General features: G+C 33.3%; 55 protein-coding genes and 1 tRNA gene (1 of these 56 running past the window's edge). 15 read left to right on the plus strand and 41 right to left on the minus strand.

Going from position 1 to position 57,671, the window contains the following annotated elements:
- The 3 genes from BLR17_RS10845 to BLR17_RS10855 all read right to left on the minus strand — a co-directional run.
- The coding region (locus BLR17_RS10845; protein WP_217635900.1) for a hypothetical protein at window positions 1–2,024 on the minus strand (2,024 nt) is incomplete at its 3' end.
- Window positions 2,025–2,708: 684 nt separating this feature from the next.
- Window positions 2,709–3,932 carry a 3-oxoacyl-[acyl-carrier-protein] synthase III C-terminal domain-containing protein gene (locus tag BLR17_RS10850; protein WP_066329194.1) on the minus strand — a complete coding sequence of 408 codons (1,224 nt, stop codon included), beginning with the start codon at window positions 3,930–3,932 and terminating at the stop codon, window positions 2,709–2,711.
- 961 nt (window positions 3,933–4,893) lie between these two features.
- Window positions 4,894–7,527 carry a valine--tRNA ligase gene (locus BLR17_RS10855; protein ID WP_066329196.1) on the minus strand — a complete coding sequence of 878 codons (2,634 nt, stop codon included), beginning with the start codon at window positions 7,525–7,527 and terminating at the stop codon, window positions 4,894–4,896.
- A gap of 237 nt (window positions 7,528–7,764) precedes the next feature.
- Here BLR17_RS10855 and BLR17_RS10860 point away from each other — a divergent pair, with 237 nt between their 5' ends.
- On the plus strand, window positions 7,765–8,154 hold the full coding sequence (locus tag BLR17_RS10860) for a DUF1573 domain-containing protein (protein ID WP_066329199.1): 390 nt from the start codon (window positions 7,765–7,767) through the stop codon (window positions 8,152–8,154).
- 40 nt (window positions 8,155–8,194) lie between these two features.
- On the opposite strand, the gene BLR17_RS10865 is transcribed toward BLR17_RS10860, so the two are convergent.
- Window positions 8,195–9,526 carry an aspartyl protease family protein gene (locus BLR17_RS10865; RefSeq protein ID WP_066329201.1) on the minus strand — a complete coding sequence of 444 codons (1,332 nt, stop codon included), beginning with the start codon at window positions 9,524–9,526 and terminating at the stop codon, window positions 8,195–8,197.
- A 124-nt stretch (window positions 9,527–9,650) separates the two neighbouring features.
- Between BLR17_RS10865 and BLR17_RS10870 the strand changes: the two genes are divergently transcribed.
- The 6 genes from BLR17_RS10870 to lgt all read left to right on the plus strand — a co-directional run bounded on the left by BLR17_RS10870 (window position 9,651) and on the right by lgt (window position 14,986).
- Window positions 9,651–10,847, plus strand: a complete 1,197-nt coding sequence (locus BLR17_RS10870) for a pyridoxal phosphate-dependent aminotransferase (RefSeq protein WP_066329202.1) — start codon at window positions 9,651–9,653, stop codon at window positions 10,845–10,847.
- A gap of 199 nt (window positions 10,848–11,046) precedes the next feature.
- A complete protein-coding gene (gene folE / locus BLR17_RS10875) occupies window positions 11,047–11,718 on the plus strand; it encodes a GTP cyclohydrolase I FolE (RefSeq protein ID WP_066329203.1) in 672 nt (223 codons plus the stop codon).
- Between the two features lie 46 nt (window positions 11,719–11,764).
- Window positions 11,765–12,130 (plus strand): four helix bundle protein, encoded by a 366-nt coding sequence (locus BLR17_RS10880; protein WP_066329205.1) that lies wholly within the window; start codon window positions 11,765–11,767, stop codon window positions 12,128–12,130.
- 75 nt (window positions 12,131–12,205) lie between these two features.
- Window positions 12,206–13,684, plus strand: coding sequence for a cysteine--tRNA ligase (cysS, locus tag BLR17_RS10885; RefSeq protein WP_066329207.1), 1,479 nt, complete (start codon window positions 12,206–12,208; stop codon window positions 13,682–13,684).
- Window positions 13,685–13,747: 63 nt separating this feature from the next.
- On the plus strand, window positions 13,748–13,996 hold the full coding sequence (yidD, locus tag BLR17_RS10890; RefSeq protein ID WP_066329209.1) for a membrane protein insertion efficiency factor YidD: 249 nt from the start codon (window positions 13,748–13,750) through the stop codon (window positions 13,994–13,996).
- A gap of 63 nt (window positions 13,997–14,059) precedes the next feature.
- On the plus strand, window positions 14,060–14,986 hold the full coding sequence (gene lgt / locus BLR17_RS10895; RefSeq protein ID WP_066329211.1) for a prolipoprotein diacylglyceryl transferase: 927 nt from the start codon (window positions 14,060–14,062) through the stop codon (window positions 14,984–14,986).
- A gap of 135 nt (window positions 14,987–15,121) precedes the next feature.
- On the opposite strand, the gene BLR17_RS10900 is transcribed toward lgt, so the two are convergent.
- The 6 genes from BLR17_RS10900 to idi all read right to left on the minus strand — a co-directional run bounded on the left by BLR17_RS10900 (window position 15,122) and on the right by idi (window position 18,058).
- Window positions 15,122–15,195, minus strand: a tRNA-Thr gene (locus BLR17_RS10900).
- A 79-nt stretch (window positions 15,196–15,274) separates the two neighbouring features.
- On the minus strand, window positions 15,275–15,541 hold the full coding sequence (locus BLR17_RS10905) for a hypothetical protein (RefSeq protein ID WP_066329212.1): 267 nt from the start codon (window positions 15,539–15,541) through the stop codon (window positions 15,275–15,277).
- A gap of 55 nt (window positions 15,542–15,596) precedes the next feature.
- Window positions 15,597–16,562, minus strand: coding sequence for a type I phosphomannose isomerase catalytic subunit (locus tag BLR17_RS10910; RefSeq protein WP_066329213.1), 966 nt, complete (start codon window positions 16,560–16,562; stop codon window positions 15,597–15,599).
- 95 nt (window positions 16,563–16,657) lie between these two features.
- Window positions 16,658–17,107, minus strand: coding sequence for a peroxiredoxin (locus tag BLR17_RS10915; RefSeq protein ID WP_066329214.1), 450 nt, complete (start codon window positions 17,105–17,107; stop codon window positions 16,658–16,660).
- Window positions 17,107–17,517 (minus strand): 6-pyruvoyl trahydropterin synthase family protein, encoded by a 411-nt coding sequence (locus BLR17_RS10920; protein ID WP_066329215.1) that lies wholly within the window; start codon window positions 17,515–17,517, stop codon window positions 17,107–17,109. The genes BLR17_RS10915 and BLR17_RS10920 overlap by 1 nt, the downstream gene beginning before the upstream one ends.
- Window positions 17,518–17,530: 13 nt before the next feature.
- Window positions 17,531–18,058: an isopentenyl-diphosphate Delta-isomerase gene (gene idi, locus BLR17_RS10925; RefSeq protein ID WP_066329217.1), complete on the minus strand. Its 528-nt coding sequence runs from the start codon at window positions 18,056–18,058 to the stop codon at window positions 17,531–17,533.
- A gap of 307 nt (window positions 18,059–18,365) precedes the next feature.
- Here idi and msrB point away from each other — a divergent pair, with 307 nt between their 5' ends.
- Window positions 18,366–18,944, plus strand: coding sequence for a peptide-methionine (R)-S-oxide reductase MsrB (gene msrB, locus BLR17_RS10930; RefSeq protein WP_066329218.1), 579 nt, complete (start codon window positions 18,366–18,368; stop codon window positions 18,942–18,944).
- A gap of 4 nt (window positions 18,945–18,948) precedes the next feature.
- On the plus strand, window positions 18,949–19,563 hold the full coding sequence (msrA, locus tag BLR17_RS10935; protein ID WP_066329535.1) for a peptide-methionine (S)-S-oxide reductase MsrA: 615 nt from the start codon (window positions 18,949–18,951) through the stop codon (window positions 19,561–19,563).
- Between the two features lie 17 nt (window positions 19,564–19,580).
- On the opposite strand, the gene BLR17_RS10940 is transcribed toward msrA, so the two are convergent.
- Window positions 19,581–21,161 (minus strand): NAD(P)/FAD-dependent oxidoreductase, encoded by a 1,581-nt coding sequence (locus BLR17_RS10940; RefSeq protein WP_066329219.1) that lies wholly within the window; start codon window positions 21,159–21,161, stop codon window positions 19,581–19,583.
- A 113-nt stretch (window positions 21,162–21,274) separates the two neighbouring features.
- Here BLR17_RS10940 and BLR17_RS10945 point away from each other — a divergent pair, with 113 nt between their 5' ends.
- Window positions 21,275–21,514 (plus strand): hypothetical protein, encoded by a 240-nt coding sequence (locus BLR17_RS10945; RefSeq protein ID WP_066329220.1) that lies wholly within the window; start codon window positions 21,275–21,277, stop codon window positions 21,512–21,514.
- A 106-nt stretch (window positions 21,515–21,620) separates the two neighbouring features.
- Here the strand turns inward: BLR17_RS10945 and BLR17_RS10950 are convergent, their stop codons facing one another.
- The gene (locus BLR17_RS10950; RefSeq protein WP_066329222.1) at window positions 21,621–23,816 is read right to left on the minus strand and encodes a RecQ family ATP-dependent DNA helicase; all 2,196 of its coding nucleotides are present in this window, start codon (window positions 23,814–23,816) and stop codon (window positions 21,621–21,623) included.
- A gap of 85 nt (window positions 23,817–23,901) precedes the next feature.
- Here BLR17_RS10950 and BLR17_RS10955 point away from each other — a divergent pair, with 85 nt between their 5' ends.
- From BLR17_RS10955 to BLR17_RS10970, 4 genes are all read left to right on the plus strand, one after another.
- Window positions 23,902–24,867, plus strand: a complete 966-nt coding sequence (locus BLR17_RS10955; RefSeq protein WP_066329224.1) for a KpsF/GutQ family sugar-phosphate isomerase — start codon at window positions 23,902–23,904, stop codon at window positions 24,865–24,867.
- The gene (tatC, locus tag BLR17_RS10960) at window positions 24,867–25,679 is read left to right on the plus strand and encodes a twin-arginine translocase subunit TatC (RefSeq protein WP_066329225.1); all 813 of its coding nucleotides are present in this window, start codon (window positions 24,867–24,869) and stop codon (window positions 25,677–25,679) included. Before BLR17_RS10955 ends, tatC begins: the two co-directional genes overlap by 1 nt.
- A gap of 90 nt (window positions 25,680–25,769) precedes the next feature.
- Window positions 25,770–26,510: an LPS export ABC transporter ATP-binding protein gene (gene lptB / locus BLR17_RS10965; RefSeq protein ID WP_066329226.1), complete on the plus strand. Its 741-nt coding sequence runs from the start codon at window positions 25,770–25,772 to the stop codon at window positions 26,508–26,510.
- A gap of 40 nt (window positions 26,511–26,550) precedes the next feature.
- A complete protein-coding gene (locus tag BLR17_RS10970; protein WP_066329227.1) occupies window positions 26,551–26,784 on the plus strand; it encodes a DUF5808 domain-containing protein in 234 nt (77 codons plus the stop codon).
- Here the strand turns inward: BLR17_RS10970 and BLR17_RS10975 are convergent, their stop codons facing one another.
- Both BLR17_RS10975 and BLR17_RS10980 read right to left on the minus strand, forming a co-directional pair.
- On the minus strand, window positions 26,785–27,645 hold the full coding sequence (locus tag BLR17_RS10975) for a glycoside hydrolase family 25 protein (protein ID WP_066329228.1): 861 nt from the start codon (window positions 27,643–27,645) through the stop codon (window positions 26,785–26,787).
- Complete coding sequence (locus tag BLR17_RS10980; protein ID WP_066329232.1) at window positions 27,626–28,351, minus strand: CDP-alcohol phosphatidyltransferase family protein; 726 nt, start codon at window positions 28,349–28,351, stop codon at window positions 27,626–27,628. Before BLR17_RS10980 ends, BLR17_RS10975 begins: the two co-directional genes overlap by 20 nt.
- A gap of 139 nt (window positions 28,352–28,490) precedes the next feature.
- Between BLR17_RS10980 and BLR17_RS10985 the strand changes: the two genes are divergently transcribed.
- Window positions 28,491–29,660, plus strand: coding sequence for a lipoprotein N-acyltransferase Lnb domain-containing protein (locus BLR17_RS10985; RefSeq protein ID WP_245683134.1), 1,170 nt, complete (start codon window positions 28,491–28,493; stop codon window positions 29,658–29,660).
- A gap of 3 nt (window positions 29,661–29,663) precedes the next feature.
- On the opposite strand, the gene BLR17_RS10990 is transcribed toward BLR17_RS10985, so the two are convergent.
- The 27 genes from BLR17_RS10990 to BLR17_RS11120 all read right to left on the minus strand — a co-directional run.
- Window positions 29,664–31,058 (minus strand): exopolysaccharide biosynthesis polyprenyl glycosylphosphotransferase, encoded by a 1,395-nt coding sequence (locus BLR17_RS10990; protein WP_245683135.1) that lies wholly within the window; start codon window positions 31,056–31,058, stop codon window positions 29,664–29,666.
- Window positions 31,059–31,196: 138 nt separating this feature from the next.
- Window positions 31,197–32,567: an O-antigen ligase family protein gene (locus tag BLR17_RS10995; RefSeq protein ID WP_066329234.1), complete on the minus strand. Its 1,371-nt coding sequence runs from the start codon at window positions 32,565–32,567 to the stop codon at window positions 31,197–31,199.
- The gene (locus tag BLR17_RS11000) at window positions 32,560–33,645 is read right to left on the minus strand and encodes a glycosyltransferase (RefSeq protein ID WP_066329235.1); all 1,086 of its coding nucleotides are present in this window, start codon (window positions 33,643–33,645) and stop codon (window positions 32,560–32,562) included. Before BLR17_RS11000 ends, BLR17_RS10995 begins: the two co-directional genes overlap by 8 nt.
- Window positions 33,642–34,763, minus strand: a complete 1,122-nt coding sequence (locus BLR17_RS11005; RefSeq protein WP_066329237.1) for a glycosyltransferase family 4 protein — start codon at window positions 34,761–34,763, stop codon at window positions 33,642–33,644. The genes BLR17_RS11000 and BLR17_RS11005 overlap by 4 nt, the downstream gene beginning before the upstream one ends.
- Window positions 34,760–35,689, minus strand: coding sequence for a methyltransferase domain-containing protein (locus BLR17_RS11010; protein WP_066329238.1), 930 nt, complete (start codon window positions 35,687–35,689; stop codon window positions 34,760–34,762). The genes BLR17_RS11005 and BLR17_RS11010 overlap by 4 nt, the downstream gene beginning before the upstream one ends.
- An 8-nt stretch (window positions 35,690–35,697) precedes the next feature.
- A complete protein-coding gene (locus BLR17_RS11015) occupies window positions 35,698–36,675 on the minus strand; it encodes a glycosyltransferase family 2 protein (RefSeq protein WP_066329240.1) in 978 nt (325 codons plus the stop codon).
- Window positions 36,672–37,700 carry a hypothetical protein gene (locus BLR17_RS11020; protein ID WP_066329242.1) on the minus strand — a complete coding sequence of 343 codons (1,029 nt, stop codon included), beginning with the start codon at window positions 37,698–37,700 and terminating at the stop codon, window positions 36,672–36,674. The genes BLR17_RS11015 and BLR17_RS11020 overlap by 4 nt, the downstream gene beginning before the upstream one ends.
- A gap of 1 nt (window position 37,701) precedes the next feature.
- Entirely contained in the window at window positions 37,702–38,502 is an 801-nt protein-coding gene (locus tag BLR17_RS11025) for a glycosyltransferase family 2 protein (protein ID WP_139068398.1), read from the minus strand.
- 2 nt (window positions 38,503–38,504) lie between these two features.
- Window positions 38,505–40,034, minus strand: coding sequence for a glycosyltransferase family 2 protein (locus BLR17_RS11030; RefSeq protein ID WP_066329246.1), 1,530 nt, complete (start codon window positions 40,032–40,034; stop codon window positions 38,505–38,507).
- 1 nt (window position 40,035) lies between these two features.
- A complete protein-coding gene (locus tag BLR17_RS11035) occupies window positions 40,036–41,196 on the minus strand; it encodes a glycosyltransferase family 4 protein (protein ID WP_066329249.1) in 1,161 nt (386 codons plus the stop codon).
- Window positions 41,197–42,078: a hypothetical protein gene (locus BLR17_RS11040; protein WP_066329251.1), complete on the minus strand. Its 882-nt coding sequence runs from the start codon at window positions 42,076–42,078 to the stop codon at window positions 41,197–41,199.
- 173 nt (window positions 42,079–42,251) lie between these two features.
- On the minus strand, window positions 42,252–42,584 hold the full coding sequence (locus tag BLR17_RS11045; RefSeq protein ID WP_066329252.1) for a GIY-YIG nuclease family protein: 333 nt from the start codon (window positions 42,582–42,584) through the stop codon (window positions 42,252–42,254).
- A gap of 167 nt (window positions 42,585–42,751) precedes the next feature.
- Window positions 42,752–44,185 carry an MBOAT family O-acyltransferase gene (locus BLR17_RS11050; RefSeq protein WP_066329253.1) on the minus strand — a complete coding sequence of 478 codons (1,434 nt, stop codon included), beginning with the start codon at window positions 44,183–44,185 and terminating at the stop codon, window positions 42,752–42,754.
- A gap of 115 nt (window positions 44,186–44,300) precedes the next feature.
- Entirely contained in the window at window positions 44,301–45,704 is a 1,404-nt protein-coding gene (locus BLR17_RS11055) for a CDP-glycerol glycerophosphotransferase family protein (RefSeq protein WP_307725427.1), read from the minus strand.
- A gap of 91 nt (window positions 45,705–45,795) precedes the next feature.
- Window positions 45,796–46,140 carry a GIY-YIG nuclease family protein gene (locus tag BLR17_RS11060; protein WP_066329255.1) on the minus strand — a complete coding sequence of 115 codons (345 nt, stop codon included), beginning with the start codon at window positions 46,138–46,140 and terminating at the stop codon, window positions 45,796–45,798.
- 185 nt (window positions 46,141–46,325) lie between these two features.
- Window positions 46,326–47,201, minus strand: a complete 876-nt coding sequence (locus BLR17_RS11065; protein ID WP_066329541.1) for an N-acetylneuraminate synthase family protein — start codon at window positions 47,199–47,201, stop codon at window positions 46,326–46,328.
- Between the two features lie 154 nt (window positions 47,202–47,355).
- A complete protein-coding gene (locus tag BLR17_RS11070) occupies window positions 47,356–47,763 on the minus strand; it encodes an endonuclease domain-containing protein (protein WP_066329257.1) in 408 nt (135 codons plus the stop codon).
- Between the two features lie 101 nt (window positions 47,764–47,864).
- Window positions 47,865–49,022 (minus strand): acylneuraminate cytidylyltransferase, encoded by a 1,158-nt coding sequence (locus BLR17_RS11075; protein ID WP_066329258.1) that lies wholly within the window; start codon window positions 49,020–49,022, stop codon window positions 47,865–47,867.
- A gap of 58 nt (window positions 49,023–49,080) precedes the next feature.
- Window positions 49,081–49,998, minus strand: coding sequence for a hypothetical protein (locus tag BLR17_RS11080; RefSeq protein WP_066329260.1), 918 nt, complete (start codon window positions 49,996–49,998; stop codon window positions 49,081–49,083).
- Window positions 49,999–50,000: 2 nt separating this feature from the next.
- Window positions 50,001–51,437, minus strand: coding sequence for an MBOAT family O-acyltransferase (locus BLR17_RS11085; RefSeq protein ID WP_066329262.1), 1,437 nt, complete (start codon window positions 51,435–51,437; stop codon window positions 50,001–50,003).
- Between the two features lies 1 nt (window position 51,438).
- Window positions 51,439–52,314: a glycosyltransferase family 2 protein gene (locus BLR17_RS11090; protein WP_066329264.1), complete on the minus strand. Its 876-nt coding sequence runs from the start codon at window positions 52,312–52,314 to the stop codon at window positions 51,439–51,441.
- Window positions 52,314–53,450, minus strand: a complete 1,137-nt coding sequence (locus tag BLR17_RS11095) for a glycosyltransferase family 4 protein (RefSeq protein WP_245683136.1) — start codon at window positions 53,448–53,450, stop codon at window positions 52,314–52,316. The genes BLR17_RS11090 and BLR17_RS11095 overlap by 1 nt, the downstream gene beginning before the upstream one ends.
- A 33-nt stretch (window positions 53,451–53,483) precedes the next feature.
- Window positions 53,484–54,323, minus strand: coding sequence for a glycosyltransferase family 2 protein (locus BLR17_RS11100; RefSeq protein ID WP_066329271.1), 840 nt, complete (start codon window positions 54,321–54,323; stop codon window positions 53,484–53,486).
- Window positions 54,324–54,342: 19 nt separating this feature from the next.
- Window positions 54,343–55,122 (minus strand): glycosyltransferase family 2 protein, encoded by a 780-nt coding sequence (locus BLR17_RS11105; RefSeq protein WP_066329273.1) that lies wholly within the window; start codon window positions 55,120–55,122, stop codon window positions 54,343–54,345.
- The gene (locus BLR17_RS11110; protein WP_066329275.1) at window positions 55,119–55,982 is read right to left on the minus strand and encodes a glycosyltransferase family 2 protein; all 864 of its coding nucleotides are present in this window, start codon (window positions 55,980–55,982) and stop codon (window positions 55,119–55,121) included. The genes BLR17_RS11105 and BLR17_RS11110 overlap by 4 nt, the downstream gene beginning before the upstream one ends.
- A 1-nt stretch (window position 55,983) precedes the next feature.
- Complete coding sequence (locus BLR17_RS11115; RefSeq protein ID WP_066329277.1) at window positions 55,984–56,949, minus strand: glycosyltransferase family 2 protein; 966 nt, start codon at window positions 56,947–56,949, stop codon at window positions 55,984–55,986.
- Window positions 56,950–57,671: the 3' portion of a glycosyltransferase family 2 protein gene (locus BLR17_RS11120; protein ID WP_066329278.1), read on the minus strand. The gene runs 196 nt beyond the window's last position; only the last 722 of its 918 coding nucleotides appear in the window; the start codon falls outside the window, past its right edge; it ends in the stop codon at window positions 56,950–56,952.

Raw genomic sequence — 57,671 nt, forward strand, 5'->3', positions numbered from 1 at the left:
GTAGTTCCTGTTTCACAAGCAGTAAGATTTTGAACTGTTATATCTGGATTATCTGTAACTGTAACTGTAAACGATGCAGTGCTGTAACAATTAGTTGTTCCGGCTTCTGCTCGAATATAGAAAGTTCTAGGAGAAGATGCAACGGTAACAGACGTTGGACTTGTTACTGCATTCACCTCATTTTGAGCATCAGCTAAAGAATTATAGAAGCTAATTACTCCTCCGTCAGGATTAGTCAAAATTGCAGTAGTCAAATCCACTGAAGCGGCACCAGTAGTTCCCGTTTCACAAGCAGTAAGATTTTGAACTGTAACATCAGGATTATCTGTAACTGTAACATCAAACTGAAATGTATCGAAACAATTTGTTTGACCTCTCTCTGCTCGGACATAGAAGGTTCTTGGAGAAGACGCAACAGTAACAGATGTTGGACTTGTTACTGCATTTACTTCATTTTGGGCATCAGCCAAAGTGTTATAAAACGTAATAACTGCAGAATCTGGATTAGTCAAAATTCCATTATTCAAATTTATTGAAGCTGCTCCTGTAGATCCCGTTTCACAACTTGTAATAGGCTGTGTTGTAATTGCCGGAGGTGAACCTATAAATCCAAACAAATAAGGTCCGGCAAAGTCTTTCAACTCACTACCGAAAGCTCCTTCATTAGGTCCACCACCACTACTACGGGTTTTTACCATTAAACTACCCAATATAGAGGAACAGTTATCTGATTCTCCTCTTCTATCTAATCCAAATGCAGTCAGATTAATACCAATCTCAACAAACTGGTATCGGGTATACATATCCACTGCCGTTGGAGTAGTACCTTCCCAAGTATCCCATGGCGGTGCCTGAGTACGGGAATTTTCATAGGTAGAAAAATCATCATTAACCCTACCCCACATATACTGACCAACTGTTTTCGGATTAATAGCTGCATAACCAAAAGTTCCTGAACCTGTTCCTAGTTCAAAAGCCACCGTTTTATCGACATTAAAAGGTCTGCCTGGTTTTGTATTATCATAAGCATCGAAAGTAGCCTGACTCATCCATACTCTGATTCTGATAGAAGGAACATTTCCTCCGTTGATATAATCTACGGATACAATAATGGTTCCCGGAATATCAACAGCTCCTGTAGTAGCATCAAAAGTCCAGGCAGTACGCCCACCGTCATTACCTGTATTCACTATGGCATTCCCAACAAGAGAAGCTGCCGTTCTGAAATACTCAAAATCCAGGTGCTTGTTCCCATTGGTAACCACTAAGGAAGCTGCTGTATAAACGTATAAAGAATCAAATGGTCTGTCATCCTTAGGAAATCCGGGATTCGTTGTTGGATCATGTGGATTTGTCCCTCTCAAATGAGCATATACATCAATGATATCATCTTTTTGAGGAACACTACCTGCAGTTCCAATACTCCAGGTATTGGGATGATCTGAATTTTTATCTCCACTTCCTGCAAAATAAGATGTTTCTGCATTACCTCCCTTCACATAAGTATCCCTTCCGTAAACCGCGTCAATCCATAAATAGTCTGCACCGTTGCTGCTAACCACCGGAAAGGGAATGTTATCAGCCAACCTATTAGGAATAAATTCAGACTGTCTGCGTTGGAAAGCAGTATTTGTCATAGGATTCGGAATAAGATCTGAATACGGATTAGACTTTGGAATTACTTCATCAATGACCCCTTTACCTGTTGCCCCCTTAAACCAGTCGTCAATATTAGTTCCCGGAACAGGAACAATAGGAGCCGGATTGGGTTGAAACTGAAACAAGCCTGAATATACATCTCCGTCAATTCCAAAATTCGCCTTAACTTTAGATGAACCTACATCCTGCCCATATGAATTAGCAGAAAAAAATAAAGACATCACTAAGAGTATGTTGTAATACAGAAACTTTTGAACCACAACATGCTCCCGAAATATCTTTAATAAAATTGTTAGGCAACATTCTATCAAAGTGCAAAAGAAAACTGCTGCACTTTGCATCGTATAAAAAATATTTTTTTTCATGATAATAGTATTTTTATGTCATAATTATATTAAATAGGTACATTAAAGATTTGAGGAGAAACTATCATAAAAAATCGCTTCAATTGTCCATTGAAGTAACCTCTTTTATATAAAATGAATTAGAATAAAAACTATCCGAAGCTCAAAAGTCACAGTGACAATCAAACTATCGAAATACTATTAAAAGTAGGGAATCACAAAATTTTCAAGATTCAGGGAGAAAACTTGTCAAAACGTCAACTCAAAAACATTTTTGTCTGAAATAAAAAACATAAATTTCCTTTATACCACACAAAATACCGTTTAAAAAAACTATTAAAGTCAGGTTTTGAATAGTTATCAAACTTGGGGAAGATAACTGGAAAAGCGAATAATCTTCATAAAATTTCATGAAGTTTACCATCTGAAAAAAGCAAACGTATTATGGGGAGAATACTGATTCTTTTAAAAAGTTAAATCAAAAAGCGTAAATTTTAATTCAAAAAAACTTTAAAAAATTAACACAAAATAAAACGGTAGAAAAACTGAAAACATTAAAAATTAATCTTCAGCAACACAACAAACTTCAAAACACTATTGAAGTACACCAATCCCATAGACAGAGTCGATTATACAACAGCAATCTACTGTATTTTAACAACTTTAATCAAATTTATAAAGGCTATATATTAAATTTCGAAAAAATTAAAGTTTCTCTAATAACAACGAAGTAGCTGTAAGTCCGGGACCAAATGCCATTGCAATAACTTTAGTACCTGATTTAATAGTAGCATCGTTTATAATATTATCTAATATATAGGGTATAGTGGCAGAAGACATATTGCCATGATTACGTAAAACATCATAAGACCAATGCGCCTGATGATCAGAAATCCCTATTTCACTTACTACATAATCAATAATTTTTGGCCCTCCCGGATGAATAGCAAAATACATTTGAGATTTTTCCTTATCTAAATCGACTCCACATTTTTCGCAAAGTGCCATCAAAAAAGATTTAATATTTTTACGAATAAAAACAGGAACTCTTTTAGAAAGTGTCATCAAAAAATTGTATTCTCCTAAATCCCAGGACATATCTTCCAATGAATCTGGTATAATCACTTCATGAGAAGCAATAATTCGCAATCCTTTTTTATCTTTAATGGAATCATCATTCATAAATGAATTTTCTTCATATAAAGAATAGCCTATAAAACCATCCGCAAAAAGGGAACAAATCATGGTGTTTGCCGGAGTAAACTCCGTTAAATTCAAATGAGCCGATAATAATTCGGTATGAACCACATCAGTCCTCCCATTTTCCAAACTGGCAGCAATAAGACTTCTTGCTGTACGAATTGCCGGAAATGCGCCATAACATCCCATATGATACGAATGTGTAACCTGAACACTGCTCCAATTTCTTTCAATTACTGCTTCCTGAGCAACACTTGGAGAAGAATAGCCTGAACAGGTAACATGAATTAAATTTTCGGGTTTAGTTTCATTTTTAGAATAAAATTGATTAAAGACATAACGCATATTTTTTTTGAACCATTCCATTCTAACTTCAATTTTAGGACCGGAAGATTTTCCCTCTTTTACTTCAAATCCTTCAGGAAAATGATAATCCAAAGGTGAAGTAACCTGCATTATATTTTCAATAAAATTTCGTACTCCTTCAAAAATGATTGTTTGTCTTTTATTAATACTTTCTGATGAAATTGAATACTTATCAACTTGATCTGATATATAATCAAAACTGACTAATTCATCTTCCATTTTATTAGAACTTGCAACGCTTTCTAATTTTGTAATATTTTGAAAATGATAATATAAAAATTTGGTGTATTGATTGAGTTTTTCCTGCTCAAATAATTCGCCAACTAAAATTGGATGAAAATTGGAAAGAATAATGCTTTTCATAACCTTAAAATTTAATTTATTATTAAAGTTTTAAGTGAAAACTTCTTTTAAAATAGTATTATTTATCTTTTCCCTCTTTTTCCAATTACTTTAAATCACGTCACTTTTAGATTCAATATCCTATTAAATCTAAATTATTTCCAAACTATAACAGCTAAAAGATAAAATAAAATGCAGCAATATTAATTAGGAAAATATTTTATAAATCCCAAAACGATTTATTTTCACAAAAGCAGTTCATTAGATATTCAAAACGCTTTGAATTTCATATTTCCCATTGGAGTAGCGTAGTTTTATTTCATAAATTACATTAGTTAGGAAGACAAAAAAATCGGATAAAATTATTTAAGAGAAAAAATTATTACAGATTAAAACCATCGCAAATTACTACGTGTAGTATGGCTCGTCGAAGCAGCTAAGACAGCTCTCTTCTTACCAGAACTTTTTGGATAAAAGCCCTATTAAATTATAAATTTAAAAAAACGGTTAAAAAAACAAGTACTTTCAGATGGGGGACAGAAAACTTGCACAAAAAACCTTCATAAAAATGAAGTAACATCCTAAATATAATTGCGATATTATATTTTTAATTAAATATGTTTATAATAAAAAAAAAACACTACGTAATTAAGTTTTTTTTAACACACAATTCAATAGGCAAAACTAGAAGTAAATATGGGGACTTCAAACAGTAAAGCCAACAGTTATAAAGTATTTAGTCGATCACAAGAAACACTACCTTAACTATCAGGCTATCAAAGTTAATTGTATTTAAATTAACACAAAGAAAACTAAATGTTAAAAAAAACTTAAAACAGTTAATCTGTTGTTTTTATCGACGAAATGCATTTCCTGTTAAACAAAAGAGAGAGACATTTTTTAAACCATCAAATCCTTACAAAAAAATAAGCCAAAATGAATTATTTTCATTTTGGCTTACATTTAATTATTTCTTAGAAAATTATTTCAAAGCAACTAAACTTTGCTCAATTGTTGCAATTTTAGCCAAAGCATCTGCTTCTTTTTTACGCTCCATACTGATTACTTTTTCAGGAGCTCCGGCAACAAACTTTTCATTAGATAATTTTGCCTGAACTGATTTCAAAAAGCCTTGTGTATATTTCAACTCCTCTTCTAATTTTTTAATTTCTGCATCTACATCAATATTTCCGGTAATAGGAATAAAATACTCATTCGATTTCACACGGAAAGACAAAGCTCCATCCACTTTTTCCGAAACATATTCAAAATCAGCAATATTCCCTAATTTAGATACAATCGAATCAAAATAAGTAGACAAATTCTCATTATTGATTGCCTTTAATTCAATAGCATCTTTAAATGGAATATTTTTATCCTTACGAATGGTTCTGATTCCCGAAATCACTTCAATCGTATTTTCAAAATCAGCAATTAATTGAGCATCAAAAGGTTTCGTTTCCGGCCAGTTTGAAACAATTAAAGCTTCTTCAGGCGTTCTTTCTGCAATATGTTGCCAAATTTCCTCTGTCAAAAATGGCATAAAAGGATGTAATAATTTTAAATTATTCTCTAACATCTCAATTGCCTTGTCAAAAGTAGTTTTATCAATTGGTTGTTGGTAAGCCGGTTTAATCATTTCCAGAAACCAGGAACAAAAATCATCCCAAACCAATTTATAGATAGCCATTAAAGCATCTGAAATTCTGTATTTTTCAAAATTATCTTCAATATCCAATAAGGTTTGTTGCAACTTCGCTTCGTACCATTCGATAGCTGCTTTTGAAGATTCAGGTTGAGCAATCGTTTCAGAAACTTCCCAGCCTTTAATCAGTTTGAAAGCATTCCAAATTTTATTCGAAAATCCTTTTCCCTGATTACACAATTCTTCATCAAACATGATATCATTTCCTGCCGAAGCACTTAACAACAATCCTACACGAACACCATCGGCTCCAAATTTCTCTATCAATTCTAATGGTTCCGGAGAATTCCCTAATGATTTAGACATCTTACGACGTTGTTTGTCACGAACCAATCCCGTTAAATATACATTTGTAAATGGTTTATCACCAGCATATTCATAACCCGCAATGATCATTCTCGCTACCCAGAAAAACAAAATATCCGGACCTGTCACCAAGTCATTAGTAGGATAATAATATTTAAAATCTTCACTTTCCGGATTCATAATCCCTCCAAAAACAGACATTGGCCACAACCACGAAGAAAACCAGGTATCCAAAGCATCAACATCTTGTTTTAAGTTATCAGTTGTTAGTTGTTGGTTGTTAGTTTTAGCTTGCGCTAATTTCAAAGCTTCTTCGATAGTTTCTGCAACTACAAAATCTTCTTTTCCGTCACCATAATAATAGGCCGGAATTTGTTGTCCCCACCATAATTGACGGGAAATATTCCAATCACGAATATTATTCAACCAATGCGCATAAGTATTATTAAAACGTGATGGATGCAATTTAATATCACCATCTTCTAAAACGGCTTTGATAGCCGGTTTTACCAATTCTTCCATTTTCAGAAACCATTGGTCTGATAATCTTGGTTCAATTACGGCTTTTGTTCTTTCAGAAGTTCCAACTTTATTTAAGTGAATTTCTGTTTTTGCTAAAGCTCCAATTTCCTCAAGTTCTTTTTCAATTTCTTTACGAACTACAAATCGGTCTTTTCCCTGATAGTGTAATCCGAAGCTATTTAAAGTCGCATCTTCATTGAAAATATCAACAATTTCCAGATTGTGTTTTTCACCCAACGTTTTATCGTTCATATCGTGAGCAGGAGTCACTTTCAAACATCCGGTTCCGAATTCTACATCTACATATTCGTCTTCAATAATTGGAATCACACGTCCACAAATAGGAACGATGGCTTTCCTCCCTTTTAAATGAGTGAAACGCTCATCATTTGGATTAATACAAATAGCAGTATCTCCAAAAATAGTTTCCGGACGTGTTGTGGCAACTGTCAAAAAGTCCTCTGAACCTTCTATTTTATATTTTAAGAAAAATAATTTCCCGTTTTGCTCTTCATAAATAACTTCTTCGTCAGACAAAGTAGTTTTAGCTTCCGGATCCCAGTTTACCATTCGGTAACCACGATAAATCAATCCTTTATTGTATAAATCAACAAATGAACGTATTACAGAAGCTGACATGTCAGGATCCATAGTAAACTTAGTACGCTCCCAGTCGCAGGAAGCCCCCAGTTTTTTAAGCTGTTCTAAAATTGTACCTCCGTATTTATCGGTCCATTCCCAGGCGTGTTTTAAAAACTCCTCACGAGTCAAATCGTTTTTATTGATTCCTTCGGCTTTCAATTTAGCAACAACCTTAGCCTCAGTGGCAATAGAAGCGTGATCCGTTCCCGGAACCCAGCAGGCATTAAATCCTTTCAAACGCGCTCTTCTGATTAAAACATCCTGAATAGTATTGTTTAACATATGCCCCATGTGCAAAACTCCGGTAACATTTGGTGGAGGAATTACAATGGTATAAGGGGTTCTATGGTCTGGTTCCGAATGAAAATAATTGTTTTTCATCCAGTAATCATACCATTTTTGCTCTATTGTTTTAGCGTCAAATTGTGCGGGAATTGCCATTTACTAGGTTTGTTTAATCGTTAATTTGTTTAATCGTTATTTGTTATTTGTTAATCGTTTTTGCACCTTTCAGTTAAACGATTAAACAGTTAAACAAATAGACCCAAAAAATTGGTTCGATTTTTGTAATTTAAAATTGGGAACAAAAGTAAATAATAAAGTACACTATAAAAAGGGAAATAAAAATTTGTGTACTAATTAAAACAAAGTATATTTACTTTATATAAAGCCAAAACAATGAAAAAACTAACCGCCATTATAGCCATCTTATTTTTTGGCAGTATTGGATTTGCTCAAAAGGGAGCTAAAATAGAATTCAAAGCCAAAAATAACACTATCGATTTTGGAATAATAAACAAACAAAATGACAACGGTATTCGCTCTTTTGAATACACTAATACAGGCGATGCCCCTTTGATTATTTATTCCATACAATCTACTTCGAGCTGTACCATTTTATCCAAACAAAATGAAACGGTACAACCTGGGAAATCAGGCAAAATTGACATTAAATACAATATGGTTCCCGGACCTATCCGAAAAACAATTACAGTAGAATCCAATGCTATAAATTATGATGAAGGCCGAATTCCGCTTAAAATAAAAGGAGAAGTTGTTTCTCTATAACTATTCAAAATGCTTCTTAAAAACTTAAGAAGCATTTTTTTTACAATACATCTATCAGTTTAAATTTGAAATTAATCAGCTTTCCCTCTCTTTGCACTTTTACTTCTATCCATATTTCATTTTCAGACCATAAAAGTGCATTAATTTCTTGTAACGAAAGATTATAAGCTTCCTTTCCATCAATTGAAACAATCACATCTCCTACCTTTAAACCGCTTTTTTCGGCATTTGAATTTGCTCTTATGTAGCCTATTTCATAAATAGGTTTCAATTCTACTTTGTATTTTAACTTTGAACTGGTATTATCCGATTTCACATCTTCCGAATGCAAAACAAATGAATTATCAGGTACAACTACTAATTGCTTTACTAATTGAACTCCAGTATGCCAAACCTCTATCCCACTTTTATTGTAATAAAACGAATTCTTAAAATATTTGTTCTTCTTTAAAAACAGCCAACCGTTATTGTAATCAAAAACAGTTGTAAAACGTCTCAGTATCTCCCCTCCTATTGACCCCAAACGGTTAGACTGCATACTGATATTCTTTATAGAAGTCGAATCCGGAAAAGCAACTATGGGCGATTTAAACTGAAAATCAGCTATTAAAAACTGATTAATCCTGGCTCTTTTCCCCTCAACAGCTCCGCTTAAACCTTGCCCAAGATAATCCTCAAAATGTTTTTGAGGAACTTCAATTTTATCTGAAAATTGATCAAAAAGCCAAACAGCATCACTATTACCACTATCTACAAGAAGCTTAACATCAACTTCCTCATCATTTATTTTCACAGTCGCATTTACATAAGGTTTACTTCTCTCGATTGAAAGAGGAATTTTTCTAAATTCTTTTTGAATCTTCACATGAAACTTAGAATCCAATTTATGGAAAGAGGCCATTTTTTTACCATAATCAATCTCAACTAAATGATTAGTAAAAGCAGCCGATCCAATAATTCCATTTACTGTTATCCCAACATAATTTGACAAATTAAAAGAGGGATCCAAAATCAAATACAACATATGATTTTTGGATTGCATTTTGTCTATTGTTAACAAATTACCTGAAGACTTAAACCCCTCAACGCCCTGATTATCACCAAGACCCTGGATAGTTATTTTTTGAACATTATTAAGATTAAGTTTTTTAGGATCTTCAAAACCAAATAAAATTGTTTCTTCAACTCCTGAATCCAATAAAAAAAGAAGCTCAACACCATTTACCTGAACAGGAATAAAAGCTAAATTATTAATCAACCTGATGGGAATTTTTACCCTGTCACTTTTAGCATTAACAAATTCAAATCCCTGTTGCGAAAGTGCAGGAATCGCAAAATTAAGAAGAAAAAAAAACAGGATTATTTTTTTCATGAATCACAATTTCCATAAAGTTAGCAAAAATCCTGCTTTTTAGAACGTTTTAACTTCAAATTGTAAAACTATCAATAGCTTAGTTTTAAAAAAAATTGCAAATTTGCATCAAATTTTTATTAAGATGCCTGATATTTCAATTAGAGGAAGAAGAATGCCTGAGTCGCCAATTCGCAAATTGGCTCCATTTGCTGATATAGCTAATAAAAAAGGCCTAAAAGTATATCACTTAAACATAGGTCAACCTGATATAAAAAGTCCCGAAATAGCCATTCAAGCCATCAAAAATATCAACATGGACATTATTGAATATGGTCCATCGGCCGGTTATGAAAGTTACCGCAGAAAATTAGCTCAATTTTACACCAATCAAAATGTAAGAGTTGATTTTGCTGATATCATGATTACTACGGGTGGTTCTGAAGCTTTGTTGTTTGCCTTAGGCAGCATCATGGATCCGGGAGATGAAGTCATCATCCCTGAGCCTTTCTATGCCAATTATCATGCTTTCTCAGAAGAATCAAGTGCTACAGTTATTCCTGTAAATTCAGATTTCGAAGAAGGTTTTACACTACCTTCAATTGAAGCTTTTGAAAAATTGATTACACCAAAAACAAAGGCAATAATCATTTGTAACCCAAGTAATCCAACAGGAAACTTATATTCTGAATCAGAAATTCAACAACTGGGAGAATTAGTAAAAAAACACGATTTGTTTTTAATTGCTGATGAAGTATACAGGGAATTTATCTATGATGAAAAAGACCGTCATTATTCAGTAATGAACCTAATCGGTTTAGAACAAAATGTAATCATGATCGATTCGGTTTCTAAGCGTTACAGTATGTGTGGTGCCCGAATTGGCTGTATGGTAACCAAAAACAAAGAGGTTATCGCTACGGCTATGAAATTTGCACAGGCACGTTTATGCCCTCCAACAATAGAGCAAATTGCCTGCGAAGCTGCTATCGATACTCCAAAAAGTTATTTTGACGAAGTAATCAAAGAATACAAAGACAGAAGAGACACTTTAATAACTGAATTACTTAAAATTGAAGGAGTAAAAGTTACCCCTCCTAAAGCCGCTTTTTATTGCATTGCTGAACTTCCTGTGGACAACACCGAAACTTTTGCACAATGGCTTTTAGAAAGTTATAACTTAAATGGCGAAACAGTAATGGTTGCTCCTGCCGCCGGATTTTACTCGACTCCGGGAATGGGATTAAAACAAGTACGTATTGCTTATGTCCTTAATAAAGAAGACTTAACAAAAGCGGTTCATATATTAAAAGACGCCATAGCAACCTACAATGCCCGATAAAAATCAAAACTTCTTTTAAAAATAAAACCACAAAGACAATAACAAATTTTCAAAGTTATTGTCTTTGTCTTTTTTAATAATACCACAAATAGCATCCACAGAAGCCTGTTTTTTTATCAAAAGCTATAGAAATTCTTTAATTTTTATTAATTATCTTTACAGCCTTAAAAACGAACACCCACTATAATAGTAGTATTTAATGATACAAAATGAAGAAATGCACGACGAAATTGGAGACAATCATATTGGTTCGAGTGCAAAAAATCCTTTGCGAAGCGATGCTTTTGCAATAACGGATGATGAAAAAATTGAAAAAATAAAAAAAGACGTCCATAACATCCTTGAAACCCTGGGAATGGACTTAACTGACGATAGCTTAAAAGGCACTCCTAATCGTGTTGCAAAAATGTTCGTCAAAGAAATTTTTGGAGGATTAAATCCATCCCGAAAACCAAAAGCTTCAACTTTTGAAAACAACTATAAATATGGCGAAATGTTGGTAGAAAAAAACATCATTGTTTATTCTACCTGCGAACACCATCTACTACCTATTATCGGCAGAGCTCACGTAGCTTACATCTCAAATGGTACCGTAATTGGTTTATCCAAAATGAACCGAATTGTAGAATACTATGCAAAAAGACCTCAGGTTCAGGAGCGTCTTACCATGCAAATTGTTCAGGAACTACAACAAGCCTTAGGTACAGAAGATGTTGCCTGTGTTATCGATGCCAAACACCTTTGCGTAAATTCAAGAGGAGTAAGCGATATTGAAAGCAGCACTGTAACTTCTGAATTTGGAGGAAAATTCAAAGAAGAACAATGCAGAAGAGAATTTTTAGACTATATTAAACTAGACACAAAATTCTAATTTAATGTTTAATTGCAGTATGTTTAATCGTTAAATCGAATTAAATATGTACATTTTTTCGTTTGAAAAACTTGATGTTTGGCAAAATTCAAGAGCATTAATTTTGACGATTTATAAATTAGCTGCTAATTTCCCATCAAGTGAGATATATGGCATTACTTCTCAAATAAAAAGAAGCGCATCATCTATCGGAACAAATATTGCTGAAGGAACTTCGAGGAACACCAATAAGGACAAAGCATATTTCCTTACGATTTCATATTCCTCTGCAACAGAAACATTAAATCATTTGATAATTTCAAAAGACCTTGATTATATCACAGAAGAAGAATACCTCCATTGCAGAGAGAATTTAGAAAAAATTTGTAACCAAATCAATAGTCTAAAGAAATACTATTTATCACAAGAATAATATAGAATCATTTATTTCATTCTTAATTGAACAGATAAACGAATCAACAATTAAACGATTAAACAAACATCCTTTATGTCTTCTTACAATACTCAAACACTAAAAATATACAATTCACTTTCCGGAGAAAAAGAAACATTTGTGCCTATAAACGAAGGCAGCATTGGAATGTATGTTTGCGGACCAACAGTTTACAGTAACGTACATCTTGGAAACCTAAGAACATTCATGTCTTTTGATGTAATTTTTAGATATTTCATTCATTTAGGTTACAAAGTAAGATATGTCAGAAACATTACTGATGTTGGTCACATTGTAGACGATGTGGATGAGGGAGAAGACAAAATCGCTAAAAAAGCGCGTTTAGAACAACTGGAACCAATGGAAGTAGTACAGCGTTACACTGTAGATTTCCACGAAATCCTTAAAGCATTCAATTTTTTACCACCAAGTATTGAACCTACAGCGACAGGCCATATTATTGAGCAAATTGAAATTATCAAAAAAATAATTGACTCCGGCATTGGCTATGAAGCCAATGGATCAGTATATTTTGATGTGGTAAAATTTAATGAAAGCAATCATTACGGAAAATTAAGCGGTCGCAACATCGAAGACATGTTAGCCAATACCCGTGATTTAGATGGTCAGTCAGACAAAAGAAATCCTCAGGATTTTGCACTTTGGAAAAAAGCCGAACCGGAACACATTATGCGTTGGCCTTCACCATGGAGTGACGGTTTTCCGGGCTGGCACTTAGAGTGTACTGCTATGAGTACTAAATACCTTGGCAATCATTTTGATATTCATGGAGGCGGAATGGATTTAAAATTCCCTCACCATGAATGTGAGATTGCTCAAAACGAAGCCTGCACGGGTCAAACTCCAGTAAATTATTGGATGCACGCCAACATGCTTACGCTTAACGGTAAAAAAATGGCAAAATCTACTGGAAATAACATTTTACCCAGAGAAATTTTAACCGGTGAAAACACTATTTTAAGCAAAGCTTTCCCTGCTTCAGTTGCACGTTTTTTCATGTTACAGGCGCATTACAGAAGCATTCTTGACTTTTCTGATGAAGCCATTGTAGCAGCCGAAAAAGGATACAAAAGATTCATGGAAGCTATCGATGCTTTAAAACAAATCAAAACGAGTGCAAGCAGCACTTTAGACATCGCAGCATGGAGACAACTTTGCTATGATGCCATGAACGATGATTTCAACACTCCTATTTTGATTGCACATTTATTTGAAGGTGTTCGTTATATCAATTTGCTTAAAGAAAACAAAGAAACGATTAGTGCTTCTGATTTAGAAACTTTAACTACAACTATAAACGCTTTCGTTTTTGATGTTTTAGGCTTAGAAAATCAAAAAGTAACTAACAGTGGTAACGACAAACTGGAAGGAACAATAAACATGTTGATTGACATGCGAAACAAAGCTCGTGCCGACAAAGATTTCGCCATGTCCGACCATATCAGAGACCAACTGCTTGCTTTAGGAATCCAACTTAAAGACAGCAAAGAAGGAACAAGTTTCAGTATTTAGTTTTGATATTTTTTGAAAATATTTTTTTTATGAATCTCAAAACTATTCGATAAATCAATAAAAATGTTTTCAAAAATCATTCTATTTCCGTTTATTTTATTGGTGCGATTTTACCAATTGGTCATCTCACCATTAACTCCGGCTACCTGCCGATTCACACCAAGCTGTTCGGCATATATGATTGAAGCCCTGAAAACCCATGGTTTATTATACGGAGGTTATTTAGGAACAAAAAGAATATTAAGTTGCCATCCCTGGGGAAAAAGCGGTTACGATCCGGTACCAAAGAAAAAAGAGCGCTGTAAACATTAACCTTTAATTAGTACTCATTTTACTTTAAATATTTAATTTTACAACTAAATAAACAATAATTAGATGACACAGGCTTTAAACATTGTATGGAATCCATCCGAAGGTATTGATTTAGGTTTTTTTGTAATTAGATATTACAGCTTAATGTTTGTAATTGCATTTGGATTAGGCTGGTACATTATGAAAAACATTTTCGAACGCGAAAATGAATCTTTAGAAAAATTAGACTCTCTATTTGTATGGAGCGTTCTTGCCACCTTAATTGGAGCCAGACTGGGACATGTCTTCTTTTATGACTGGGAATATTTCAGAAACCATTTATCTGAAATTGTTTTACCATTCAGATTCACTCCTAAATTCGAATTCACAGGTTATCAGGGATTAGCCAGCCACGGTGCTGCCATATCGATTATTGTTGCCATGTACTATTACAGCAAAAATGTATTAAAAAAACCTTTACTATGGATTCTGGATCGTATTGTCATAGCTGTTGCAAGTGGAGCAATCTTTGTTAGATTAGGCAATTTCTTCAATTCCGAAATTGTAGGTAAGGTTACAGACTCTCCATTTGGTATAAGATTCCTTCATGATTACTATAGCAAAGCAGATGCTGTCAATGCAACTCAAATCCCGAATCCAAAAGATGCTTATACCGCAATTGCAACAAATCCAAAATATGCTGATTTACTTGCACAAGTACCTGTAAAACATCCAACACAACTGTACGAAGCATTCTGCTACATCTTTGTTTTTGCAATATTATTTTTCTTGTATTGGAAAACTGAAGCAAGAAAAAAAGCCGGATACCTCTTTGGACTTTTCCTGGTTTTACTCTTCTCTGTCCGAATGGTTGTAGAATCAGTAAAAGAAAGCCAGGGTGGATTTGAAAGCGCCTTAGGACTTCTTTCTACCGGACAATGGTTAAGCATTCCATTTATCCTAATTGGCTTCTATTTTATATTCACTGCCGAAAAACCGATAAAAATATAAATCCCTTTAGCATATAAAAAAATGCCGTCTAACTATTTAGACGGCATTTTTTTTACCTAATAATCTACTAAACTCAATAAATACAAAATACCTTAAAACAAAAAACCATCTAACAAATGTTAGATGGTTTACTTGAGCCGATAGAGGGACTCGAACCCACGACCTGCTGATTACAAATCAGCTGCTCTAGCCAGCTGAGCTACATCGGCGTCATTATTACGAGTGCAAAGATACAGTTGAATTTCAATTTTCCAAAGGAAATCTGCACTTTTTTTCGCTTTTTACAGACTACAATTCGTTGATTTTAGCAATCAATTGATTAGCAACTTGTTCCAATTCTACATTGATTTGTTTGAAGTGTGCTTTTTTATTTTCAACATTCTTAGCATTTACTTTTGTTATCAAATTATCAAAAGCAACAATGGCTTCATCAATAATATTGTTAGTCGCTTCTGTAGGTTTTCCTGAAGTTGAAAGTTCAAATAAGTAAACTGCTTCAATAATATCTCCTAAAACGTAGTTGATGTCTTTCTTTAAATTCTTAACGTTTGCCATTTTATTTAATTTTAATTTGCGTTTGCAAAAATACACATAAACTTTCTATTAGTAACTATGAAATGTAGATTTCTAAAATAGAAGCTTTTCCACTCAAAACAAATGTTTTAATGGCAGCCGGAATCAAAACCGTATCTCCTTTTTTATAGCTGTATTTCACACCATTATAATCCAATTCAAAACTTCCTTCTACACACATATAAACCGTAAAACTTTCTGCTGATTTTTCTACAGAAATCGCTCCATCCAAAGGAACAAAATTAGTTGTAAAATAAGGACAATCAACCACCGGATTAGACTGATTGACTATTTTATCATATTGTTTATAAGTATCTACTTTATCATAATTAATTGCATCCAATGCCAGATCAATATGCAATTCCCTTCCATTACCCTGAGCATCAACTCTGTCAAAATCATAAATACGATAAGTGATATCCGATGTTTGCTGGATTTCCGCCACTACTAAGCCCGCTCCAATTGCATGAACCGTTCCTGTTTCAAGAAAAAACACATCCCCCGATTTTACTTTCACATCATCAAGAATAGAAAGCAAACTTTTGTTCTTCAGATTTTCAACATATTCATCTGCATTTGATTTTTCTTTAAAACCTACAATGATACGGGCATCATCATCTGCCTGCATGATGTACCACATCTCTGTTTTCCCAAAGGAATTATGACGCTCCTTAGCCAAAGCATCATTAGGATGCACCTGAATGGACAAATCTTCACGCGCATCTAAATACTTAAATAACAAAGGAAATTGTTTACCAAATCTTTCGTAGACTGCAGTTCCTAATATTTCATTAGGAGCTTCATCAATAAGTTTCATCAAAGAAATTCCTTTTAATTCCCCATTAGCAACCACACTCACATCTCCTTCCACCGTAGACAATTCCCAACTTTCCCCAACTGTAGAAGATTCAATGGGTTTAGATAAAACTGTTTTTAATTTTTCACCTCCCCAAATTCTGTCTTTCAAAATTGGCTCAAATTGCAATGGATAAATATTCTTCATTTTTTCTTTAGTTTAATTTGTCTTGTTTTTAGTTTGAAACAAATGTAAACAGCTAAGCCGTTTAAAAACAAGTATTTTTTATTCAATTCTATAGATTATTTTATCATTTTTGCCAACATTTTAGAAACATGTCTCATTCCTATCATACTATCGAATATCATTTGGATGACTCCTTTGTCATCAACTAAATAAGTGACTCTGCCCGGAAGTAAACCAAACAATCCAGAAGGAACACCAAAAAGCTTTCGAATAGCATTATCCGAATCAGACAAAAGCCTAAAAGGCAAATTAAATTTTTGAATAAATTCCTGATGTGAAGCCACACCATCAGCACTTATTCCGATTACATCAACACCAAATTTTAGAAATTCAGCGTAATTATCACGAAATCCGCATGCCTGTGCAGTACATTGTGGTGTATTATCTTTAGGATAAAAATAAATTATGACTGCTTTTTTTCCAATAACAGTCCGACTATCAAACAAAACTCCTGTTGCTTCTTTAGCAGTAAAATCGGGGATTGTATCTCCTACTTTAAGTCGCATTACAATCCTTTATAACTAACAAAATTTCGAGGAGTTTCATAAAGAACAACCTCCAACTCAAATTCAGATGCTACACGTTTTCTGATTTTATTCCAAATAACTACTACAATATTCTCAGCAGTAGGATTTAGATTTTCAAATTCAGCCACATCTAGATTCAAATTTTTATGGTCAAAAGCATCTTCTACTTCTTCTTTGATGATATCTGCTAAAATCTTAGCATCCATCACATAGCCTGTTTCCGGATCAATAGCTCCGGTAACACTTACTATTAATTCATAATTATGACCATGAAAATTAGGATTATTACATTTTCCAAAAACAGCATTGTTTTGTTCAAAAGTCCAATCTTTACGATACAAACGATGAGCCGCATTAAAATGTGCTTTTCTACTTATTGTTACTCTCATGATACAATTACTTTTAAAGTTTATGCGCTTCTAAATAATGATAAAATTCGTCAAAAATAATCCTGAACCACACTGTATAATCTTCCGGATTAATCAAAATATCCTCTTTTACTGCATCAATCCCCATCCATTTCCATGATTCCACTTCATCCGGATTGATTATTGGACTTTCATCGTAATACCCAATCATTACATGATCCAGCTCATGCTCAGTCAAACCATTATCAAAAGGTGCTTTGTATATAAAATGAAACAACTCTTTCAGGTTTGTCTGAAATCCCATTTCCTCCATCAGCCTTCTGTTTCCGGCCTGAAGATTAGTTTCACCTTCACGCTGGTGACTACAACAGGTATTAGTCCACAACAATGGGGAATGGTATTTATGATGTGCACGCTGTTGCAACATCAATTCATTTTTATTGTTCAATACAAAAACCGAAAAAGCACGGTGTAATACCGCTTTTTCATGAGCTTCTAATTTTGGCATTAGCCCTATTTGCTCATCTTTTTCATTAACCAGTATTACGTTTTCTTCTGTCATATTTTTTTATAGCCAGACAAAAATACAAAAAAGATAAGGAAAGATACCCGCTTTAACGTTCTGTTTCGAATTATATACCCAAAACTCAAATTTGGTATAAAACTCAAAAAAACATGAACTCAATTCAGCACAGACTGATTGGTCATAAAAAACCAATCAGGTTATTTTTTCGTAAATAAAAACATAAAACAATTTATAAATAGCTGTTAAAATGCAGACTAAGTAAAATCAAAAACCTATTTGAATCCTATCTTTGTATAAGATTACTTTATCCAAAAAGCTATCAACGTCTAAAAAACAATGCAAAATGAAAACGAATCCTTTTATAAACCTGCTGTTTTTATTGCCCTTATTTATTTTTACCGCTTGCGGACAAACCAAACCCTCTCCGGAATATCAAAAGCAAACAACAACAAATACTATTAACAAACCAGGAAACCCCTATTATTCTAATACTGACACCACAAAACTCAACCTGAGTGATGCCGAGTGGAAAAAAGTACTCCCTGAAGATGTGTATCTGGTAATGCGACATGCAGAAACCGAAAGAGCATTTACCGGAAAATATTGGAATACGGACGAAAAAGGAACTTACTACTGTGCTGCCTGTGGCAATCTGTTATTCCGTTCTACTGCTAAATTTTCCAGTAGTTGCGGTTGGCCTAGCTTTTTTGAACAGGAAAACAAAAAAAGTATTATTTTCAAAAATGATTTCTCCTACAACATGGAGCGTATCGAAGCAATTTGCGGCAGATGCGGCGGACACTTAGGCCATCTTTTTGACGATGGTCCTGCCCCTACAGGAAAAAGATATTGCATGAATTCTATTGCACTTGATTTCATCCCTGACAATAACACACAACAAAATGACATCCCTCAAAAATAACAGTATGAAACAATCATTTTTAATCATCCTTCTGATTTCACTAAGCGCTTTCAGTCAAAAAAAACCCGCTAAAGAAAACACTAATCTGGAAACAATCACACTCGGAGGCGGTTGTTACTGGTGCATTGAGGCTATTTTCGAAAACCTGGATGGAGTAAAAACAGTTACCTCAGGATTTTCAGGAGGAACAACTAAAAATCCAAGCTACGATGAAGTTTGCAGTGGAAAAACAGGACATGCTGAAGTAGTACAAATCACTTATGACAAAACCAAAACCAATTTGGATGAAATCCTAAAAGTATTTTTTACAGTTCATGATCCAACCACTTTAAATCGTCAGGGAGCCGATGTAGGAACACAATACCGTTCGGTAATTTTTTACAACAATGAATCGCAACGAAAAACAGCTCTGGAAATCATTAACGAATTAAACAAAAATAAAGTTTACAACAATCCAATCGTTACCAAAGTAGAGCCGTTTAAAAACTTCTACGAAGCTGAAGATTACCACCAGGATTATTACGCCTACAATAAAAACAAACCTTATTGTCGATTAGTAATCCAGCCTAAATTAGAAAAATTTGAAAAGGTTTTTAAAGACCGATTGAAAAAGAAATAACAGACTCAAAACCTCGATTAAGAAATTATTCGAGGTTTTTTATTTAAAGATTCACCAATCATCAAAGCGCATTTTTCACCATCAATTGCCGCCGAAATAATTCCGCCTGCATAACCTGCTCCTTCTCCGCAAGGATACAATCCTTTAATTTGCAAATGCTCTAATGTCATTCCATCTCTCGGAATTCGGACTGGTGATGAAGTTCTGGACTCAGGCGCATGAAGAATCGCCTCATTTGTCAGATAGCCTTTCATAGATTTCCCAAAAGCAGTAAATCCTTCACGCATTATTTGCGTTAGAAAGGCCGGAAAAACCTGTCCTAATTCTACGGAAGTGGTCCCCGGAACATAAGATGTTTTAGGAATTTCTTTCGAAACTTTAGACTGCGTAAAATCAATCATTCTTTGGGCTGGCACCTTTTGAGTTTCACCCGCCAAATGCCAGGCTTTTTGCTCGATACTTTTCTGAAATTCCATTCCGGCTAAGGCTCCAAATTTAGCAAATGGCTTAAAATCTTCTAATTTTAACTCAACCACAATTCCGGAATTGGCCGTAGCCTGATCACGTTTGGAAGGTGACCAACCATTTGTTACCACTTCCCCCGGACTTGTCGCACAAGGCGCAATAACCCCTCCTGGACACATACAAAACGAATACATTCCTCTTCCGCCTACTTGCTTTACAATGCTATAAGGAGCCGGTGGCAATAATTCTCCCCGAAAATCGCAGCTATACTGAATACTGTCAATTAAAGATTGCGGATGCTCGGCACGAACCCCTAAAGCAAAAGGCTTAGCCTCAATCAATATTTTTTTTCTGTCTAATAATTCAAAAATATCTCTGGCAGAATGTCCGGTAGCTAAAATCAACTTATTCGCTAAAATTTTATCCCCGTTATGAACCACTACACCTTCTACTTCGTTATTTTTCACCAAAATATCAGTCACACGAGTTTCAAACAAAACCTGACCGCCACATTCTTTGATTTTTTCTCGAATATCTTCTATAATCTTTGGTAATTTATTAGTCCCAATATGCGGATGCGCATCAACCAAAATATCAGGAGTAGCCCCAAAAGCAACCAATAATTCTAAAATTCTATTGACATCACCCCTTTTCTTAGAACGGGTATATAATTTCCCATCAGAATAAGTTCCTGCTCCACCTTCGCCAAAACAATAATTAGAATCTTCATCAACTACATGGTCACGGTTTATTGCTTTTAAATCACGACGGCGACCGCGAACATCTTTTCCTCTTTCAATTACTATAGGCTTTAAACCCAACTCAATCAATTGTAAAGCTGCAAAAAGTCCTGCCGGACCAGCACCCACGACAATTACTTCCTGCGCATTGGCTACATTCGGATAATCTGGTAGTTGCAGTACATTTTCCTGATAAGATTCTCCTTTTAAATAAATAAGTACTTTCAAATTGATTTTTATCGCTTTTTGGCGCGCATCAATAGAACGTTTTAAAACAACAACATGCTGAATTTCATTAGAAGCAACTTTTATCTGTTTAGACAAATAGTCTTTAAGCAAAAAATCATTTGCTGCAATTTCGGGAGTTACCTGAAGTAAAAGTTCTTTTGGCATGATATCTTATTTATTCTAATTAGCTTTTCTTTCTATGAAAAGAAGTTGCAAAAATAACATTTTCAAAACAGACTTTGTAACTTTGACACTTCAAAACTTACACCTATAAAATAATGTCCAGAAAAATAAAATTGATATGGGATTTTCGCGGACCTGCTTCCGCAAAAACAGCGGAACATCACGAAATCCACCTGAAAGAATACATCGTCATTGAAAAACTTCCTTTAAACATTACCGGATTTGAAATCTATGACGAAATGTACGCTATCGCCTTTATGGTAGTAACTGATGAAAATATGATTCAGGTACGTGATGCCCTAAAACCACATCGCGGAGAACTCTATATTGATTAGAATGCAGATTTCAATGACAGGAAAGCAGAAGACAAAAAAAAGATTTCAGATTTTAGTTTTACAACCTCCTCTGAAATCTTTATTCTTTTTTCTTTTTTCTATATTCTTAATTCGCTACTTCACTAATAAATTTGATTCGCATTAAACGCAATTCATCAATATCATAATCACCATCAAATTCTTTTAAGGCTTCTTCAATTTTATCAGTTTTAGAATCCATAAAATAATCATGGATTTCTTCCTGCTGATCTTCATCCAGCATATCATCAATCCAATATTTAATATTCAGCTTTGTTCCGGAATAGACAATTTGCTCCATCTCTTTAATCAAAGCATCCATAGTCAATCCTTTTGCTTTAGCAATATCGTCTAGAGGTAATTTTCTGTCTATATTTTGAATAATATACAATTTATTAGCCGAATTGGTTCCCGTAGACTTCACCACCAAATCATCCGGTCTGATAATATCATTATCTTCTACGTACCTATTAATTAGAGCAACAAATTCAGCTCCGTATTTTTTAGCCTTTCCTTCACCAACACCATGGATATTAATTAATTCAGTCTGAGAAATTGGATACTTCAAAGCCATATCTTCCAGTGAAGGCTCCTGAAAAACCACAAAAGGCGGAACACCCAGTTTTTTAGCCACTTTTTTACGCAAATCTCGCAGCATTTCCATCAAGGCCTCATCAGCTGTACCTCCGGACTTAGATGCAGCTACTACCGTTTCATCATCAGCCTCACTGTATTCATGATCTTCTGACATCATAAAAGATTCAGGCTTAGCAATAAAATCCAAACCTTTTTGAGTAATTTTCACTATACCGTAGGTTTCAATATCTTTTGACAAATAACCTTCTACTAAAACCTGCCTCAATAAAGCCATCCAGTATTTCTCATCATGCCCTGAACCACAACCAAAAAACGATTGGGCATCCGTACGATGTGCTTTGATAACCGCATTAACACGACCTATTAGTGTAAAAACAATTTCTTTAGACTTATACAAATGCTTGGTATCTCTAACTACTTCCAATAATTTGACCACTTCATTTTTAGCCTCAACTTTCGTCTTCGGATTCCTAACATTGTCGTCCATATCAGCTCCTTCTCCGGTCTCACTGTCGAATTCCTCACCAAAATAATGTAATAAAAATTTACGTCTGGACATGGAGGTTTCTGCATAAGCCACTACTTCCTGCAACAAAGCAAAACCTATTTCCTGTTCTGCAACCGGTTTCCCCGACATGAATTTTTCTAATTTTTCCACATCTTTATACGAATAGTAAGCAAGACAATGTCCCTCTCCACCATCACGACCGGCACGTCCTGTTTCCTGATAATAACTCTCCAGAGATTTAGGAATATCATGATGAATCACAAAACGCACATCCGGTTTGTCAATCCCCATTCCGAAAGCAATGGTTGCCACTACCACTTCTACATCTTCCATCAAAAACATATCCTGATGCTTGGCTCTGGTTTTTGCATCCAATCCTGCATGATAAGGAACAGCACTAATACCATTCACCTTTAAAACCTCAGCAATAGCCTCAACTTTTTTACGACTCAAACAATAAATAACTCCTGACTTACCTTTGTGTTGACGAATAAAACGAATAATATCTGATTCAACATTTTTCGTTTTAGTACGTACTTCATAAAACAAATTAGGTCTGTTGAACGATGCTTTGAAAGTAACCGCATTAGCCATATCTAAATTTTTCAGGATATCTTCCTGAACTTTTGGAGTAGCTGTAGCTGTTAACCCGATAACCGGCACATCACCTATTTGCTTAATAATATTTTTTAGATTTCTGTATTCCGGTCTAAAATCATGCCCCCATTCTGAAATACAATGTGCCTCATCAATAGCAACAAAAGAAATAGGAACACTCCTTAAAAAACTGACATTTTCTTCTTTAGTCAAAGACTCCGGAGCAACATATAATAACTTAGTTAAACCTGAAGTAATATCCTTTTTAACCTGAGCAGTTTCTGTTTTAGTAAGAGAGGAATTTAAAACATGGGCAATGCCATTCTCTGAAGACAAACTCCTTATTGCATCAACCTGATTTTTCATCAAAGCAATTAATGGAGAAACAACCACCGCAGTCCCTTCCTGAATTAAAGCAGGCAGCTGATAACACAAAGACTTCCCTCCTCCTGTAGGCATTATCACAAATGTATTTTGCTTTTTCATCAAGCTCGTAATCACCTGCTCTTGTAATCCCTTAAATTGACTAAAGCCAAAATATTTCTTTAATTCTTTATGGATATCAATTTCGTTTGAATTCATTCTTTATTATCTGGTATTTTGTATAAATTTGCATCACATAAAGATACAAATTTCTTTTACACACACAAACTTTAAACATTCTGTTTTGATATCCAAGGAAAATATATTGGCTATTGCCAAAAAAACCATATTATCTGAAAGTGAAGCAATTACAAAATTGACTGATTATTTAGATGAAAACTTTTCAAAAGCTGTAGAAATTATCTTTCAATCAAAAGGTCGTTTAGTCGTTACGGGGATTGGAAAAAGCGCAATCATCGGTCAAAAAATGGTTGCCACTTTTAACTCCACCGGAACCCCTTCAATGTTCCTGCACGCAGCCGAAGCCATTCATGGTGACTTAGGAATGATACAAAAAGAAGATATCATTATTTGCATCTCCAAAAGCGGGAACAGCCCGGAAATCAAAGCACTGATTCCCTTATTAAAAAGAGATGGAAATCCGTTAATAGGAATTAGCGGAAATAACAACTCAGCACTTGCTAAAGGTTCGGACTATGTTCTAAACACCACTGTTGACATGGAAGCCTGCCCAATCAATCTGGCACCAACTAACAGCACAACAGCACAACTGGTAATGGGAGATGCTTTAGCCGTTTGTTTAATGGAAATGCGTGATTTTAAACCTGAAGACTTTGCCAAATACCATCCGGGTGGCGCTCTGGGTAAAAAACTATTGCTCAAAGTAAAAGACTTAATCGAACACAATCAAAAACCAATTGTCACCCCTGACACTCCTGTCAAAAAGGTTATTTTTGAAATTTCTGAAAAAAGATTAGGTGTAACAGCTGTAATCGAAAACAACAAGGTAGTAGGTATTATTACCGATGGTGATATCCGAAGAATGTTGAACAACCGCGACAGCTTTACCGATTTGACAGCTAAAGACATCATGTCCAAAAATCCAAAATTTACTCAATCAAACACTATGGCGATTGATGCTTTGCAAATTTTGGAAAACCATTCGATCACACAACTAATTGTTGTTGACAATGATGAATACAAAGGAGTTTTACATTTACACGACATACTAAAAGAAGGAATCCTATAATGGCAAAAAAAAATACAAACGAAATGTCGTTTTTAGACCATCTTGAAGACCTGAGATGGTTATTAGTTAGAAGCACAATCGCAGTAATCATAATGGCTTTTGTTGCTTATCTTTTTAGTGATTATTTATTTGACACCATTATTTTTGGCCCTACAAGAGCCAGCTTTTTCACCTATGTCTATTTTTGTGAATTATCACACTCTTTGGGTTTTGCCGAAAGCATTTGCATTACCGAAATGCCATTCATTATTCAAAACACAGAAATGGAGGGGCAGGTAAATGTATTTATATGGATGTGTGTGCTTTTTGGATTCGTACTCAGTTTCCCTTATATTTTATGGGAAGTATGGAAATTCATCAGTCCGGCACTGTATCACAATGAAAAAAAGAATGCCAAAATATTCATCTTTTTTTCGTCTTTATTATTCTTTTTAGGAGTTATATTTGGTTATTACGTAGTGATTCCAATGTCGGTAAATTTCGTAGCTACTTTTACCATTAGCCCTACGGTACTCAATCAATTTACCCTGGATTCTTATATTGGAATGGTAAAAACCTCTATCATAGCAAGTGGATTATTCTTCGAATTACCTATCATCATTTATTTCCTGAGCAAACTGGGACTTGTAACTCCTAATTTCTTAAGAAAATACAGAAAATACGCCATTGTCATTGTATTAATCATTGCAGCGATTGTAACCCCTCCGGATGTTGTGAGTCAAACTATCGTTGCCATCCCAATGCTTTTAATATACGAAGCAAGTATTTTCATTTCTGTTTTTGTTTCCAAAAAAGAAATTGAAAAAGAATAATAAATTGTTAATGTCACTATTTGTTTATCCGGTTATTCGTTAATTTGCCGAACAATCCAATAACCAAATATTCAAACAACCGAATACACAATGATTTTAAGAGCCGACAATTTAGTTAAAACATACAAAGGAAGAAGTGTCGTAAAAGGCATTTCGGTTGAAGTAAATCAAGGAGAAATCGTTGGTTTATTAGGTCCTAACGGAGCCGGAAAAACCACTTCTTTCTACATGATTGTTGGATTAGTAAAACCAAATGCCGGAACTATCTATCTCGACGACACAGATATTACGCATTTTCCAATGTACAAAAGAGCACAACAGGGAATTGGTTATTTAGCACAGGAAGCTTCTGTTTTTAGAAAATTAAGCATAGAAGACAACATCCTAAGTGTTTTACAACTGACCAACCTTTCAAAAGAAGCACAAATAGCTAAGATGGAAAGCTTAATTGCCGAATTTAGTTTGGAACACATTCGAACCAATCGTGGCGATTTATTATCCGGAGGAGAACGTCGTAGAACTGAAATTGCACGCTGTCTGGCTACCGACCCAAAATTTATCCTGCTTGACGAGCCTTTTGCAGGAGTTGACCCTGTGGCTGTTGAAGATATTCAAAGAATTGTTGCCCAATTAAAAAATAAAAATATCGGGATTTTAATTACCGACCATAACGTTCAGGAAACACTGGCTATTACCGACAAAACCTACCTTATGTTTGAAGGAGGAATTCTAAAAGCCGGAAAACCCGAAGAACTTGTGGAAGATGAAATGGTTCGAAGAGTTTATTTAGGACAAAATTTCGAATTAAGAAAGAAGAAACTGGAATTCTAGATTTCAGAAAGCAGTCAGCAAAAATTAGAAAGAAAAAAAGATGGAGCAGGAGGAAAAACCTAGTAAAGAAACCCTAAAAAAATGGTCTAATGACCCTAACAATTGGGTATGGGGAATGTTTTATTACAACCCAAAAGACAAACGTATTTTTCCTCCGAAAAAAAATCCCTGGATGGGCTGGACAGTAAATTTTGCCAATCCAAAATCCATAATTGTTTTTATTATTATTTTTCTTTTACTTATTTTTAGCTTACCTATAGTCTTTGGACACTAATTATTCTTTTGTAATAAATTGAAGCTGCTCTAAATCACCATTAAAGATATTGACATCTACATTACCTTTAATTCCTGAAACGGATGCTTTTTCGGTAAACTGCCAAAACAGCCAATCCTCGTCTATCTTTTCGCGGTGAAAATTATAATTGGCTATCCAAAACAGATAATCGGAAAATTCTTTTTTTAGAAAATCATCATAGTAACGCTCACTGGTATAAATAATCGGTTTTACTTTGTAATGTGCCTCAACAGCAGTCAACCAACGTTTCAAACCCACTTTTAATCGTTCCATAGATTGATTTTCGGGTAATTTTTCAATATCTAAAACAGGTGGTAAATCCCCCTTTTCCAAACGAACTGTTTTAATAAAAAGTTCCGCTTGTTCCAACGAATTTTCATTAGGTCGGTAATAATGATAAGCTCCACGAATGAGCTTATTTTCTTTAGTTTGAAACCAATTTTCCTTAAACCTTTTATCCAATCGATCGTTTCCAACAGTAGCCCGTACAAAAACAAAAGACAATTCATAATCATCATCTAAGGTTTCTACTTCTTCCCAATCGATTGTATCCTGATATTCCGAAACATCAATCCCAAGAGCTTTACCCTCATTTTTCTCTAAAACCTGATAATTTCGTACATCCGACAGCTGTTTTTCCTTAGCGTCCTTATCTAAAATCTTATCCGTTTTAAAACTAAAATAATACGCTAAACCATTCCGATAATGATAAATAACTCCTAAAAAAAGCATTATACCCGCCGCTATAAATCCGATCTTAATGAGCTTTTTTCGAAGAACAGAGGGCTTTTTTTTCGGTTTTCGGGAAGTAGTACTGCGTCTATATTTTTGCTTTGCCATCTAAAGAAAACCTGTTATTCAATACTGATAATAACACATAACTAATTATAACCAACGGAACTCCGGCGTAATGAAAAAACAACACTAACAAAACGGAAAGCGTAATAAAAATAATTTGAAGCAAATTATCCTTAAGCGTAAATTTCTTAATTTTTAATGAAAAAAGTGGAATCTCGGCATTTAAGATAAAAGCACTAAAAGCGGTAATCAGCAATAAAACCCATTGACTAGTCAACAATTCGAAAGCAACTAAAGAATCGGAATATTTTATTACCAAAGGCAAACTCAACATAAACAAAGAATTAGCTGGAGTAGGCAACCCGATAAAAGAATCTGTTTGACGCGTATCAATATTAAAAAAAGCCAAACGGTAACAAGACCCCATAGTAATTACAAATCCTAAAAAAGGGAAATAAGGACAAGCTGTTATTTCGTGCTGACTATTAACTAACAAATAATACATCACATAACCTGGAACTACTCCGCTGGTCACCATATCAGCTAATGAATCCAGTTGTAAACCTAATGCTCCCGTAACTTTAAACAAACGGGCAAAAAAACCGTCGAAAAAATCAAAGAAAATCCCCAAAAACACAAAGAAAAAAGCAATTTCAAACTCCTGTTTACTTACAAAAACCATAGCTATACAGCCACAAAAAAGATTTAGTAATGTAATACAGTTAGGGATGTGTTTTTTTATATTCATTTTCTATTAGCTTTTAAGAATAGCTACAAATTTAATACAATTAGTGAATGCCAGCACTTTTAGGAAACATCAATTATCAACAGAAATTATTTGACTATTAACTTAAATACAGAAATTAGCTCGCCAAAAAATGATACTTTTGAAAAAAATAGCAATAACAATCACTATGACGAATATTTTTACTTCCAAAAAAACAATATTTCTGCTGTTCTTTCTTAGTTTTTTTAATGCTTTTTGGGCTCAAAACATTCAACTATCCAAAGATGCAAAAGTTAGTGTGATTACTTGTGGCCTGGGAAACGAATCGTATTCACTTTTTGGTCATACAGCCATTCGAATCAAAGATGATATCAATTTTGTTGATGCAGTTTACAATTACGGTGCATTTGACTTTAACACGCCTAATTTTGTCCCAAAATTTGCCAAAGGAGATCTCCAATATTTTGCTGTTGTAAATCGTTATACCGATTTCATCAAGCAATATACTTACGAAAACCGTTCGGTTGAAGAACAGGAACTCCAAATTCCGCTTCAATTCAAACAAAAACTTTTTGATAATCTAAATACTTCCCTCGCTTCGGGAGACAGCCATTATACTTATAAATTCATTGACAAAAACTGCACGTCGATGGTAGTGGATATTATTAATAAAAGTTTAGGAAGCGATATTATCACAAAAAAAACAGACACGGAACTGAGCTACAGAAGTATTTTATTTCCTTATTTTGACCACCACTTCTTTGAAAAACTAGGCACAAGTATTATTTTCGGTTCGAAAGTTGATGCTTTGGGTACCAAACTTTTTTTACCGCTGGAATTACAAAAAAGTTTAACACTTATTCAATATAACAATCAGCCTCTGGCTCCTAAAAACCAAACACTTTTACATTTTGAAGAGTCACATCCTGTTTCCTGGTGGAATAACATTTATACCTATTTAATGGTTCTGGCATTGATAGTGATTTGGAATAAAAAAGGAATTCATTATTTCTATTTTTCACTGATGGGAATACTTGGTTTGTTTTTTATTTTCATGGGATTTTATTCCAATCACTCAGAATTGACAAACAATTACAATGTACTTTTATTCAATCCTTTTCTTCTTGTTTTACTGTTTTTTTATGCAAAAAAAAGCAGCGTTTGGACTTATAGATTTGCCCTGCTGAATCTTTTTTCGCTAATGATTTACCTGATTTTATTATTCAACAAAGCGCATTTATTAATTGTATTGCCTTTAATACTCACTTCAATTTATTTCTTAATTCAAATAGCATTAAAAAACAAAAAACCAATACCGATTATCATTTAAAAACTATTGTCCTCTATAAAACAAAATAGTTGTAATGGTCTTTAAAGCAATATTAAAATCCAGATAAAAACTCCTGTGTTTGATATAATACAAGTCATATTGTAATTTAATCAAACTGTCATCAATACTTTCGCCATAGGAATAATTCACCTGTGCCCAACCTGTAAGTCCCGGTTTTATGATATGACGTGTTTCATAAAAAGGCATAATTTGCGCGATTTCTTCAACAAAAAAAGGTCTTTCAGGCCGTGGACCAATTGCTGCCATTTCACCTTTTAAAATATTAACAAACTGAGGAAATTCGTCTATTCTGGTTTTTCGCATAAACCTCCCAAAAGCTGTAATTCTACTATCATTCAAAGTGGCAAAAACCGCTTTTTTAGATTCAGCATTTTCTATCATGGTGCGAAATTTCAAAATCTTAAAAATCACACCGTCTTTACCCACACGCTCCTGAGTATAAAACAAACTTCCTTTATTGGCAACCGCATTCATTATAAAAATAAAAGGGATAAGCAACAGGGTAATCGCTAAACCTATAATCGAAATTATGATTTCAAACATCCTTACTATCGATAAATACAATCGATTTTGATTACTCCTGCTAAAGGGGAAAAAAAGGTAAAAATCACGTTCCACATGTTGTACAGGAATACGTTGCGTTTTAGCCTCATACAACTGTGTGTATTCTCTAATTACTTTTCCTGATTCCAGTAATTTCAAGAGTTGTTGGTATAATTCGGCAGTAATAGTACCTTTCTTCTGACTGGCAACCACAATTTCAGTTATCTGATTTTTTTCTACAAAAGGAACTATTTCTGCTAAAGATATCCTTTTCAAAAAACCATCTGTTTGATTTTCTACTGAAACAGACTTAAAATCACTCAAATAAGCAACAATTTTATAATGCGGATCAATCGTTTCAATACCTGAAACCAACTCATTTAGCTGTTCTTCATCACATACCAACAAAGCATTTTGATGAAAACGTTTGGATGCCAAAAAACGCACATAAAACACTCTCCACAAAACCAGTGAAAAGAAAACAACCAACAAAAAAGCAATAATCTGGAGTCGATTAGAAGGCAGGACAGGTGAATAAATTGGCGTTAAAAAATAAGCTAAAACAGTAGTTGTAACTGTTAATATTGCACTTCTGCCAATTAAAAACTCATTACTGGAAACCTGAAGATTATAAAGTTCAAAAATAGCTCCAATAACCTTTAAATAAAGAATTAAAACAGTTAAATACACCCAGTTAGACACAGAGGATTTCAAATATCCCAAATTGAAAAAATAACCAACTACATGCAATGCCAAAACAATACAGACGACATCCATGAAATGCAGTATCATTTTCCTTTCGGAAATTTCAAAATGGATTTTATTTTTTTGCATTCTGTACTTTTTTAGCAATTTAACTTTTCTCTCAAAAAAAAGCAACTCAAAAGTGCGCTTTTAAATTGAATTCTGGTCTAAGATTATAAACAAATAAGAAATGCTAAAATATATTCTTTCAAGAACTTAAAATTCAGTTTAAATGCTGATTTTAGTCTCTAATTGTTCTATTGGCACTGTTTTTTCAACAGGCTCAAAACGGATACTTAACAAAGTTAAAGCATACACAAAAGCCGGTGCCGCAATTCGCATCGCAGCATGATTAATGGTAAGCAGCCAAAATACATAAAAAGAAAAAAAATAGATGTTTTGGTAATGCATCAGGAAAAGAATGACAGGTGTAATAAAAAGAATAAAGAGAATGACAACACCAAACATCCCGTGCTCAGCCAGCAACCTTGTAATTTCATTATGCGAAGCTACTTCCTGTCCCAACATCTGTTCCCGATAAGATTTCCCCATCCCAATTCCGACTCCCATAATAGGATTCTCTTTAAAAAGTTCAAATTCAGTCCCGATTACCTGTTCACGTCCGCCCAAACGATCTGCTTTTTCTCTTCCTGCCGCATCCTGATTAGCGTATCTTTTGGTAATCAAACCACTGGTTTGAAAAACACTATAACTCCATACACTAAGCGCTAAAACACTACTTAAAATAACAATCCTCTTTAATTTTCTTTTTCCGGAACCATTAGAAAAGAGATAAGCGGTTAAAAGTATAAAAACAATCATTACAAATCCTGTAATCACACCTCCTCTGGAAAAAGTTACAATAGCGCGATAACTACATACCACAAACAGGAAGCCATTTAGCAGCATCATTCCTTTAGATTTGGACATAAAAACCAACTGACAAAAAAAAATAAACATACCTAGTCCTAAAACGGTAGCCACCTGATTAGGACCAAAGCCCCCCGAAGTAGCAAAATTAGATTGAGTTCCTGTAACAACATCACGAACAGTAGGATGATACAATAGCAGATAAACCAAAGTAGAAATAATAGGCAAACCTAAAATCACCACTACATTTTGCAATTGTTTGAATGTAAGTTGCCTTTGATAACAATACAAAGCACTCAGACCCAAACAAACAGGCCCGGAGATATTAAAGGTGATGGCCTTTCGAATTTCAACACCTAGATCCTGATTGCTCATAGTAACTAACATTCCCGGAATTAATAGTAAAAAATAAAACCAGTACACAATACTGTTTTTAGAGAAACCACTCAAAACAAAACCCAGCAACATCAACAGAGAGACGGCAGTTTTAACGTATTCATTATTCAAATTCCCTCCCGTCATCCTAATAAAAACCTCTGCACCAACAAGATAAGCCGAAACATACAACACTTCATTATTCTTATTGTTTTTGCTGATAATATAATAAACGCCAAAAACAGCTATTAGCAAGGCATAGATTTTAGACAAAAACGGAATAACAAAAATGGCAAATGCTATGCCTACATGAATTGCAATGAGTTTGATATAATTGATTTCGGATTTATTCATGTACAAGGGTTGTTTGTATCCAGTAAATATACTTTTTTATAATTGATGGAGCCGAAAAATGCAGCTTCACTTTTTGATGTAGCTCCTCAGCAAAATAATTTCGTAGTGATTCATCTTCAATCAACTCAACTAATCGATCATAAAATAAATCGACATTTTTTGAAGGCACTAAAAAACCATTTTTATTATTTTCAACAATAGCACTCAGTTGCCCTACATCTGTAGCTAAAACTGCTTTTTTATATAAGGCATATTCTAAAACGGCTAAAGGCAAGCCCTCTGAATTAGAAGTTAATATTCCTATTTGTACCTCACCTAAAACATTTGCCACATCCAAACAGGAATCATAACAATAAACATACTGTTCCAATCCCCTCTCCTTAATTGCAGCTTTCAATTCATGAGCATAATGGTCATTAAAATCTTTCCCCACTAAATGAAAACTCCAATCCGGATGTGATTCTTTCAATTGAGAAGCAACTCCAAGTAACAAAAAATGATTCTTCTGCTGACGCAAATTGGCCAAACATAAGATACGTTTTCCTTCTTCTCCCTGCAATACTGTTCTTGCAACTTTTGAAACTTCGACAGTTACAAAATTAGGCAAATAAATTACGTTTTTACAATACAACTGCCCGCATGCCCAATCTTTCAACTTCTCATTTACAGCAACTATACCATTGAAAAAAAAACTTGCTAATTGTAAAGCATATTTTGGTCGTTTAGCCAGGAATTCACTATTTCCATAATGGTCATGCCAAATGATTTTAATACCCGGATAACACAATTTAAGTAATACAGCTAAAAAAAAAGAAGAACTATGAGCCTGAATAATTCTCACTTTATGTTTAACAATATACTTTCGCAATCTTAAAACAGCCCCAATGTCAATTGTATTTCTTTTCTTTAAAAAGAAATAATTTACTTTATCTGCTAATTCCCCTTTCAAATCACCTTCTTTTCGGGTAGTAACCAATGCCGAAAATTCAATTTCATTAGCCAAAGCATTGGCATAATTTACTGCCATGCGTTCGGCTCCACCTATTTCTAAAGAATCTATTAGTTGTACTACCCTCATCTTTCTAATAGTTTTTGAATTTCATTTTCAAAACGCTCTAAGGTATATTCTCCTGACCAATTGACAGCAGCGCTACTCTTATTTTCAAATTCAGCAGAATTGACTATTAATGACGCAATTGCTGCAACATCTTTTTCCAAATGCATTTGTAACAAAACGCCTCGATTACCGTAATCCAACATATAAGGCACACAGGAAACCGCAGTAGCAAAAGGAACACAACCCCAAAACATCCCTTCGGCAATGGCTTTGGGCCAGCCTTCACTTTTGGAAGCTAAAATTACAAAATGACTCTCATGATAGGCTTTTTTCAATACTTCCTGATTTTGATTCCCATGCAAAAAAACACATTCGCTAAGATTCTTCTTTTCAATATAATTTTGGAAAGCCGGTCTTAAAGGTCCGTCGCCAAAAACATCTAATTGAACATTAAGATTTCTCAATTTTAATTGTTCCAAAAGCCGGATAGCATACAACGGATTTTTGCCTTCCACCAAAGTTCCCACAAAGAGCAATCGTATTTTTTCGTTTGAACCAATGGTCTTTACTATTGTTTTTTCTTCTCTTTCGGAATAACTTGCCGTAAAAAAAGACTGAATATTATCGGATTGATTATCCCATTCACCGTAAACCAATACTTTTATATTTCGGGTCAAAAAAGTATTGGATAAAATCCATTTTTGCAGGCGATACGTCCACGGCTGTTTGGCTTTTGGATCCCAATTACCCGCATACTTTGCGATCTTGGTTTTGGAAGGAAAAAAAATTTGCAATACACAAGCTAACAAACCCATATTTCCCGGACAACGCAAATGAATATGATCGGCTTGTTGCATGGCTTTACTTATTTTAAAAAGTATCCCCGGAATTTTAAAAACAGAAATAATTCCATTTTTAAAACTGGTCAGACTAAAAGCAGGAACTGTTCGAAAATCAATTTTGGAATGCTTATAAAAAGCTTCAATTGCTGTGGGTTCGTGATTCGCTAAAGGAGCAAGCAAAACAACCTCATCCACATACTTCAGCCAAATATTCATTTCGCGAACATAGGGCTCGTAAGCAAAATACCGATTATTGCTTTTGGTATGTACAACATGAGTAACAATTAAAAACTTCATCGTTTCAGCTGATAAAACTCTTCTAACAAATCTGTTGATTTTCTTTCGACCGTATCTTTTTTAAATGTAAATGCATAGCCTTTAGGCATAGATACAGCACGTCTGTTTAATAAAGGTTTCTTTCCATCCAAATATTTCATCCATCCAAACATTAATCTTGATACAAATAACCAGCTACTCCTGACTAACCTATGGGAACTACTATTGATTAAATAATTTGACAGGGTAACCGCAACGATAGAAGCGTTCCCTTCTGTAATTTCAACATCTTCAACCGCACATTTTTCAAACAAACTTCGCATACCTGTAAAAGTAAATCTAAAAAAATCATAGGGCTCTGAATGATACGGAAAATTCTGTGGTGCTTCAATTTGGAGTAAGCCTCCAACTTTGGTAACTCTTTGTAATTCCTGACAAAATTTCCAAGGATTAATTGTATGTTCTATTACCTGTGCTGCTAAAACCAAGTCAAAACAATTGGCTGCAAAGGGAATAAAATGACCATCAAAAATGTAATCGGGTTTGAATTGATTATGGACATCCGAAGTTATGACCTCACAATGTGAAAACTTATTTTTATAGTACGAAATCTTTTCACCTGCACCAATAATTAATATTTTACTTCCATTAGCTATTTTTTTTGATAATCCATCATATCTCTTTTCAATATTGAAATCTTCACAAAGAGAAGGCAGCAATTTTCTTCTAATAAAATTTTTGAGATTAGAAGTATCCAGATAATCACCATCCTGAGTTGTTTTTTTAGCATTAACAATATCTTTTTCACTAAATATTGAATTTGCACCAAACAAAACAGGAGTTCCATTAAAAACAGGCAATTTAGAGTCATCTTCAAAAAGATAATAAGTATCAGTAATTGAAACCAACTTTGATTGCGTATCCGGATGAATAATATTTTCCAGCATAAGATATATTAATTTAAAAGTTGAAACCAGGCAACTATTCTACCTAAAGCTTCAGTAAAGGCCTCTTTTCTCTTAGTAGTGGTAAATATATTACTAAATCGAATCAGTGTCAATAATAATGTAATAGAATGCCATTTAAATTTATCTTTAAAAACAGGATTCGGGTTTTTAACCCTCCAAACATAAAAGCCATTTTTAACAACCATTTTTCCGTATTGAAATTGATTGGGCCTACCCGAAGCTTCATGAAAATGATATAACTTTACTTTAGTATTTATAACATTTTTACCAAAAGCTAAAGCCCTTAAAGAAAAATCGGCGTCTTCATACAAACCATAGTCTTCAAAGTATTTAGAAAACTGAATATTTTCAAAGATGCTTTTCCTAAAAGCCATTGCCATTCCTATCAACAAATCAACTTCGTAAATTTTGTCAGTTAACGGAAAACCACAGGTTCTGCTGTGTGAAAAGGCAGGCATCTTTCCCGGCCCTAAATTGGACTGTAAACCTAAATAATTACGTATCACATTACGCTGCCCTTCTTTGTAAACAAATTTTTCAAAAAGATAATAATGCTTTTTATTATACTTTTTATTTTTATCAATCAACTGCCATTTATTTTCGTTGACAGCAACACCTCCAGTGCCTATAATATTTTCCTGTTCGAAGGTCTTTATTAATTCTTTAAAATAATCCGGTTCTAAAACCGTATCATCATCCAGAAAACAAACAATTTCAGAAGTATCAGCCACTTTGGAAATTCCAAAATTACGTTGTCTTGTCAAACCTCTGTTTTCTTCTGAAACTAAAAAATAGCTCAGGTTTTGAAATGGATTCCTTTTTAAAAGGGCTTCCGTTTCCTGATTTAAAGAACCATCAATGATTATAATTTCATCCGGATACAAGGTTTGTCCCTGAACCGATTGCAACAAACGCAACAAAGGTTCAGGACGCATATAAGTACATACGATTAACGTAAATTTCATTGTATATCAGCCTTAAAAAGAGAATAAATTTTCAAAAAATAAGCATCCCTTTGTAAATGGGTTTGCCATAATTTTCGGTTATTTTGCTGCATTAATTCAAAATCTTCAAAGCTACAGTTTTTATGAAAATGGATTAAACTTTCGGCTATTTCATTTGATTTTGCTATCACACAATGCTTTTCCCAATTAATTTCATGGCTTAAAGGTAAACTAAAATCGGTATCAATGACAAAAGGAATACGCCCCATCGCTAAGGTTTCGTAAAATCGAACAGAGAAATTTCCTACTCCCCTCATACAAAAAGTATAAGGATTTGATTCTATATTTTCGAGAAACTCCATTGTCGTTTTTTTCTTTTCTTCTTCCGTCTTAACCCCCGCTCTGTATTGATTTCTAAAAATAAAATCAGTTATGATTTCAGGATTCTTTTTTAATAATTTTAAATACAGAAATCGTTTTACGCCTGAAGGATAAAAACGTTGGTAATCCGTTTGAATTTTTCCAATAAACCGTCTGAAATTATATTTTAAAAAAAGTAAATACTCTTTTATTTTTTTAAAAAAAGAATTATTGGCATGACCTACAAAACCTATTTGAGCTTGTTGTAATTTACCAATCGTTCTAAATTCTTTTGACAAAGAACTATAAGGATCATTGACAAAAGAAGGCAAAATAAATGTTTGTGCATTCAATTGAGATGCAAAACCACTTAATCGAAACGTATAAACCTGATTGTTCATACTTATGCTTTTACCATAATCCCCTCCTGAATACAACCAGACTTTTTTATCTAAATCTAATGCCCTATTTATAAAATCATTTAGTTTTTGCTGACTTTTACCGGAATCAAATCGGGCTATATCTATAGGAACCACAACAATATCACAATGGGCAATTTCCGAAACGATTTGGTATTTTTCTAATAAATTAGCATTAGGCACATACCACAAATCAAACAATAGCGGAAAAACGAATTTTCGGTTTTCAGGAATTAAGTAAACAGGATTAACATATAGTTTTAGCATATCAAAATAATCTTCTTTTTGAAAACCTATTTTTATATGAGAGCAAACCTCTTCTGTTTTTATTATAAAACAAGTATTCTAAATGAAGCCTTATAGCTCTTATAAATTTTCTCAAATAAAACTTTTTTTTACCTTTAACTAATTGCTTAGAGTTTTCTCTCATTACTGACTTTCCTCCCTCAACGTCTACAACGTATCCATTCGAAACAATTCCTATTCTTGCTTTAGATTTAAAAATTCTAATAGCATATTCCGTTTCACCATAATCCCCAGAAGTATTTTCTAAATAAAATCCAAATTCACTAAAAAAATTTGATCTCACTATAAATACATTATCACTATATTGAAATGCATTTAATAAAAAATTTTTAAACGAAAATTTTGGTATTAATTTTATATTTTCAGATATTTCAGTCAATTCCTTGAAAAAATAATTCGCTCTAAATCTAACTAAATCAACTTTTTTACTTGCCAATACAAATATTGATTCTTTTATAATTTTATTGATATCAGAGGTCAATATAAAATCATCCTGACAATATAAAATATAATTTCCTTTACAAGTTCTAATCCCTTTATTAATATTATGAGCCAAACCTTTATTATAATCTGACAAGACAACATGATTAACTTCTATTGTTTTTAACTTCTCCTGGATATCTTCAGTACTTCCATCATCACTAACAACAATTTCATACTCAAAATCTAAATCCAACTTTTTAATCGCAGCAACACAATCTTGTAAGTTTTCAAATCTATTGTAGTGTGTTATTAAAAAACTAAGATGTGTTTTATTTTCCATAGTTATAATTGATTTGCCCAATATTCACTCCTTTCCCATCTTTGTCTAAAATTTTCATAAAACTTTAGATAGTCCTTAAGTGATTCGTGTTTTAATAATTTTAAAAACAATACTAATTTATAACTTTTTAATTGTTGGGCTGTATAATGCTTTTTAAAAGCATACAAAATAGTAGGAGATGGTTTTGGCTGAACGTTCTCTGATTCCCATTGTTTTTTTATTGGGATTCTAAATCCTCCCATTGGAGCTTTGAGATGCATAATTTTTAAATCAGGAAAATAAATTACATCATGCCCCAGATTACGCAATTGCAAACCAAAATCAGTATCTTCTCCGTAACCAAATTCTAAAGCCTTATCAAAAGCTACATTTTTCAAACAAGTTGTTTTTACAAAACTGTTACCCGAGCCAAATATCCCAGATTGGTGAATGGTATTATAATGCTGAATTTCATTGGGCTGTAAATAGGCTGTTGTAATTACTTCGGCTCCATATTGAATAGCTTTTTCAAATACATTTTCAATTAATTTTTCATCCAATCGATTGTCATCATCATTTAAAAACACCCATTCACTGCTTACTTCTGCCAAAGCCAAATTCCGGGCATTACAAACTCCTGCCTGATGGGTAAAAATATGCTTTATGATAAAAGGCCATTCTTCATTTTGCAAATAATCTAATTCACTTAGACTTTCCGGATTGGGATTCTGTTCTACAATAATTATTTTTTCCGGCAAATGCGTTTGCATGGCTAAATCCCGTAAAACATCATAAAGGTATTTTTTTCGACCAATAGTCGGTATAATAACGTCTATCGTTTTTTTATCAACGGTTTTTAAAATCGATTGTACTGCTATAGCATCTAAATCCAATTTTATTTTTTTTCTGTTCTTAAAAAATAAAGCATAGCAAAAAGCGACCAAAGGAAATCGTTTTTCAAACAACAACAAATTTAGAAACAACAATAGCAGCCAACGCTTTTTATAATGTTGTTTCACAAATCGGAAAAGAGTACAATTATTAATTGACTCTATCCCTTTTTCATCCTGAGAGCTATTGGCCAGCAAACGAGGTTCAGAATAACAAAAAAGTCCGGCTAACATTCCTAATTTGGCAACCGAATTTAAGAAATAATTAAAATCTGTATCTCTTTTTATTTTAGCTCCAATTGCATTTAAAACGGATGCATGAATTCCCCCCACATCACTACTCATTAACCAGGTAGGATAAGTAACGGATTTATTAACTTTTATAAAAGGAGACTCTTCTACATATCCAATCGCATTGGGCATATAATTTTGTACTCCCGTTGCATAAGAAGTCATTATTTTATGATGATGAAAAATACTTTCCAAACTCTCGAAGTTCAAATTTGATTTTAAATCAATACGGCACCAAATAATAAATTGATCAATATTTTTTAATGCAATATCGAATAAAACAGCTGATATATTTTCACCTTGAAAAACAACCAATTCCTGATTATCCTTAACCGCAACAACTTTATTATTTTGATGATAAACAATAATCATTCTATCTTTTTTTATGGGTGCTTAGTATTTTTTGATAAAATTCAATATTGTCTTTTACTATCTTTTTTATATCAAATTTAGCTTCTGTTCTTGTTCTTGCCTGCGTTCCTATTTGCTCACAAAGCGAATTATTCTGCAATAATTGAATAATGTTGGCTGCATATAAATCATGATTTTCCGGATGTACTAAAAACCCACTTTCCTGATTAATAATTAATTCCTGTGACCAGCCAATATTAGAATTCACAACGGCTTTTTGCATCGCCATGGCTTCAATCGTGACCATTCCCTGAGTCTCTGCAAAAGTTGGAAAAACACAAACATTGGCTTTCCTGATATAATGCTGAACCTCAGCATATGGAATTTTCCCTATATACTCCACATTTTTCAAATCGGCTGCATTGAATTGATTTTGCATTAATTCCCAGGTCGAAGCTGAATTGGTTTTAATATCAGCTGAATCGCTGCCAATTAATAGCAATCTGGCTTCAGGATAAGCCTGTAGAACTTTACTGAAAATCCCGGGTAATTCCAAAACCCCTTTTTTTCTTATTAAAGTACCAATATATAAAACTAAGCCAGGTTCAAAAACATCAGGAGTAGTATTTGTAAAACTTTCCAAAGTTATTCCGTTAGCTATGGTTTGGATTGTTTTGCTTTTAATATTGAATATTTTTTTAGACAATTCTCCGGCAAAAATTGTGGGAGCGATAAAAGCATTGGCTCCTGAGACTGCTAATTTTTCAAAAAAGAAATTCTTCCATTTTTGTTTTCTTTTCTCCAAATAACAGAAATAAGCATCACTACCATGAAAACGGATTATCAATGGAATTTTGAATTTCATAAATGCGGTAATCCCTGTCCAATCAGCGGCTTCCAGTAAATCTATTTTTTCTTTTTTCAGGATTGAATTACAATAATTCTCAATATACTTTCGATGAAAAAACCAACCCAATAGCTTGTATTTCCTATTTTTAATTAAATGAATTACAACTCCATTTTCAATTATGACTTCCTGTGTTTGTTGGCCATAAACTAAAACAGTAACGCTGACTCCTTCTTTAACTAATGCTGTAGTAAGATTTTTTATACTCGTTCCTATTCCGGCAGCATGGGCTACTTTAGCATGAGGAAACTCAGGAGTTAAAAAAGCGATGTGCATTTATTTCTTAAAAAAATCATTAATAATTCGGGCTGTAAAAATCTTAGCGCCTGTATCATTCATGTGCCCGCAGGAAGAGAAATATTTATTCTCAACTACTACATTTTCGTAATTATGAATTTCAGGATAGGCTTTTTTCACTTTTTCAAAATAATTCATCCCTACCACATTCTCACACATTGGTGTCATTACAGCAATAAAATTAATATTATTTTTTTTGCAAAGGCTTTTAATCTCCTGATAATATTTATTGTGAACTAAGGGTTTTAAATTAACAATATTGTTTTTCATATTGCCCTTTTTATGTTTTTGCAATGGATAATAACCTAAATTATCTAAGCTGCTCGTAGCTTCTCCCTTGGCTGTTTTATAAATTTCTCTAAATCCAATTTTAGCATCAAACTTTATATACCGATAAAAAGGAATATAATAGAGTTCGTTAAAATCTTCTTCGGATTCGAAATGTTTTCTTATTGTTTCTGAATTGTGAATATAGGGCAGAAACTTAGCCGAAACACCTTCTGCCTGATGGTCATTTGATAAATTCAAATCGGCTTCAAGGATAAGGTTTTTAATTTCATATTTTCTTTCAATCATTAATTTCAAAAGTAAAGAAGCTTCGAATAAATGCCCGCCACTCATACCATAATTAAAGGTCCTGAATCCTTTATCTTCAAACATTTCGGAAACAAAATGATTATTGGCACGCGATGATCCCAAAATTACTACATCGTAATTCCTGTTTTTAGAATTGTAAACGTAATCTACTTTATTGCGATTATTGGATTGTAGGTATACGGAGGTATAAGCGTAATCTAATAATACAGCTAATACAATTATTATAATTATTGTTTTTAAAATAAAAAGTATAAACTTTTTCATTCTGTTTTTTTAAATTTATTAATTATTCAAAAACTATTTACAGTGTCTAATAAATCAGCTTCTTCCAGTTCTTCAGCATGTTCAGGTTACAGCTAGCCTGTCGACTCCGCTTGAGGTAACAAAATACTCACTAACAACCAACCGTTCTGTCAGGTCGAGCGAAGTCGAGACCTTTACAAATCTTTCTCTTCTTTTTCGTCTTTATTTTTATAATGAGTATCATTCCTGCATTGAGACAGTCTTGTTAACTCATCATAATTCTCGTCTATTAAAGCCTGTTTCTTTTGTCTACTCCATTTTTTTATTTTTTTCTCAAACTCAATTGCTTGGTTAGGTTCAGTAAACTCCTGATAAAAAACTAATTCAACAGGTCTCCTGGAATGCGTATACGCTTCCGGATATTTGCCTGCATTGTGCTCCATTAGCCTTCTTTCAACATCTGATGTTACTCCTACATACAATGAATTATCACTACAACGCAAAATATAAACATAATAGAATTTCATAATCTAAAAATTTAAAACCTAACATCGTAACTCCTCATCTGAAACATAGCCTTTCAACTCCGCTCCCTCTCGACTCCGCTCGAGGTGACAAATTGCTCACTAACAACCAATCGTGCTGTCAGGTCGAGCGGAGTCGAGACCCTTTTAAAACATTTTAGAAGTGAAACCTAAAACTGAAAATAAATAAATTCTTTATAATCTGAATAAGTACCAAAAGCAATAATTGCCAAAATTGCCAATGCCATTTTCAACATCGTTTTGCCTTCTGAAATAGGTTCTTCTTTAGTACGATTATTCCATTCGACAAATACAAATAAAACAATCATTAGAATCAACTCGTAATTATATCTTTCATTGGCTAAATATTGCGATGAAAACTGTGCATTTGTAAACATTTGTTTCAAATACAATACAGCATCTGCAATGGTTTTAGCTCTGAAAAACACCCAGGCCAAACAACTCAATAAAAATGTAAGCAGAATATTCCCTACTACTTTCACCGAATCCCAACTCCAGTCTAAAACCACAATATCCATATTATTCCTATTGGATTTTCTTAAAAGGAGCGGCAGGAAATACAAGGCATTGATTCCTCCCCAAACTACATAAGTCCAATTGGCTCCATGCCAAAATCCGCTTACCAGGAAGATAATAAATGTATTTCTGATTTTCATCCACATTCCGCCCTTGCTTCCTCCTAACGGGATATACAAATAATCCCGAAACCAGGACGAAAGCGAAATATGCCAACGACGCCAAAACTCGGCAATATCTCTTGAGAAATACGGATAATTAAAATTCCGTAATAAATCCAATCCGAACAATTTTGATACCCCTAATGCAATATCCGAATATCCGGAGAAGTCTCCGTAGATTTGGAATGCAAAATAAACTGCCCCCAAAATCAACGAAAAAGAATTCATCGAAGTATAATTATCAAAAATTGCGTTGGCATAAGTAGCACAGGTATCTGCAATGACTACTTTTTTGACCAACCCCCAAATGATTTGGTAAACACCTTCTTTGGCTTTTTGTAAATCAAATTCCCTTTTTACTTTGATCTCCGGCAGCAAATGCGTAGCTCTCTCTATAGGACCGGCAACCAAAAGCGGAAAATAACTCACAAACAACGAATAATCTACAAAGTTGTATTCGGCTTTAATTCGTTTGTAATAAATATCAATTACATACGAAAGTCCGTGAAAAGTATAGAATGAAATCCCAACAGGTAAAACCACATCCAACAAAAACGGAGAGGATTTCAGCCCAATTCCTCGCATTAGTTCGCTGAAAGAAACAGCAAAAAAATTAAAATATTTAAATAAGGCTAAAAATCCCAGATTGACAGTTATACTAAGCCAAAACCAAAATTTCCGACCGCTGTCTTTCTTACTTTTTTCAATTCGGATTCCGGTATAATAATCCAGAAATGTCGAGAACACCAATAAAAACAAGAATCGCCAATCCCAGCAGGAATAAAAATAATAACTGGCAATAATCAACAAGGTATTTTGTGTGGTTTTGTTTTTATTACACACAAACCAGTACAATACAAATACTATGGGTAAAAAAATCGCAAAAGCGAGGGAATTGAAAAACATTTTTCCGGTTATGAGTTATGGGTTATGAGTTGTCGGTTGCCAGTTGTCGGTTGTCGGTTGTCGATCTCAGTCTTACAAATTGCTAAGAGCAAATCTAGGACAATATTTTTAATTTCTATTTGCTATTAACAATTGAGCCAATGGCATTCCATATTTTCTCAGATGCCTGTGTTGGTGTTTCGCCTGCTACAATGCTGTACCATTTTTTCCCTTCGGAAACATTCGATAAACTTCCATTTAGTATTGCTGCAATTTGATTTGCTAACTGGTTTTTATCAGTACAAAAAACAGCCGCTTCAGCACTTGGCATACTTCTAAAATGTACATACTTATAATTTTGCCCAATATCACGAATCCCTTTTTTCAATTGGGGTTGCTCATAGTTGTAGTAAATACAAGGCTTATCATGTGCCACAAAATCAAATACTGTTGATGAGCAAACATTGGTTACCAATTCCGAATGCGCACAAACATTGTGCAATAATTTCAAATCAGCTTTGGCAGGAAAAACTTCGTTCCATTGTTTTCCCATCGCTTTCCATAAAGGATCAATAACTGCTATTATATCTTTATTGGCGTTAATTACTGCTTCATATCTGGATGTCGTATCTACAGGACATTTTCTATAAATAATTCCCAGATTTTCTCCTTTAGCATTCAACGTACGGACTGCATTAGCTAAATCTTCCAAATAATATTGGTCCAAAGGCGAAGTCGTTTCGTCATCACCCGAAAAACAAATGTATTTTTTTGCTGCATCTAAATTGTGCTGCTTAAAAAAATCTTCTCTGGCTTCTAAAAGTGATTCATCGTAATGCGGTTCAAACTGAGGTGTTCCGGTAACGATTAATTGATTTTCTTTAATGAAAGGATAGTATTGTAACATTTCCTTTTTCATTAAATCACTCCATACACAATAGTAATCTGTTTCTACTAACTGCATCGCTTTAGGCACATTATCCCAGGAATATACAAATGTGAGTGTAGGAATTCCTAAATCCTGAGCAGCCAATAAAGCAGCTATCGATTGTGTAGCTCTTTGAGTTGTACAAAAAACCAAATCGGGTTTAATCTCCTGCAATTGTGCTTTGCAATAGTTGTATTTTTGTGTAGAACGTTCCAGAGCATTGATTCGTTTTCGAATACGAAGAATTCCTCTTTCGGAAGAATTCAACCCAATAAGCAACCGGACAAAAACTGTCATCAAAATATTCTTGATTCCTTTGTAATTAAAGGGAAACTTATACGTTTTGTATACCGGATCGTTAAACTTTTTAGTCGCAACATTCAATTCGATGTGTTTTCTAATGCGACAATAAAAAGGAGTTAAAGGATGAATATTTTGTGTCTTTATTCTTACTTCTTCATAACCTAATTCTTCCTGCAAAGGAAACGCAGTATTATTCCAATAAATAATTTTATTGCCCCGCTGTTCTCCAATTTCCTTAAATTGAGTAAAGGCAAAATTGCGAAGTCCAACACCATCTGGAAAAAAAATAAGGATTTTTTTGTTTATCAATTTAATTTCTTTTAACAGTACAAACCTAGTATTTTTTTATCTATTTAACACTATTCGAACTGTCAGGTCGAGCGCAGTCGAGACCCTTGTATTAGTTTAGCTCTCTTTCAGATTCCTCATCTAAATCCAAAAAATATTTGTGATGAGTCGCATTTCTACATTCTGACAAACTTTGCAAACTATCAAAATCACCTTCTATCAATGCCTGCTTCTTTACTCTGCTCCACTTTTTTATTTTTTTCTCAAAATAAATCGCTTGATTAGGATCCGTAAATTCCTGATAAAAAACTAATTCTACAGGCCTTCTACTATGTGTATATGCTTCTGGATATTTCCCCCCATTATGTTCCAAAACTCTTCTTTCAATATCAGAAGTAATTCCAACATACAAAGAATCATCTGCACATTTTAAAATATAAACATAATAGAATTTCATACAAAAAGATTTATTTCACAAAAAGCCTCTCGACTGCGCTCGAGGTGACAGAAAATCAACCAAAACATTATGTCAGGTCGAGCGCAGTCGAGACCTTTTATGATGTAAAAACACTTAAAACCCTCTCGCCCTTAGTCAGGCTCAGGGTGACTGCTCGAGGTGAAAATTTAATAATTTCTAGAAAATTACCCTTTCTTATTCTTCAACTTCTCCCTTTGCACTTGTTCAATAGGCAATATATCCGTTGCTTTATAAGCCAACGCCTCATAAACAGCATTCAAATCACGGCTTAATTTTCGCAAGCCCATAGGCTCCAAAGAAGCGGCATGATCGGTTCCTTTCCAGGTTCGGTCTAAAGTATAATGCCTTTCGACAATATGAGCGCCTAAAGTATAAGCCGCAACATCCACAGCAATTCCTAAATGATGCCCTGAAAAACCAATGTATTTTACCTTATCTCCATATTTTTGCTTTAACAGCTTAATTTCCAACAAACAAATATCTTCAAAAGGAACAGGATATCCCGATGTACAATTGTATAAAACAAGGTCTTTATTTCTGCCTTTTTCAATGAAATAATTCACTAAAATTGCTGTTTCATCTTTAGTTGTCATTCCGGTAGAAATGTGAATTTCACCAAAGTAATTGTCACATAACCAACCCAACATTTCAAAATTATTATTGCAGGCTGATGGAATTTTAATGAATTCAGGATGTAAAGACGTAATTTCTTTAGCCGAGGTGGTATCCCAAACCGATGTAGAATAAGTAATTCCTATTGATTCACAATAACTTTTTAATTCGGCGTGTTGATTCACATCAAATTCTAAATATTCTCTGTGTGCCCCGTACGTATCCCCATAGGAATTAGAACTATTAGGATGTGGTGCATTATACTGCTCCTCTGTCAGTAATTCTTTGTTATTTCTTTTCTGAAATTTTACGGCATCAGCATTACAAAATATTTTAGCAATTTTGATAAGCTCTTTTGCGATTTCGATTTCTCCTTTATGGTTACATCCAATTTCGGCAATTACGTAAGGTTTTTTATAGTGGTTCATTCTTTTTGTTGTTTTACACACCCCTAGCCCCTCTCCAGAGGGGAAATACGATTGTGCAAATTATTAAATTATCGTTTTATATAAATTATCTAAAATATTTATAATCACAAATCATCATTTAATTTCAAAACTATAAAGTCATCGTAATACGGGACTAACTCCCCTCTGGAGAGGGGCTGGGGGTGTGTTTTTCAAATTCTTCAATAAAAAACTCAATTGCCCGGATTACATTTTCCATATCTTTTAAAACCTCATTATCACTAAATCTCAAAACAGAAATCCCAAACTCATTCATCTTCTTTTCTTTTTTACAGTCTTTATTATAAACTTCTAAAAATTCATGGGAATAACCGTCCACTTCAATTCCCAACATCAACTCATAACAAAAGAAATCTAAAATATAATTATCAATTGGTTTTTGTCTGTGAAAATCATAGCCATACATTTGTTTTCCTTTTAATTTTAACCAAAGAACTATTTCAGCTTTAGTCGAGTTATTACGAAGCGCTCTGGCTAATTCTTTGAGTTTGGGATTATATGGAATGATTTTACGTTTAGTCATTATAACTGGTTTAATGAATAATCTATATCTAAAATTAACACACCCCTAGCCCCTCTCCAGAGGGGAATCCGATTGTGCTAGATGAGGAATTCTATCTTAAATCAATACCGCTCGTTATACTTCATAATCCACTCACAGGCTTCTCTGATAGCACCTGCGGCAGAGACTTTTGTTAGCAAATAATCCGCATTTTGTTTAACTATTTCAGTGGCATTGGCTGGTGCAAAAGACCAACCCACCGCGCAAATATTCGCTAAATCGTTGACATCATCACCAATGTAAGCTAAAGCATTAAAACTTGTATTTTTTTCTTTAACGAAATGCTGTAAGAAAGCATATTTGTCTTTCACCCCTAAAAAGGTATTTTCAATTTGGAGTTTTTTCATTCTTTGAGCGACCAAGGGAGAATTTTCGGAAGTCATTACCACCACTTCCACCTGATTTTGTCGAAGAATCTCTAAGCCCATACCATCGCGCATATCAAAAGCTTTGGCCAACTCGCCTTCAGCGGAATAGAAAACCTGACCATTGGTAAATACCCCATCAACATCCAAAACGAGATAATCGATACGATGGTGTTTTTTAGCTTTTTTCAGTCGGCTTGTCAGAAGTTCTTCCACTATCTTCCAATCAGTCATTGAATCGATTTCAACCAGTGTATTCTCAGGCATCTGAACCAATCCTGTCTTAGCGCTAACCCGATTTTTAGAATGTACAAAAGCAGCTTTTGTAGTGGCATAAGCAGCTCCGTTTTCTATCAATAATCCTTCAAAATCCTGCCGTCTTGGACGATTAAAAACATCGTAATTTTGAGGCGTTCCATCTGCATTCCAGCTAAAACGATGGGTATTGACAACAGTCAAAGCCGAATCGTATTTTTCTATTTCTATTTTATCCAATACCGCATTAATAGCTGTAGCAGTTGTCATCGCTGAAGTAGCCTGCAACAAACACAAAATATCAAAATCATAATCTATTTGTTCCGCAAATTCCAGCATCGCACTTTCAGTAGAAGCCGTATCTGTAGCATTGGCAGCATTTCGCAAAAGTGCTTTTACTTTTAATGTCCAATGGTATTCTTTTTCAATAAAAGAAACAATTTCCTTATCATCCGTAAAAATATAAATTGTATCGAGGTCCGAAAAAATAGCTTCGGTAAGCACCCATGAAAATAACGGACGCCCCAGCATCTTTTTTTTATTTTTCCCCGGTATCCCTTTAGAATCTTTGCGAAGTGGAATTATGGCTGTTTTTTTCATTTTCTTACTTTTATTTATCGAACTTAAAACAAAAATAGCATTTTGACTCCAACTTCAGTTAGTGATTTGAATTATTAGGTTGTATTTCTGTTTTTAATCTCTTGATGATTTCATTTGTATATAAAATGGCTCCTTTTTTATTCAAATGCGACTCATCATAAAAATATTTTGATTCCACAAACTCATTAGAATTTTCATAATAAAACTTAGTAAGTTCATTTACTATCAAGCCTTTTACTCTATCTACAAATTCTTTATTTTTATAAGCAAAATTGGGTGGAACAAGAAGGTATAGTTTTATATTTTCTACTTGGCAAATATGCTGAAACTCTTTGAAAGCCGCTATTAATTCTGGCAACTCCGATTTTATGTTATAATGAACTAATGGATATTTTTTTTTATTCAAATCAGCTGCTGTAAAATCTAAAAGCACAGTCCCTGCTGCTGTCCAATTATCGTATTTTGTTTTTTCTTTTCGACCAAGGAATTGCTCTTTTCCTAATCGTGCACAATACCATCCGAAAGCAAATGGAGAAAAATCATTTCTAACAATCAACTCATTGGTAATTTCTTGATATTTTACTAAGTTGTATAATTTATCGTATCGGAATTGCAAAGTTTTTTCAGCATGAAATGCTGCCTCTTCATCTATTGTTAAAAAAATTATTTTAGGCTTTTTATTGTGTTTCAATACTTTTTTTAAAAGAAAAAGTTGAAAATCAATATTAGAACCTCTATACCCTAAATTGAAAGCAGTCATTTTTAAACTATCCTGAATGGCATCTGAATACACATTATGTTGTGCCCGAGAAGAACCAAATATCAAAATTTCTTTATTCATCTTTCCTTCTAAAATCCATTCCAAACGTTTATCAAATTCAAGCTCTGGGAGAGATTGGATTTTCCAAAAGAATAATTTATCTACCAAGAAAAAAAGCAACAAAAACAAAACTATATTTTTTATAAATTTTTTCATTCTTAAAATTGAAAATATATAAACTCTTGCTCTTCTTTTCCAAAAACAAATAATAAGACTAAAAGAAACATGACAAATGACCATCGAAAGAACCGATTTCCCACTTTTCTGAAATGATCCAAAGCAAAATGCCCTTCTCGTCCTAACCATTCTACCAACACAAAGCCAACAATCAAAATGATTAAAAATGTAGGACGTACTTCTGGTACGCTAAACAATGATTTTGTGAAAATTCCTTTTATATATTGGATTGCTGAAGCGAGAGAATTGGCTCTGAAAAAAATCCAGGCAAAAACTGTTAAAACAAAAGTAATCCCCATCTGAATACTTTCTTTCCAAGTAGGAAGGCACTGATTCTTAGCTACTATTTCTAAATTTACTCTATTTTTATTGGTTAATAACAAGGGTAAAAAATATATAGCATTTAAAAATCCCCAAATTAGGAATGTCCAATTGGCTCCATGCCAAAAACCACTGACCAAAAATATGATAAATGTGTTGCGAATTTGCATCCATTTACCACCTTTGCTTCCGCCCAAAGGAATGTAGAGATAATCTTTGAACCAGGAAGAAAGTGAAATGTGCCAACGACGCCAAAACTCAGCTATATCTCTGGAAAAATAAGGAAAAGCAAAATTTTTAAGCAATTCTATTCCGAATAATCTGGAAACTCCTATGGCAATATCTGAATAGCCTGAAAAATCACCATAGATTTGAAAAGTAAATAACAAAGCTCCCATTACCAGAGTACTTCCTGAATAATGACCTGGATTATTAAATATCTCATTGGCATAATGAGCACAATTATCCGCTATTACAATTTTCTTAAATAAACCCCATATTATTTGGTATAACCCCAAAACGGCCTCATCATAATTAAAATTTCGTTTTGCTTTAATTTGCGGTAATAAATGAGTAGCCCGCTCAATAGGACCGGCAACTAATAACGGAAAATAAGACACAAAAACCGCATAGTCTACAAAATTTTTCTCTGTTGGAATTCGTTTTTTATACACATCAATCACATAAGACAACCCATGAAAAGTATAAAAAGAAATTCCAACGGGAAGAATAATATTCAATGTAAAAACATCAACTGAAAATCCTATTTTAAGAAGAAGATTTTGAAAAGAAAGTACAAAAAAATCAAAATATTTAAAAATACCCAAAAAAGATAAATTGATTCCAATACTACTATAAAACCAAATTTTTCGATACTTATCAGTTACTGTTTTAGCAATTTGCAAACCTGAAAAATAATCCAATGCTGTTGAAAACATTAATAAAAACAGAAAACGCCAATCCCAACAGGAATAAAAAAAATAACTGGCGAACAGCAATAAGACATTCTGAGCTTTTAATGATTTTTGAAAAACGAACCAATACAATCCAAAAACGATTGGTACAAAAACGGCAAACGAGAAAGAGTTAAACAGCATACTAGTAGGGTATCCTTTTTAATGTTTTTAATTTTTGTTCGGTAGCTTTACTCATTTTTTTTCTTCGTTGTAGCATAGTCGGCAGTAAAACTATCATATTACCCAAGGCATAAGCATACAAGCTAAAATAACGACTGTCGCTGAGAGCATATTTTTTAAAGTTATGAAATAACAATTTTACAATTTTCCGAAATGGTCTTCTCGAATAAATAACATACAATCTAAAACTGTTTTGAAGTTGTTTTTGAAAACGAAAATAATTTTTCCCCTGTAATTTCCGTTTCTCTACATCTATGCGGTGATTAACGGCTACTTGATTGGTGTATAAAATATCATAATCCAAATCCAACACTTCCAACGACAAACATGTTTCTTCTCCGTAAATGTCCATCCAAGTTGGAAATCCGCTGGTTTCATCATATACTTCTTTACGAATGGCAAAACCGGAACCTATAAATTCAGTAGTTAAAAATTCTTCTTTTTCATTTTCTAAATTAATTTCGCTTTTCGACTTAAAAATTCCTTTGACTTCTTTAAAAGCTAATATTCCTAAACTTCGGTTTGCATTAAAATAAAATTGAATTGTTGCAATTGGTTTTTCAGAAATCAAATGGGCGTCATCATCGAGACCAATAAAAATTTCACCTACTGCTTTTTTATACAAAAAATTTCGTGCCGGAGAAGCCGAAATACTTTCTTTACCCACATACCATTTTACCCAGTGAAACTGAGCTTGTAATCGTTCTGTTCCCATACAATTATCAATATACACCAGAACTTCATGACGTTCGGAATCAAAAATAGACTGCAATTTCTTTAGCGTAAAATGTAGTTCTTCCGGACGGCCTTTAGTAACAATAAGAAATGATATTTCCATTAATTCAATTTAACTCTTTGATATAAATTTATAATTTCTTGCTGCAATTGCGTTCTATTGTAATTTTGCTGAACAAAATGAACATTGTACTCTTGAGCTCTAGCTCTCATTTGTTTATTTTCAATTGCCGTTTTGATAAGATTTGCAATAGCCTCAACATCATTAGGCTTCTCAATTAAAAATCCATTGATTCCATTTATAATAACTTCCTCGGTTACTTTTCCAGGATTAGATTGTATAGGAAATGCTCCCATCCCCATGGCTTCAACAGCACTTGTGGGCAATCCGTCTGACAAACTATTGGCAACATGAATGATACTTTTTCCCATTATTTTCAACAATTCTGAATTGGCAACAAATTGACCTCTTTCAAAAATCTTGACTTTTAATTGAGCAAAAAAAGAGGAATCCTCCACATATTCTTTTACAAGTATATTGGCACTATAAATTACAATTTCAAAATCTTTTATTAATGCTACTGGAAGTAATTCTAATGCTTTAATAATTTCTAATGCCTTTCCTACTCCATCTTCATAGCCTTTGATCATTATGATTTGTCGCTCGGACAAGGTTTGAATGCTTTCAAAATCGATTGCTAGTCCACCATTTCCAATAATCACACTATATCCCTCGTGGTTATACCCATTGGTCTGAGCTATTTTAAAATCTCTTTTACAGTCAGTAATGATATAATCTACTCTAGATAAAAAACGCTTAAATTGAGTTTCTTGAACACCTAGCTCTTTATAATAGAAAATATCACTTCCCCATGATGAGTACATGAATTTAAGTTGTGGGCTTTTTTCCATCACTTCCAAAATAGGAAAACCTGCTAATCTCATTTCAAAACAATGTACTATATCGGGCTGAATTTCATTTAGTTTTTGTTTAAATACAGTACTTACTTTTCGCTCATTATATTTTTGTATGCTTGTGTAAAGTTTAGGCAACTGTTTTTTTATTGCACTCCTAAAAGGAAAATCCCACCTTAATTTCCAAGATTTAATTTGTTTCACCCAACTAATACGCGAAACTTCGGGACCTCCATCAGTACTATCAAACCAATAGACTTCATGCCCACTTTTTTCTAATTGATTGACCCATTGAAAAAAATGATGATTAGGAATTGCTACCATTAAGATTTTCATTGTTTAGTGATAAAATTAATTTTATTTTAATATGTCTTTTAACTTCCTATTAGAAAACAATACAATATACAATCTAAAAAAAAGAGAGACTATTTTTTTTCCAAACCATGATTTTTCAATTTCTTTCAGCATAATAAAACGATTATTTCTATAAAGACGATTTTCTTCTAATTCTTTATAATCCAATATAAATCCGTTAAAATGTTCTTCAAGCACTTGCTCTCGTTCTGAAGTAAAATCCATCGTTGAACTTATGCCATCTAAATAAAAAACAGCCAAAGTTTTTTTTATTTTTAAATAACTACAATTATGTTTGAACAATGCAATTATAAAAAATTTCCAGTCAGAGACAATTTTTAATTTCTCATCATATAAACCAATTTTTTTAAATAATTCTTTCTTAATAAAAGTTGCCGGATGAGGCAATGTACCTTTATATAAATCAGAAAATTTTAAATTATAAGGTGATGACATAATTCTTTTTCCATTATCATCAACCATTTCTAAATCAAATGAAACTAAATCATAATCTTTAAAATAATTATAATTCTCTTTTAACACATCTGAACTATAAAAATGATCTCCACTATTAAGAAATAACAAATACTCTCCTTTGGCTTTTTGAATACCTTTATTCATTGCATTATACACACCTTTATCTGGTTCACTTATCCAATAATCAATATTTTCGCTTTGATTTTTTAAAAATTCTGCACTACCATCTTTAGATCCTCCATCAATAACAATATATTCAAATTCTTGCCAAGTTTGACTAAAAACCCCCTCAATAGTTCTCTTTAAACCTTGAAGGTTATTTAAGTTTATTGTTATAATTGTTAACTTTTTATTTTTAATATCCATAGTAGCACATTATACTTTACTAGAATTTTTTCGGTTTATTTATTAAAAACTTTATTAAATATAGAAACCTTAAAACGATATAGTATAGTTCCACTAAAAATATTTTAGTACTATTCCAAAAACTACCTATTAAATTTTTTAAGACTTGTACAGAACTCACTTCCTTATGCCATAACTGATAATTCCCCACTACATCGTTTTTAAAACGAAAAAATTGTTGTTGGGGTGTTCGTTGTATTTCATAATGAAAAATGGAAGGTACAAAATCAATTTCGTACCCCTGTTCTAAAACTCTTTTTGTCCATTCTTTGTCTTCAAATGTTGCCACATCTTCTCTAAAAGGATGTTGTTCCCAAACTTTTTTACTAAAAGCAGAACCCGAAAAAATCAAACCTGATTTATTAGGATCAACTTGAGCTGAAACTTTATTAATATAATTGTGATAATCATTAGAAGCATGCAAACAGCGTAATCCCGCCAGATTCGAATTGGCCTCCATTTTTTGTCTGATCAACTTAAAAAAATCATGACTCACCGGATACGAATGCGCACTAAAAATAACTACAATAGGATGCTTTGCTTGGCTGGCAGCAATATTAGCACTGCCTCCATAACTGAATTTCTCTATGGTTACCAATCGTGCACCATATTGCTCCGCTACCGATTGACTCCCGTCATTAGAAAGATTATCGATTACAACAATTTCAGCAATATCGACAGCATAGCGTTCTGTTAAGTTCTTTAAAAGAAAAGCCAAAGCTGGTGCTTGGTTTTTATTTCGAATGACTACTGAAATCATTGTTTTTTATTAGCTTTAAACAATTGAGAAAGTAACCTAAAAGGCTTCATAATCACTTTTCCTATTTTGTATTCTATGGAATGCTTCAATTTCATTTTACCCAAACGATGGGTTTTAATGTAATAAAAAAGTACTTCGGCCGTATTATCAAAATGCCTGCAATAAATATCCTGATGCTTTCTGAAAATGTATTCCATATTGGCTTCGGCATGATAGTTTATCGTATCCACTAACATCGATTTTTTTGCTTTGCGATAATAGAACAAAAACTCTTCTACAAATTGGAATTGCCAACCTCTCTTTGTAATGTTCAACCAAAACTCCCAATCTTCAAATCCTTTCTTCATACTTTCATCATAACCACCTACTTCTTCCCAGCATTTTTTTCGGTATAATGAAGTCGCTACAAGATGATTTTGATACATTAAATCACGATAATTATTTCCTTTGGGTTTTAAATCATGTACTACATTTGCAACCTTATCAATAAAAAACTTAGAATAACAGCCCACAATAGCCAGATTTTTGTCAGTATGCAAAACAGGAACAAGTTTCCTTAAATAATCGGGATGCAAAATATCATCTGCATCTAAAGCTACTATAAATTCACCTTTCGCCTTTTGAATACCTTTATTTCTGGCTGAAGGCAAACCTCCATTTTCTTTATATAAGTACTGAAAACGAACATCCTTCTCAATCCATTCCTTGGCTATAATTTCAGTATTATCAGGACTACCATCATTAACAATAATACATTCCCAGTTGGAATAACGTTGTTCCAATACCGACTGTAAAGCTTCACTCAAATAATGGGCTTGCTTGTAACAGGGAACAATGATGGAAACTAATGCATTTGACATATTAATTTTTCAATCTTATTATTTCCTCATTCATAATACCCTTATATCGATGTACTCCTTTAGTAAAAATTAAATGAATTAATATTACAATATAAACTTTAAATTTAAAGAGAATGCTCAATTCTTTTAATTTATTAATCATTTTAACAACCAAAATATATTCTTTATTTTCTATTGCTCGTCGAATTGTTTTTAAATATTTTCTTAAAGCATAAGATGCGCTAATTTTATTTGATTTATAAAATAAATACTCAAAAATATTTTTCCAAACTATCAATTCAGAACTTAAATCCTTCTTTTCACTCCTCTTAAAATTTGAAGTAATTGTATCATTATGATTTCGTACTAAAACTAAAATTTCTTTAATATTTACCCCTCTAATACTAGGATTATTTAAAACTCGAAAAACAAAATCTAAATCTTGGGCCCTAGACAAATATTCATTAAATTTAACTTCTTTAACAATATTTCTTTTGAAAAAAAAAGTTGGTGTACTAAAAACTATTTTATAAGTCATAAAAACATCTAAAATATTTTCCAAAAACTCCAAATTATAAACTATTTTGACATGATAATCAATACCAAAAGTTTCAAAACCACATAATACGTAATCTATATCATTTTTGATATGTAATATAAAATACACTTTTTTTCTAATGAATTCGGGCAACATTAAATCATCACTATCAAACCAATTAATATATTCCCCATTACTGACTTCAAAGCCATAATTCCTCGCTGCATTTCCCCCTGGTAATCTTTCAGAAGGACGGTAATGGAATTGAAAGCGACTATCTTTTTTAACATAAGCATTGACCAGCTCCTCAGTATTATCAGTACTACCATCATCCACTACAATACATTCCCAATTTTGATAGGTTTGCGCTAAAACTGAATCAAGGGTTTCACTAATAAGATGAGCCCTATTAAAAGTAGGAATTATAATGGAAACTAATGGATTATTCATCTAATCTAAAAATGATGGTTTGGTTAACTTGCTCTCGTTTCTTGCTTTTACAATTGCTTTTTTATTCAGATCGCTGAGTATTCTAATCTGCTTATTAATCTGTTTGACCTCCTTAAATTGAAATTTACAAAAAGCTTTGAAAAGATTCTTGAATCTCTTTTTATATTCGGAAAAAAAAGAAAATTCAGAAAAAGGATTAGATGCTTTTAAAATTATTTCTCTTTTATAAATAGCATCTGAATTTTGAAAATAAACATTAGTTTTTCTTTGTTCTCTATCATGAAACAATCTTGTACTTGGTAAAATTCCTATTTTAAAATTATGAAATTTTACTCTATGAGTATAATTATCATCTTCACCATAATGAAAAAAAGAAGAGCTAAAACCTCCAACAGTTTCAATACATTTTTTAGAAATCAACCATGCAGCCGCATTCACAAAATCAACTTGATAAATACTGTTTTTAATTTTATTTAAATATATATCTGAATATAAATTTTCACACTTAGAAGGCATAATATAATTTGAAAAATTATAATCTAATACGTCACCACTCCCATTCAAATGCATTGGACTTATTATACCGAAATGAGGTTCATTTTGTTGTGCTTTTATCAATTTCACAATTGTATCCGGCTCCACCCAAGCATCTTGATTTAATAAAAAAACATAATCAGCTCCTTCTTTATACGCTTTCTTGATTCCGATATTATTAGCTCCTC

The sequence above is a fragment of the Flavobacterium glycines genome, assembly GCF_900100165.1.
GTDB lineage: Bacteria > Bacteroidota > Bacteroidia > Flavobacteriales > Flavobacteriaceae > Flavobacterium > Flavobacterium glycines.

What these genes read in the sequence shown, in the direction of transcription:
- BLR17_RS11015 (WP_066329240.1), bottom strand. Translation starts at nt 36,675, where the DNA reads ATGAAATTTACGTTAATCGTATGTACTTATATGCGTCCTGAACCTTTG.
- BLR17_RS10940 (WP_066329219.1), bottom strand. Translation starts at nt 21,161, where the DNA reads ATGCCAAAAGAACTTTTACTTCAGGTAACTCCCGAAATTGCAGCAAAT.
- BLR17_RS11060 (WP_066329255.1), bottom strand. Translation starts at nt 46,140, where the DNA reads ATGAAATTCTATTATGTTTATATTTTAAAATGTGCAGATGATTCTTTG.
- msrA (WP_066329535.1), top strand. Translation starts at nt 18,949, where the DNA reads ATGAAACAATCATTTTTAATCATCCTTCTGATTTCACTAAGCGCTTTC.
- BLR17_RS11065 (WP_066329541.1), bottom strand. Translation starts at nt 47,201, where the DNA reads ATGAACCACTATAAAAAACCTTACGTAATTGCCGAAATTGGATGTAAC.
- BLR17_RS11010 (WP_066329238.1), bottom strand. Translation starts at nt 35,689, where the DNA reads ATGCTGGAAAATATTATTCATCCGGATACGCAATCAAAGTTGGTTTCA.
- BLR17_RS11095 (WP_245683136.1), bottom strand. Translation starts at nt 53,450, where the DNA reads ATGGTAGCAATTCCTAATCATCATTTTTTTCAATGGGTCAATCAATTA.
- BLR17_RS11000 (WP_066329235.1), bottom strand. Translation starts at nt 33,645, where the DNA reads ATGAGGGTAGTACAACTAATAGATTCTTTAGAAATAGGTGGAGCCGAA.
- BLR17_RS10855 (WP_066329196.1), bottom strand. Translation starts at nt 7,527, where the DNA reads ATGGCAATTCCCGCACAATTTGACGCTAAAACAATAGAGCAAAAATGG.
- BLR17_RS10880 (WP_066329205.1), top strand. Translation starts at nt 11,765, where the DNA reads ATGTACATTTTTTCGTTTGAAAAACTTGATGTTTGGCAAAATTCAAGA.
- BLR17_RS11110 (WP_066329275.1), bottom strand. Translation starts at nt 55,982, where the DNA reads ATGTCAAATGCATTAGTTTCCATCATTGTTCCCTGTTACAAGCAAGCC.
- cysS (WP_066329207.1), top strand. Translation starts at nt 12,206, where the DNA reads ATGTCTTCTTACAATACTCAAACACTAAAAATATACAATTCACTTTCC.
- BLR17_RS11050 (WP_066329253.1), bottom strand. Translation starts at nt 44,185, where the DNA reads ATGTTTTTCAATTCCCTCGCTTTTGCGATTTTTTTACCCATAGTATTT.
- BLR17_RS10910 (WP_066329213.1), bottom strand. Translation starts at nt 16,562, where the DNA reads ATGAAGAATATTTATCCATTGCAATTTGAGCCAATTTTGAAAGACAGA.
- BLR17_RS10860 (WP_066329199.1), top strand. Translation starts at nt 7,765, where the DNA reads ATGAAAAAACTAACCGCCATTATAGCCATCTTATTTTTTGGCAGTATT.
- lgt (WP_066329211.1), top strand. Translation starts at nt 14,060, where the DNA reads ATGACACAGGCTTTAAACATTGTATGGAATCCATCCGAAGGTATTGAT.
- BLR17_RS10995 (WP_066329234.1), bottom strand. Translation starts at nt 32,567, where the DNA reads ATGAATAAATCCGAAATCAATTATATCAAACTCATTGCAATTCATGTA.
- BLR17_RS10850 (WP_066329194.1), bottom strand. Translation starts at nt 3,932, where the DNA reads ATGAAAAGCATTATTCTTTCCAATTTTCATCCAATTTTAGTTGGCGAA.
- BLR17_RS11075 (WP_066329258.1), bottom strand. Translation starts at nt 49,022, where the DNA reads ATGAAAAAAACAGCCATAATTCCACTTCGCAAAGATTCTAAAGGGATA.
- BLR17_RS11035 (WP_066329249.1), bottom strand. Translation starts at nt 41,196, where the DNA reads ATGCACATCGCTTTTTTAACTCCTGAGTTTCCTCATGCTAAAGTAGCC.
- BLR17_RS10905 (WP_066329212.1), bottom strand. Translation starts at nt 15,541, where the DNA reads ATGGCAAACGTTAAGAATTTAAAGAAAGACATCAACTACGTTTTAGGA.
- BLR17_RS10920 (WP_066329215.1), bottom strand. Translation starts at nt 17,517, where the DNA reads ATGAGAGTAACAATAAGTAGAAAAGCACATTTTAATGCGGCTCATCGT.
- BLR17_RS11085 (WP_066329262.1), bottom strand. Translation starts at nt 51,437, where the DNA reads ATGCTGTTTAACTCTTTCTCGTTTGCCGTTTTTGTACCAATCGTTTTT.
- BLR17_RS11025 (WP_139068398.1), bottom strand. Translation starts at nt 38,502, where the DNA reads ATGGAAAATAAAACACATCTTAGTTTTTTAATAACACACTACAATAGA.
- msrB (WP_066329218.1), top strand. Translation starts at nt 18,366, where the DNA reads ATGAAAACGAATCCTTTTATAAACCTGCTGTTTTTATTGCCCTTATTT.
- BLR17_RS11105 (WP_066329273.1), bottom strand. Translation starts at nt 55,122, where the DNA reads ATGATTTCAGTAGTCATTCGAAATAAAAACCAAGCACCAGCTTTGGCT.
- BLR17_RS11100 (WP_066329271.1), bottom strand. Translation starts at nt 54,323, where the DNA reads ATGGATATTAAAAATAAAAAGTTAACAATTATAACAATAAACTTAAAT.
- BLR17_RS11070 (WP_066329257.1), bottom strand. Translation starts at nt 47,763, where the DNA reads ATGACTAAACGTAAAATCATTCCATATAATCCCAAACTCAAAGAATTA.
- BLR17_RS10975 (WP_066329228.1), bottom strand. Translation starts at nt 27,645, where the DNA reads ATGGCAAAGCAAAAATATAGACGCAGTACTACTTCCCGAAAACCGAAA.
- lptB (WP_066329226.1), top strand. Translation starts at nt 25,770, where the DNA reads ATGATTTTAAGAGCCGACAATTTAGTTAAAACATACAAAGGAAGAAGT.
- BLR17_RS11090 (WP_066329264.1), bottom strand. Translation starts at nt 52,314, where the DNA reads ATGGAAATATCATTTCTTATTGTTACTAAAGGCCGTCCGGAAGAACTA.
- BLR17_RS10915 (WP_066329214.1), bottom strand. Translation starts at nt 17,107, where the DNA reads ATGCGACTTAAAGTAGGAGATACAATCCCCGATTTTACTGCTAAAGAA.
- tatC (WP_066329225.1), top strand. Translation starts at nt 24,867, where the DNA reads ATGGCAAAAAAAAATACAAACGAAATGTCGTTTTTAGACCATCTTGAA.
- BLR17_RS10950 (WP_066329222.1), bottom strand. Translation starts at nt 23,816, where the DNA reads ATGAATTCAAACGAAATTGATATCCATAAAGAATTAAAGAAATATTTT.
- BLR17_RS11115 (WP_066329277.1), bottom strand. Translation starts at nt 56,949, where the DNA reads ATGAATAATCCATTAGTTTCCATTATAATTCCTACTTTTAATAGGGCT.
- BLR17_RS10980 (WP_066329232.1), bottom strand. Translation starts at nt 28,351, where the DNA reads ATGAATATAAAAAAACACATCCCTAACTGTATTACATTACTAAATCTT.
- BLR17_RS11020 (WP_066329242.1), bottom strand. Translation starts at nt 37,700, where the DNA reads ATGCTAAAACTATATGTTAATCCTGTTTACTTAATTCCTGAAAACCGA.
- yidD (WP_066329209.1), top strand. Translation starts at nt 13,748, where the DNA reads ATGTTTTCAAAAATCATTCTATTTCCGTTTATTTTATTGGTGCGATTT.
- BLR17_RS10870 (WP_066329202.1), top strand. Translation starts at nt 9,651, where the DNA reads ATGCCTGATATTTCAATTAGAGGAAGAAGAATGCCTGAGTCGCCAATT.
- BLR17_RS10990 (WP_245683135.1), bottom strand. Translation starts at nt 31,058, where the DNA reads ATGCAAAAAAATAAAATCCATTTTGAAATTTCCGAAAGGAAAATGATA.
- BLR17_RS10970 (WP_066329227.1), top strand. Translation starts at nt 26,551, where the DNA reads ATGGAGCAGGAGGAAAAACCTAGTAAAGAAACCCTAAAAAAATGGTCT.
- BLR17_RS10865 (WP_066329201.1), bottom strand. Translation starts at nt 9,526, where the DNA reads ATGAAAAAAATAATCCTGTTTTTTTTTCTTCTTAATTTTGCGATTCCT.
- BLR17_RS11045 (WP_066329252.1), bottom strand. Translation starts at nt 42,584, where the DNA reads ATGAAATTCTATTATGTTTATATTTTGCGTTGTAGTGATAATTCATTG.
- folE (WP_066329203.1), top strand. Translation starts at nt 11,047, where the DNA reads ATGATACAAAATGAAGAAATGCACGACGAAATTGGAGACAATCATATT.
- BLR17_RS11030 (WP_066329246.1), bottom strand. Translation starts at nt 40,034, where the DNA reads ATGATTATTGTTTATCATCAAAATAATAAAGTTGTTGCGGTTAAGGAT.
- BLR17_RS11080 (WP_066329260.1), bottom strand. Translation starts at nt 49,998, where the DNA reads ATGAAAAAATTTATAAAAAATATAGTTTTGTTTTTGTTGCTTTTTTTC.
- BLR17_RS11005 (WP_066329237.1), bottom strand. Translation starts at nt 34,763, where the DNA reads ATGAAGTTTTTAATTGTTACTCATGTTGTACATACCAAAAGCAATAAT.
- BLR17_RS11040 (WP_066329251.1), bottom strand. Translation starts at nt 42,078, where the DNA reads ATGAAAAAGTTTATACTTTTTATTTTAAAAACAATAATTATAATAATT.
- BLR17_RS10945 (WP_066329220.1), top strand. Translation starts at nt 21,275, where the DNA reads ATGTCCAGAAAAATAAAATTGATATGGGATTTTCGCGGACCTGCTTCC.
- idi (WP_066329217.1), bottom strand. Translation starts at nt 18,058, where the DNA reads ATGACAGAAGAAAACGTAATACTGGTTAATGAAAAAGATGAGCAAATA.